Origin of the sequence: Pseudomonas sp. BC42, assembly GCF_021560055.1 — a bacterium.
Taxonomy (GTDB): domain Bacteria; phylum Pseudomonadota; class Gammaproteobacteria; order Pseudomonadales; family Pseudomonadaceae; genus Aquipseudomonas.
Genome location: NZ_CP091067.1, coordinates 3,499,077 through 3,556,747 on the forward strand (window position 1 = coordinate 3,499,077; position 57,671 = coordinate 3,556,747).

Genomic DNA, 57,671 nt, shown 5'->3' on the forward strand with positions numbered 1-57,671 from the left:
GGCCGAAGGTGACTGTGGCCGCGCAGGTCTTGCGATTCAGTTCGTTCAACGCCAGCAAGCCGCCGCTGCGCAACAGCGCGCGGACATGGGCCAGGGTGCTGCGCATGTTGGCGGTGGCGTGCAGCACGTTGGTGGCGACCACGATGTCATAGCCCTGGCCGCTGTCCGGGGGCTGGCTGATGTCCAGCAGCTGCGTGGTGAAGTAAGGCCGGCCGGCCGCGAAGCTGGCTTCGCCGTGCTGCAGGAAGGCCCGGGAGAGGTCGCTGTAGCAGTATTCGCCAAGGTGCGCGGCCCAGGGTTCCAGGGCGGCCAGCAATGGCGCCGTGGTGCCGCCGGTGCCGGCGCCGATTTCCAGCAGGCGCAGCGGGCGGTCGGGCTCGGCCGCCACCCACTGTTGAACCTGTGCGCTGACCTGGGCGGCCAGTTGCCGGTTGAAAAAGTCCGACAGGCTGTTGTGCCGGTAAATGCCCTCGACCTTTTCCATGGAACCGTCCGGAAACAGCAGGTCGGTGGCCTGGACCTGCCCAGTCAGGATTTCCGGCAGTTGCAGCAGGCACGTGTCGATCAGGGTCACTTGCGCCCGGCGCTCGGGGTCGGCGCAATACTGCTCGCGCTGGGTTTGCCAGGCCGCGAGGATCGCTCCATGGCGCGTGCGGGCAATGGTGGTTGCCACGGCAAAGTCTTCACCCTGCCGGCGCAGATAGCCGTGCTCCACCAGAATCGCCAGGCATTCCAGCCACCAGCGCCCAAAGCGCTCGCTGATACCGGCCTGCTGGCGCCAGTGTTCGGCGCTTTGCGCCTGGGGGGTCATGAAGATCCCCAGGGTCTGCAACTGGACCATCAGCAGCACGGCAATGGACTGGTCGAGTCGCTGCGGATCGAACAACTGCTGCAAGCGCTGGTGCTCGGCAGGGTCCAGCTCGATCCCCGGCAGCGCCGCGGGCGGCAGGGGCTGCGGCTGCAACTGCAAGGGCTGGCCCTCGGGCACGGCCATCAGTTGGCGCACGGCCGGCGAGGCCTGGAGGCACAGCAAGCGGCGCAGCGAACCGCTGGCCAGTTGCGCGACAAACCGGCTGAAACAGGCAAAGCCCTGTTCATCGTCGAGGGCGTCCAGGTGCTCGCTGACGGCCTGGGCCTGCAGCGAAGCGCGCCAGAACCCCCAGTTGATCACCCCGACCGGAAAGCGTGCCGCCGGGCCTATGGCCTCGGCAAAGGCATCGGCGAAGGTGATGCCGCAGGCATAGGCCGACAGCTTGGCCGCGCCGGAAAAGGCAAAGCCCTGTCCGGAGGAGAAATAGCAGAGGAAATCCAGCGGCTGCTCGGCCAGCGCCTGATAGAAGTTCAGGCTGCCACGGCTCTTGATGTCGAGAATCTGCTGAAACTGCGCCTCGCTGGTGTGCTGGATGCTGTTATCGAAATCAAAGACCATGGCCGAGAACACCGCGCCATTGATCCGCCCGTAGCGCTGATTGACCTGGGCCACGGCCTGCTGCAGTTGCGCCAGATCGGTGCCGTCCACCTGCAGGTAGTCGACCCGGCCGCGCAGGTGCCCGGCCTTCAGGCTCTGCTGCAGTTGCGGGTGGTCGGCAGGCTTGCGCCCCAGCCAGATCACCCGGGCCTGATAGTGCTCGATCAACTGGCGGCTGAGCACCTGCCCGATCACCCCGCTACCGCCGAGAATCAGGTAGACCCCCTGCTGTTGCAGCGCCGAGCGGCTGTTGCGAGGGTCCGCCAGTTGCAGCGGGCGTAGTTGCTGAACAAAGCGCCCGCCGCGGCTGAGCTTGACCGGCTCGCCGCGCTGCGAGGCCGGCTCGGCGAGGATCTGCGCCAGCAGGCGTTGCCGGCTTTCGGCGTTCTGCAGTTCGTCGAGGTTGAGGTCCAGTGTGCGCAGGTGCACCCGATGCTCGCTCTGGGCCATCGCATACCCCAGGCCGGTCATGCCTGCCCCCAGCGGGTTGCCCCGTTGCGGCGCGCCGGCAAAGGCGTAGCGGCCGAAGGACAACAGGAAACAGTCCAGGCCGCGGGCGTCGCTCGCTTGCGCGGACAATGCCTTGAACAGCCGCAGCAGCGGCAACTCATGGTGCTGCAGGCTGTCGGCCAGCGCCGAGGGCGCCAGTTCACCGGCCGTTGGCGCGCTGATCACCATCAGCTGCGCCAGCGTGCCCAGCGCCGGCAGAATCGACGAGAAGCCTGACGGATCGGCATCGCCGCAGTGCCAGTGGCCCGCCGCCAACAGCCGGGTCGGCCCCGGGCCGCAGTCGATCCGCAGCACCTGGCCAAGCTCCTGAGGATGCTCGGCCAAGGCTGCCAGCAGGCCCTCGGTCGCCTCGGCGGATTCGCCCAGGGTCACCAGCACCCGCGCTCCTGCCCCCGGCGGTGGAGCCGGTTCGTCGGCGGTCTGCGCCTGCCAGCCCGGCAGGTAGCAGCACTGGCTCAAGTCCTGCGCGGCGGGCACCTCGACCACGGCCGCATGGGGGGCTGGCGGATGGGCCAGGCCCGGCATCCAGTAGCTGTTCCTGGCAAAGGGATACCCGGGCAGGCTGATCCGCTGCGGCCGCCGATACGTGCCGTGCCCATAGAGCCGCTGCCAGTCGACGACTGCGCCCTGCACCCAGGCTTGCGCCAGTTCGCTCAGTTGCCGTTGCTCCAGCCACTGGTCGATCGGCAGCGAGTCGGCGCTCTCCAGGGCCGGGTCATAGGGGTCGCTATGGCCCTGAAACAGCGTCTGCGACTCTTCGCCAGCCAGCCAGCGCGCCAGCGACTCCTGCAACTGCGGCAGGGATTCAACCAGCAGCGCCAGCCGCTCGGCCATGGCGTCGCGCCCGGTCTGCAGGGTCCACGCCAGGTCGGCCATGGCGGTCCGGGCCGCCTCCTCGCCGGCCAGGAACCCCTGCAAGCGCAGCACCGACTCACTCAGGCGTTGCCGGTCGCGGGCCGAGAGCAGGATCAGCCAGGGGCCGGGCATGGCCATTCGCGGGTCGAGGCTGGGGCAATGCTCCTCGACGATCAGCGACGCATTGGCGCCACCGGCGCCAAAGGAGGACACCGCGGCCATGCGCGGCGCGCCCTCCACGACCCAGGGCGCCAGTTGCTGCTGCACGCGAAACGGCGTGCCCTGGAAATCGATCTTCGGATTGGGCTGCGCCGCGTGCAGCGACGGCACCAGCTGGCGGTGCTGCAGTTGCAGCAGCACCTTGCTCAAGCCCGCGATGCCGGCGGCACTTTCGCAGTGACCGATATTGCTCTTGATCGAGCCGATGGCGCAGTGGGCCGCACCGCCATGGGCAAAGACCCGGCTCAGGCCGCTGATCTCGATGGGATCGCCCAGCGCGGTGCCGGTGCCGTGGGCCTCGATGTAGCTGATCTGCCGCGGCTCGACGGCGGCCCGGGCCAGGGCTTTTTCCAGGACCCGCTGCTGGGCGCCGGCGCTGGGCACGGTGTAGCCGTTGGTCTTGCCACCGGCGTTGATCGCGCTGCCGCGAATCACCCCATAGATCCGGTCGCCATCGGCCAGGGCCTGGGACAGCGGCTTGAGCAGCACCGCGCCGACCCCTTCGGCGTCGACAAAGCCGTCGGCCTCGTCAGCAAAGGCGCGGCAGTGTTCGCCGGGCGACAGCATCATCATTTCGCACAGGCTCAGGTAGTGCCGGGGGTTGATGATCAGGTTGATGCCGCCGGCAATCGCCAGCCGGCAGCTGCCACTGTTGAGGCTCTCCACCGCCAGATGGATGGCCGTCAGCGATGACGAACAGGCGCTGTCGACCGCCAGGCTCGGGCCTTGCAGATCCAGCTGGTAGGACACCCGATTGGCAATCGACCAGTAGTTGCTGAGGGGGTTGTAGCTGCCGTTCATGACCCCGACAAACACCCCGACCTCGCCCTGTTGGTGCAGGGTCGCCGGGTTGTAGCCGGCGTCTTCGACACTGTGATAGGCCACTTGCAGGAACAGCCGCTCCTGCGGGTCCATCCGTTCGGCCTCGGTGCGCGAAAGGTTGAAAAACGCCGGATCGAACTGGTCGATGCCCTCGATAAAACCGCCCCAGCGCGTATAGAGGTGCCCGGGCAGCCCCTTCTCCTCGGCAAAATAGCGCCGCCAGTCCCAGCGCTCGCTGGGGATCTGCGCCACCGCGCACTGACCGCCCGCCAGGTTGTGCCACAGCTCGCCCATCGACTGCGCGCCCGGATAACGGCCGTCGAGGCCGATGATGGCGATGCGAGTGTCCGCGCCCGGCTCCGCTGCCTGCGCGGGCTGCCCAGGGGCGTCGGGGCTGACGCCGGTCTGCGGGCCTTGCGCCTCGGGCTGGCCCAACAGCCGCTCAAGCTCCGCCCCGCGGTGCTGGATAAAATGCTCGGTCAACGCCGCCAGGGTCGGCACTTCAAAGAACACCGCGCTGTCCACCGCGGCGAAATGCTCGCTGAAGGCGTGGGTCAGCCGCACCACCAGGATCGAGTCCAGGCCATAGTCTTCCAGCGGCCGGGTCAGGCTCATCCTGGCGGCGGGAATCTTCAGCGTGGTGCTGACCAGCTGGCGCAGGAACTCCGTGACCCGTTGTCGCCAGCCGTCCGCGGTGGTGCTCCGGGTCGGGCCCGCCAGCGGCGGCTGCGCAGAGTCGCGGAGCTCCTCGGCTGCCGCGCTGGGCGGCCGGCTCTCGGGCAGGGGCTGACGCACGATGCCGTCGCTCTCGGCCAGGATGATCTGCTGGCCCTGGGCATGGGCCTGCCGGGCAGGAAACAGCACCGGACCGAATCCCTCCTGCTCCAGCACCGCCTGCCACGCCGCCGGCGACAGCCCGGGGCACCCCGGCAGGCGCAGGGCGCCATCGCGATGCAGCCACCAGCCTTCGAGCAGGCCGAAGCTCAGGTGGGTGAACAGCGAGGCCTGGCTGATTTCATTGAGCATCAGCAAACCGCCCTTGCGCAGCACGGCCTTGGCGTTGCGCAGGGTCTGGCGGATCTGCGGGGTGGCGTGCAGCACGTTGGTCGCCAGCACCAGGTGATAGTGATCGGCGTCGATCCCCTGCTCGGCGCAAGGCCGCGAGACATCGAACAGCCGGGTGTGGAAAAACGGGTGATGGGCGGCGAACTGCTCGACGCCGTGTTGCAGGAAGGCCTGTGACAGATCGGTGTAGCAGTATTCGCCCAGCTGCGAGCACCAGGGCTCCAGCGCCGCCAGCAGGCCTGCCGTGGTGCCGCCGGTGCCCGCGCCGATCTCCAGGATGCGCAGCGGTTCGGCGTCTGCCGGGCGGCTTTCGAGGTGGGCCAGCACCGCCTCGATCAATACCTGATTGAAATAGTCGGAAATACGATTGTGCTTGTAGATCCCTTCCACCAGGCTCATCGAGCCACCAGGAAACAGCACGCCAGGGGCGCTCAGCTCACCGCGCAGCACCCCCGGCAAGCCCTTGAGGCAGGCGTCGAGCAACCCTGCCCGGGCCGCCAGATCGGGGTCCTGGCGCCATTCGGGCAAGCGCGCGTGCCACTGTTGCCACAGCGCCTCGGCGTCACCGCCGTCGACACCGGCCACATAGCGCAGGCTCTCGGCAAGCCATAGTTCCAGGTACCCCGGGGCGACCTGGCCGTGCCGGGCCGCCAGGGCTTGCAGGTCCTCGACGCGCCGTAGCTCGAGCCCCTGAAGCTGGCTCGCCAGCAGGCGACGGGCCAGTGCATCGAGTTCGCCCCAGGCGCTGGCGTTGGTCTGATGTGCGGCTGTTTGCATGCTTCAACTTCCCTGTGACGCGTCTGCTGTAGGTAATAAATGAGTGATGGGGCCGTCAGGTGATCGCGACCAGCGCCGCCAGCCGTTGCTCCAGCCGTTCCTGCAGCGCCGCCATGGCCCCGGAGCGGTGGCTGGACAGCCGGATCTGCTCGTGGCCCAGCAGTCCTGCCAGGCTGTCGATGGCGTCGATGTCGGAGCCCGGCAGCAGCGCGAGCAGCGCCAGTTGGTCCAGTCCGCCCACCAGCAACTGTTCGAGGGCGCGCAGGCCTTCCTCGGGCTCGATGGAGCCCAGGCCCAGGGCCTTCATGCGTTCCCGGTAGCGGGCGTCGCTCACCGAGCCCACGCCGCCCCAGTAGCCCCAGTTGATCACCTTGACCGGGCACGACCAGCGCGCCCGAAGCTGGTCGGCAAAGGCATCGGCGAAGGTGCAGCCGGCCGCGTAGTTGCCTTGGCCGGCGGCCGTGGTGAAGGACATCATCGAGGAGAAGAACAGCACGAAGTCCAGCTGCGCGGCGCTGTCGCCAAAGGCCCGGGCCAGGGCCACGCTGGTGGCGACCTTGGCCTCCAGGACCTGGCTGAAGGTCGACTCGTCCATGTTGGCCAGGCTGTAATCCTTGAGCACGATGGCCGAGTGCACCACGCCATTGATGGGGCCGAAGCGCTCGATGATCTGCTGCCGGGCCGCGGCCAACTGCAGGTGGTCCGTGGCATCGGCCTGCAGGTAGACCGGCGCGGGCCCTGCGTGCATCAGGCTGATGGCCGTCAGCTCGTCGAGCTTGGCGGCGATCTGCGCATCCAGCGCGCGCCGGCCGATCCACACCACCCGGGCGCGATGCTGGCGAATCAGGTGCTGGCTCCAGACCGCGCCAATCCCGCCGGCACCACCGATCACCAGGTACACCCCGCCGTCCCGATAGACCGGCAACCGGGCCGGCACGGAGGCCGCCTGCACCCGTGCCAGCTGGCGCTGCCGCCATTGGCCGTGACGCAGGGCCAGCAGCTCGCCGCTCGCCAGGGCGGCAAACGGCGCTGTCGCCAGGCGGTCCAACTGCTCGTCCGCGAGGTCCGCCAGGTGCACTGTCCAGTGCGGGTACTCCTTGGCCAGCGAGCCGGCCAGCCCATGCACCGCCGCATGCACCGCCTGGCAGGGGTCGCCCGGGCCGGTGCTCACCGCGCGGTCGGTGATCAGGCTCAGGCGCAGCGGCCGCCGACCGTAGCCCTGGTTCAGCAGTGCCTTGATCAGCCGGAACAGCGCCAGCACGCCCTGCTGTTGCCCGGCGACCGGATCCGCGTCGGCCTCCACCGCAGGCGCCAGCCACATCACCTCGGCCCATTCAGCGTCGGCCAGCAGTTCGGTCGCGGCGCTGTCCGGCCCGCCTGGCACCAGGCGCGCCCGGGGATAGAGCCCGGCCAGCGCCTGATGGCGCGAGGGGCTCACGCCGAAGATCAGCATCGCGCCCTGCTCGTCCGGCCGCGGCTGCTGTTGGGCCTCGACCACCGACCAGACCGGTGCCAGCAACTGCTGGACCGGCGTTGCCGGTGGTTGCTGCAGCAACGGGCCGAGGGATCGGGCACAGAACCCTTCCAGCCGGGCGCACAATTGCCCCTGCTGGTCACAGAGCTCGATGTCGATCCGGCCCGCGCTGTCGTGCCGGTCGCCACGCAACAGGGCCCACATCTGCCGCGTGCAAGGCGCAAGGATTTCCAGGCGCTGCAAGGCAAAGGGCATCAGCAGCGACAACGGCGCCGCCGGCCCGGCGTCCAGGGGCAGCAGCATGCCGATGGCGGCCTGCAGCGCGCTGTCGGTCATGCCGGGCTCCAGCCAGCAGTCGCCAACGGCCTGGATACCCTCAAGGTCCAGCTGTGCCAGCACCTCGCGCCGGCTGCCCTGCTGCGCGATCAGTAACTGGCGGATGCCGCGATGGCTGGCACCGTAGGCCAGGCCCATGGCGTCGAACAGCCGATAGACCTCGTCGCTGTCGAGGCGACGCTGCCAGGGGCGCTCGCGCCAGTGCGCCAGATCCAGGCGCTCGGCCGCAGGCGCGGCCTCGCCCGTCACCCGGGCCTGACAATGCAGCACCGGTTGCGCCCCCGCGTCATCGTCGCTGAGAAGGGTTACCACCCAGTGGCCGTCCAGCGCTTGCAGGTTGACCCGCAGGCACCGCGGCGCGGACCCGACGGTCAAGGGCGCCAGCCAGTTGAGCTGTTCGATGACCATGGCCCGTGCCTGGCCGTCCCCCCGTGCCTGGCTCACCGCGGCGCGGATGATTTCCAGGCAGGCCGCCCCGGGCAGGGTTTTGCTCGCGTTCACCACATGGTCAAGCAACCACGGCTCCTCGCCGTTGCAGAGGCAGGTGAACTGGTGCCCGTCGCCGGTGGCAGTGTGGCTGTGCAGCCAGGGATGGACCCTGGTCGCCGCCGGCAAGCCCTTGGCCGCCGTGGGCGCCCAATACCGCTCGGTGGCGAAGGGATAGGTCGGCAGGCTGATGCGTTGCGGCCGCTGGCGGTCCGGCGCGCGCAATGCGTTCCAGTCGATGCGCAGGCCGGCGCTCCACAACGCCAGCAGGGCTTGCAGTTCGCCATTGGCGTAGAGCTGGGCCAGATGCTCATGTTGCAGGGTGCGCGAACGGTTCTTGAAGGGTTCGAGGGCGGCGCTGCCGGTCTGGGTGTCACCGCAGATCCAGCCACGGTCGTCGCCGCCGGCCAGACCGCGCAAGGCGTCGAGCAGCTGTTGGGCGTCGGTCGCGATCAACGCGGCGCGATGCTCCATGGCCTCGCGCCCGACCTGCAAGGTCCAGGCAATCGCGTCCAGGCGCTGCGGCGCGTGCTGCAAGTGCTCTAGCAGGCGGCTGGCGATCTGGCGCAGCTGTCCGGGCTCGCGGGCCGACAACAGGATCATCTGCGGCCGGCCATCGGGCTCCGGCTGCGGCCGGGTGCCGGCGTATTGCGCCACGATCAAGTGGGCGTTGGATCCGCCCGCGCCAAACGAGGACAGCCCGGCAATCCGCGGCTGCAGCCGCCCCTCATCGGACGGCTGTGGCCAGTCGCGCAGGTGCTGGTTGACCTCGAACGGCGTGGCGGCAAAGTCGATAAAGGGGTTGAGGGTCCGGGAATGCAGCGACGGCGCGATTTTTCCGTGCTTGAGCTGCAACAGCACTTTGGTCAGGCCGGCGATACCGGCGGCGGCCTCGCAGTGGCCGATGTTGGATTTCACCGAGCCGATCCAGCAGGTCTGCCCCGCTGCCCGCGGTCCCAGAGCGTTGGCCAGGCCGGCGATTTCGATCGGGTCGCCCAGACGGGTGCCGGTGCCGTGGGCCTCGATGTAGCTGATGGCCGCCGGATCGACATTCGCGTCCTTGAGCGCGCCGCTGATGGCGGCCTGCTGCGCCCGTGGATCGGGCACGCTGTAGCCGGTGCTCTTGCCGCCGTGGTTGAGGTAGCTGCCCTTGATCAGCCCGTGGATCTGATCGCCATCGCGCTCGGCGTCCGCCAGGCGCTTGAGCACCACCACGCCCACGCCCTCGCCCGGTACATACCCGTCACCGCCCTCGCCGAAGCTGGCGCACTGGCCCTGGTTGGAAATGAACTGGCCGCTGCTGAGCATCAGGTACTTGTTGGGGTGCAGCGTCAGGTTGACACCACCGGCAATGGCCATGGCCGTGCGGCCGCTGTGCAGATCCTGGCAGGCCAGGTGCAGCGCGGTCAGCGAGCTGGAACACATCGAGTCCAGCGACAGGCTCGGGCCTTGCAGGTTGAGGCAGAACGACACCCGGTTGGCGATGCTCGCGCTGGAACCGGCAAAGCCCATGCGCTCGCCGCGCAGGCTGGCTTCGGCGCCCAACAGTTGATACTCGCTGTACATCACCCCGGCGTAGACGCCGACCTGCAGCATCGGCTCCGGTGTTCCGGCGCCGAGCTGACGGCTGTAGCCGGCGTCCTCCATGGCCGCCCAGGCGGTTTGCAGGAACAGCCGCTCCTGGGGGTCGATCAGCTCGGCTTCCAGGGGCGAGATATTGAAGAACAGCGGATCAAACTGATCGATGCCGTCGATAAAGCCGCCCCACTTGCTGTTGTGCACCCCGCTCTGCCCGCGGTCGCTGCTGTAGTAGTCGCGCCAGTCCCAACGCTCGGGCGGCACTTCGCCAATGCTGTTCCTGCCCTGGCTGAGGTTCTCCCAGAAGGCTTCGAGGGTCGGGGCGCCGGGGTAGCGCCCGGCAATGCCGATGATGGCGATGTCGTCCCGCGAGGCGGCGCTCGACGGCTGCGGCGACCACGGTTTGTCGAACAGCCGGCGTTGCGGCGCCGGGGCGCTGGGCAGCGGTTCGCCAGGCGCCTGGGCCGCAGTCGAGGCCAGGTAGCCGGCCAGGGCATGCAGGCTGGAGTACTCGAACAGCAGCCCCGGCGGCAACGCGCCAAAATGCCCTTCCAGGCGACGTGTGAGTTCAAGTACCTGCACCGAATCGATGCCGAAGTCCTCGAAGCAGCGCTGCTCGTCGATCTGCTCCGGCGGCGTGTGCAAGGCGCTGGCCAGCAAGGTGCGCAGTTGTGCGCTGGTCGAGGTCTGTGGCGCGCTGCGCATCGGCCGCGTGGCCAGGTGCTCAACCAGTGCCTGCAGGCTGGGGTATTGGAAGAACAGGGTCCTGGACAGCGCGCCGAAGCGTTTTTCCAGGACGGCAGTCATCTCCATGATCATCAGCGAGTCGATGCCGTACTGCTCGAACGGCACCTCGTTGTCCAGTCGCTCCGGGCGGATCTTCAGGGTCCGGGCCAGCAGCTGGCGCAGCCAGGGCAGCAGTGCCTCTCCCTCCAGCGGGGCTTGCTCCACCGCCACTGGCGCGGGCGGCCGGAGCAAGGCAAGGAGCTTTTCCCGGTCGCCGGCCAGCACCATCAGTTGGTCATCATCGCGCTGCAGGGCGTGATAGAAGGCCTGGACACCGGTGGCGCTGGCCATGGCCTCAATACCACTGCGCTGCGCCAGCAGGCGCCGCGCCGTATCGCTCATGTGCAAGCCGCCTTCCAGCCATAACGGCCAGTTGATCGCCAGGGTGCGGCCGTGCCGCGTGCCGGCCGCGACCTGCCGGTTGCGCAGGCTGGCGAAGGCGTCCAGATAGCCATTGGCGGCGGCGTAGTCGGTCTGCCCCGCGTTGCCCAGGACACTGGCGATCGAGGAGTACAACACGAAGAAATCCAGGGCCAGCCCGGCGCTGCTGCGATCCAGGTGCTGCACGCCGTCGACCTTGGCCGCGAACACCGCGGCAAAATCCGCCCTGGGCTTGTCCGCCAGCAAGGCGTCACGGGTGATGCCCGCGCAATGCAGGATGCCGTGCAAGGCGCCGTAGTCAGCGACCAGGTCGCTGATCAAGCGTTCAACCTGAGCGGCGTTGGCCAGGTCCACGGCGCGGTAGTCGACAGCCTCCCCCAGTTGCGCCAGCTTGGCCCGCACGGCGGGATCGCCGGCTGGCGTGCGGCCGCAGAGCACCACCCGGGCCTGGGGCGCCGCGGCCAGCAGCGCCTGCGCCATGACTGCTCCGACCCCGCCCAAGCCACCGCTGATCAGGTACACCCCGTCTGGCCGCCAAGGCGCGGGGGCCGCGTCCAGGGGTTGGGGTTGCCAGCTCAGCTGCTGGCGGCGCAGGGTGCCCGCCTGCGCCAGATAACGCAGGACGCACTCGTTGGGGGCGGCGGCCTCGGCGGCCAATGCGCTGAGCAGTTGCGGGGCCTCGAGCGCCGGTGCCACTTCGATCAATTGCCCGATCAACGCCGGCTGTTCACGGCTGACGCTGGACAACAGGCCGCCCAGGCCACGATAGCCCTGGGCATCGTCCGCCGGGACCAGCAGTTGAATCAGGCAGGGCTGCGCAGCGCCGAGCAAGGCTTGCAGCTGCTCGGCGAGCGCCAGCGCGGCTTGTGGGTAGTCAGTCGCGGGCAAGGCGCAATGGCCGATGCCCCGCGCCTGCAGGCCCTGGGCCAGGTCGGCAAAGGCGCGATGATGGCCCAGGCTCAGCACCCGGTGCGCCACCCCCGGCGTGGCTAACGCCGTGGCCGGCAGCGCGTCGTCCCATTGCTTGTGGCACAGCAGCGCGGTGCTGGCACCCTGGCGGTGATCGCTCAGGGTCCTGAACGCCAGTTGATGGAGGGTTGCACAGCACTGGCCATGCTCGTCGAACAGAGCCAGGTCGAACAGATGGCCGTCCGTGGTGCTGCCGCTGCGGCGTATCTGCACCTGCAGGGCGGCCGGGCAGTCGGCGAACAGCACGCACTGGCCCAGGGTCGCCGGCAGCAGCAAGGCCGGCGTGTCCCCCAGCTCTTCCAGCAGCAAGGCCATCACGCCTTGCATGGCACCATCCAGCAAGGCCGGATGCAGGGCAAAACCGTCAGTCAGCGCCGGGTCCTGCAGAGCGATCCGCGCCAGTACCTGATCGTCCTGGCGCTCCAGCGACAGCAGCCGCCGGTACCCCTGGCCATACTCGATGCCCATGGCGGCAAAGCGCTGGTAGCAGGCCTCGACCTCCACCACCCGGGCACCGAGGCCGTTGAACTCGAGCCCGGGGGCCACGACCACGGCATAGCGGGCGCGGGCCTGGGCATGCAGTTGCAACTGGGCATCAGGGTCGTAGGAGTAGATCCCGACCTGGTACTCGCCCTGCGCCGGCATGGTCAGTTCCAGGAACAGCTCGCCGTTGTTGGCCGCGTCGACGCTGAACGGCTGGCGCCAGGCCAGATCCTCTATCACCAGCGCCCTGCCCGCCGGCACCGGAGCGCCCAGGGCGTTGCTCAGCGCCGCCTGGATCAGGCTGACCAGCGCCGCGCCCGGGAGCACGCCCTGGCCATTGACCTGGTGCTCGGCCAACAGGCTTTCGCTGCCGCTGAACCGGCTCAGGTAACGCAAGCCGCGCAGGTCCGACACGTTGCGATGCAGCAGTGGATGCAGGCGTTCCTCGACGGCGCCGGGCACCCCAGCCGCGGCCAGCGGCGTCTGCCAGTAGCGCTCGCGGGCAAAGGGATAGCCCGGCAGGCTCAATGGCGCGGGCGTGCCCTGGGGGTACATCAGTTGCCAGTCCAGCACGGCGCCGTCGAGCCAGGCGTCGAGCAGGCGTTGCTGTGCCCCGGCGTCGAGTACCCGGCCGATGTCGAAGTCCGGCGCCTGAGCCTCGGGCTTCTGCCGGCCACGGCCCGACGTGACGCCGGCGCTGAGCAACTGCTCCAGGCCGGCCTTCAACTGGGCCAGGGAACTCACCCACCAGCCATGGCGATGCTCCATCGCCTCGCGCGCCACTTGCAGGGTGAAGGCCAGTGCCGGCAGATCGGCCTCGACCAGTGGCCCCTGGGCCAATTCGTCGAGCAACAGCCGGGCTTGCTGCAGCAGCTGCTCGGCGCTCTTGGCCGACAACAGCATCAGCACCGGGCGTTGCTCGTCGACCACCCTCGGTGGCCGTACCCGCAGGTCTTCGTATTCTTCGATCACCACATGGGCATTGGCGCCTCCGGCACCGAAGGAGGACACCGTGGCGATGCGCTTGAATGTCTGCGGCACCCCGTCGATCAGCACCTGCGGCCGCGGCCACTCGGCCAGCGTGCGCTGCACGGCAAACGGAGTGTTGGCGAAATCGATGTGCGGGTTGGCGGTATCGGCGTGCAGCGATGGCACCAGCTGGCGGTGCTGCAGTTGCAACAGCACCTTGGTGATACCGGCGATACCCGCTGCGCTTTCGCAATGGCCGATATTGCTCTTGATCGAGCCGATGGCGCAGTACTGCGTCCCGGGCGTTGCCCCGCTGCTGCTGAAGGCCCGGGCCAGGCCGGCGATCTCGATCGGATCGCCCAGCGCGGTGCCGGTGCCATGGGCCTCGACATAGCTCACGGCCCTGGCGTCGACCCCGGCCCGGGCCAGCGAATCCACCACCAGCCGGCTCTGGGCCAGGGGATTGGGCACGGTGTAGCCGTTGGTCTTGCCCCCGGCATTGATCATGCTGCCCTTGATCACGCCGTAGATCCGGTCGCCATCGGCCTCGGCCTGCGCCAGCGGCTTGAGCAGCAGTGCGCCCACGCCTTCACCGGCGACAAAGCCATCGGCATCGGCACCGAAAGCCTTGCAGTGCGGGCCTGGGGACAACATCTGCATTTCGCTCAGGCCCATGTAGTGCACCGGGTCCACCAGCAGGCTGACCCCACCCACCAGGGCGCAGTCGCTGTCGCCGCGCTCCAGGCTTTGCAGCGCCAGATGCAGTGCGGTGATCGACGAGGAACAGGCGGTGTCCACCGCCAGGCTCGGGCCCTGGAAGTTGAACTGGTATGACACTCGGTTGGCCACCGACCAGTAACTGGACTGGTGGCTGTAGGTACCGTTCATCACGCCGACAAACACCCCGACCCGCTGCCGCTCGGCCAGGCGTGCCGGGGTATAGCCGGCATCACTGATGCAGTGATAGGCCTCTTCCAGGAACAGCCGCTCCTGGGGGTCCATTTTCAGGGCTTCGCGGGGCGAAATGTGAAAGAACAGCGGATCGAACCGATCGATCTGGCCAATGAAACCGCCCCATGGCGTATAGATGCGACCTGCCGTTCCCGGGGTCCGGTCAAAGTACCGGCGCCAGTCCCAGCGTTCGGCCGGCACTTGGGCAATGCAGTGCTCCCCGGCCTTGAGGTGTTGCCACAGCTGGCGAACGTTGTCGGACCCGGCGTAGCGCCCTGACAGCCCGACAATGGCGACGTCGCTGTAGCGCTGCTGCGCCGCTGGCGGCTCGGGAGGACGCTTGGCAAAGCGCGACGGGACCGGCGTGAACAAGGGCTCGACCGGCGCCCTGGCCGGTGGCGCGCCGCTGGCTGGCGCCGGATCCAGTCCCAGCAGCTGTTGCAGCCGGTCTTTCTGGGTGGCGAGAAAATGCTCCGCCAATGCCTCGATGGTCTGGTATTCGAAGAACAGCGTGCTGCTGACCCCGGCCAATTGGTCCCGCAGCAGGTTGGTCAGTTGCACCACCAGGATCGAATCGATGCCATAGGTTTCCAGCGCCTCGCGGGCGTCGATCTGCTCGGGCTCGATCTTGAACAGCCCGCCAATCACCTGCTTGAGGTAGCGCACCGTCTCGGCTTTGAGCCGGCTGCTGCTCACCTCGCCCAGCGCCGCGGGGCTGATGCCCGGTTGCGGCGCCCGGGGTGCCAGGGGCGCCTGGGCCACCACCGTTTCACGCCGCACCGGCGCAATACGGGGCGCTTCGGCGCGCTCGGGGCGCTCCTGCCAGACCAGGCCGTTGCTCTGGGCGATGACGATCTGCTGCCCCAGGTCGTGCTCGGCCAGCGCCGGGAAATGCACCTGCCGATAGCCTTCGCTTTCCAGCACCTGCTTCCACTGCCGGGGGGCCAGTGCCGGGCCGCCCGGCAGGCGATGCTGCGGGTCGTCGAACAGCCACCAGCCCTTGAGCAGGCCGAAGGTCAGGTGAGTGAACAGGCCATTGCGGGCAATCTCGTTGATCAGCAGCAGGCCGTTGTGCTTGAGCGCGGCCTTGGCATTTTTCAGGGCGCGGCGCAGGTCCGGCGTGGCGTGCAGAACGTTGGTGGCGATCACCAGGTCATAGGCGCCGGCCTTGATGCCCTGGGCGGCCAGCGGCTGGTCGACGTCGAACAGTTGGTAGCTGAGGTACGGGGCATGCGGGCCATAGGCCTGCTGCGCGTGCATCAGGAACGCCTGGGAGACGTCGGTGTAGCAGTACTCGGCGATCTGCGCTTGCAGGGGCTGCAGTTTTTCAAAGGCGCGGGCACTGGTGCCGCCGGTGCCGGCGCCGATTTCCAGGATCCGGATCGAGGCCCGGGGATCCTGCTCCAGGCGGCCGCGGACAAATTCGAGCATGGCGTCGAGCAGCACTTCGTTGAAGAAGTCCGACACCGGGTTGTGTTTGTAGATGCCCTCGACCCTGGACATCGAGGCGTCGGGGAACAGCACGTCGGTGGCCGCGATCCGCCCGTCGAGGATCTGCGGCAAGACCCGCAGGGTCGCTTCGGCCAGCAGGGCCTCGGCCTTGAGGCTGGGGTGTTCGAGCCAGGCCGGCTGCTGCCGCGCCCATTCCTGCCACAGCGCCTCCAGGTCCAGGGGCTGCGGATTGGCGACCCGGCAGGTATCGCCTTCCAGCTGCACATAGCCGCGCTGCGCCAGTTCCTCAAGGCTCTTGGCGAACCAGCGTCGGTACAGCGGCAACACAGGGCTGTGCTGCTGCAACCGGGCAAGGGATTCGCACGCCTGGGTGAACAGGCCCAGTTGCTGCAACTGGGCATAGAGCAGGCGAACCTGCAGCTCATCCAGCGCCGCCCGTTGGGCCTGCACCTGCCCGACAACGCCGCGCACCTGCCGACTGTCCGGCCGCAGGCCGTGCAGGCGCCCGATCAACGATGGATAGGCCGGCGCCCGAACCTCGCCATATTCGCCGAACAGCCCGCCAGGATGACGGGCCAGCCCCAGGTGCTCGAAGGTTTCGCTCAAGCGCCCGCAGGTGCGCAGGAAGGTCAACTGGCTCAGCGGCGCGCCGTCGTCCGGGGCACCGAGCAGCGCGTCCAGGGCACGCATCGCCTGTTTGCCGTCGATGGAGCCCAGGCCGACCTCGGCCATGCGGCGCCGGTAGTCGTCGCTGGCCACCGAGCCGACGTCGCCCCAGTAGCCCCAGTTGATGACTTTCACCGGGTAGCCGCGTTGTTGCCCCAGGGCCTGCGCGAAGGCGTTCTTGAAGGTACAACCGGCCGCGTAATTGCTCTGGCCCGCCGACTTGGTATAGCTCTGCAACGAGGAGAAAAACAGCATGAAGTCCAGGGGCTGGTGCTCGAACACCTCGGCCAGACGGGCACAGACATCGACCTTGGCGGCCAGCCCCGCGGCGAATTTCTGCGGCTGCATGCGTGCCAGGCTTTGATCCTCCAGCTGGATCGCGGCGTGGATCACCCCATGAATCCGCCCATGCTCGGCCAGCACCTGGGTCACTGCCTGCTGCAGCGCGGCGTGGTTGCCGGCATCGGCGCTGATATAGCGTGGCGCCGGGCCCAACCGGGCCAGTTCACTGATGGCGGCGTCAATCCGCGCATCCTGCGGGCGGCGCCCGAGCCAGATGACCTGGGCGCCACGGGTACGGATCAGGTGTTCGCTCCACAACCGGCCAATGCCGCCGGCACCGCCGACGACCAGGTACACCCCGGCGTCGCGATACAGGCTTTCGCCCTCGCCGCCCCGCTCCAGCGGCACCAGGCAGGGCGCAAGATACGGGCGATACCAGACATCGTCGCGACAGGCCAGGGGCTCGCCCCGGGGATCGGCGGGCAGTGACAGGGGGTCCAGGCTCGGCCAACTGTCGCCGGCCGGCAGGTCCACCACGCACACCGGCCAATGGCTGTACTCCTTGGCCAGGCCCCCCATCAGCCCGTGAAGGCTGGCGTGAGCGGGCGCCACGGGTTCATCGGCGGCCTGTTGCAGCGGGCTCGCCGCGCCGAACACCGTCAGGGTGGCGCGGGTGATGAGCGTCCAGGCCAGCGGCTGCTGGTCCAGGCCCAGGAGCAGCAACGCCTTGATCAAGCGAAAACAGCTCAACACCCCGGACTGCTGCGCGTGGATCAGTTGCTCGGCGCTGGTGTGCGCCGCCATGGCGCTGGGTGCCAGCCACAGCAGGTGCTCCAGCGGGCCGGCCTCGCGCAGCCGCGCGGCGAGCGTTTCGATGGATTCGCTGCCGTCCAGCAACATCGACGCCCGCTGCGGATAGCGCGCCGTCAACTGTTGCAGGCCTTGCGGGTCATTGGCGATCAACAGCACCCGGGCGGCGCCGGACGGCAGGGGCTGAGGCTCGACCCGCTGCCATTTCTCCAGCAGGCAAGCGTCCGTCTGCCCGCGGTCGTCGAGCATCACCTCCAACGCCGACGGCGCTTTCATCTCCCGCAGGGCAAAGCCGTGCAGCGCAACGCAATGCTCGCCCTGCTGGTTGTAGATATCGATATCGAAAACCCAATGCCCGGCCGCGCTGGCCTGCGCCACAGGCCGCACCCAGGCCCAGACCTGCTCCCCCAGGGCCGCACCGCTGTGCTCTAGGCGGTCCAGGGCAAAGGGCACCCGGGTCTGCTGCCGTTGCACCGTTGCGCCTTGCGCAAGCGGGTCGGCGACCAGCAGGCCCAGGGTGCATTGCAAGGCGCCGTCCATCAGGCTTGGGTGCAGGACAAATTGCCGGTGATCGGCCTTCAGTGATGGCGGCAACTGGATCTGCGCCAGCAACTGTCCGCCGCTGCTGTGCAGTTCGCGGACCGTCCGGTGGCTGGGGCCGTAGTGGATGCCGACGCTGTCGAACTGGCGGTACAGCGCCTCGGCGTCCAGGCACGGGCCGTTGATCCTGGCCTGCAGCGATGCCAGTGACGCCAGGGGTTCCATGGGGTCCTGCCGCCATTGCGCCTCGCCCTGGCAGCACAGGGCCTGGGTCTGCTGTTGGAGAATCGCGAAGGTCAGGCGATGGGCGTCCACGGCATTGATCTGCACCTCAAGCGTGACGGGCGCCTGATCCTGCTCGCTGAGCGTCAGCGGTTGCGACCACACCAGGTGGCACAGGCTCACCGCTCCGGCGAGTGCCTGATCCCCCAGGGAGCGACTGACCGCCTCGCGGGCCATTTCCAGGTAGGCCACGCCAGGCAGGACTTTGTGCTCATGCACCCGATGATCGCGCAGGAAGAACTCTTGACCGCTGAATACCGAGGTGAACTTCTGCTGCGTCAGGTCGGAGACATTGCGTTGCAGCAAGGGGTGCAGCCGGGCTTCGCCGAGCCCCTGGACCGGCGGCGGCAACTGGAGGTCGCCGGACACCCAGATCCGCTCGCGGGCAAAGGGATACCCCGGCAGGCTGATGCGCCGGGCACTGCCCAGGGGCGCCCCCAGCAGCGCCCAATCGAACGTCAGCCCCCTGACCCACAATTCCAGCAGTTTTGCGTATTTGCCTTTGTCGGCCCAGGCCGCCAGGGTCGCTTGCATGTCCTCATCGTGGGCCAGCACGGCCATCGCGGCCTTGTTCTCCTGTACCCGACCCAGATGCACGCCGTCGAAGCAGCCGAAGTGCTCAGGCGCCTTGAGCCATTGCTCCAGGCCCTGGGCCAGGCGCTCCTGCAGCTCGCTGATGGACGCTGCGGTGAACGCCAGGCGATATTCCATGGCCTCCCGGCCCTGCTGCAGGGTCAGGGCCAGGTCCGCCAGACGCGGCAGCTGGCCTTCGCGCTCGCGCCGCAACAGGCACTGCTGCAAACGTTCGATTTGCTGTTGCAGCTGCAACGGGGTGCGGGCCGACAGCACGATGATCGCCGGTGGCCCGGCCACCGGCGCTTCCCGCTCCGGCGCCAGGTACTGGGCGATGATCACATGGCCATTGGAGCCGCCGGAACCAAAGGACGACACGGACGCGGCCAGCGGGTAGTCGCGCTCCTGGCCATCCAGATTGAGCCGCGGTTGACGCCACTCTTGCAGTTGCTGCGGGATATGGAACGGCGATTGGCCAAAGGCGATGCCCGGGTTGAGTCGGCTCGAATGCAGCGACGCCACCAGTTGGCGGTGCTTGAGTTGCAGCAGCACCTTGGCCACCCCGGCGATCCCGGCGGCCGATTCCAGATGGCCGATATTCGATTTGGCCGAGCCCAGCGCGCACTGCTGTGCCCCCGCCGGTTCCCTGCCAAGGGCCGCACTGCGCCGGGCAAAGCCCTGTTGCAGGCCGCTGATTTCGATTGGATCGCCGAGTGCGGTGCCGGTGCCGTGGGCCTCGATGTAACTCAGCTCGCGGGGGTCCATGCCGGCCTTTTCCAGTGACTCGGCGATCATTGCCCCCTGGGCATTGGGGCTGGGCACGGTGTAGCCATGGGTCTTGCCGTTATGGTTGAGCGACGTTGCGCGGATCACCCCGTAGATGTTGTCGCCATCGGCCTGTGCCTGTGACAGGGGCTTGAGCAACACCGCGCCGGCGCCTTCGCCGGGGACGAAACCGTCGCCGCCTTCACCGAAACTGCGGCAGCGGCCATCGCTGGAGGACATGGTCAACTGCGACTGGATGAAGTACTTGTTCGGGTGCAGCGACAGGTTGACGCCGCCGGCCAGCGCCACCCGGCACTCGCCCCGTTGCAGGCTCTGCACCGCCAGGTGCAGCGCGGTCAGCGAGGAGGAACAGATGGTGTCGACCGCCATGCTCGGGCCGGTGCAGTCGAAGACGTAGGACACCCGGTTGGCAATCGAGCCGAAGGAGGAATCCACCGCGTCATCGGTGCAGTCGGCGGCGGCAGAACGGGTATAGAGCAGGTACTCGCCGTGCATCACCCCGACAAACACGCCCATTTTCCCCTGGTAATGGCGTTGCAGGCCGGCCCGGTCGTAGCCCGCGTCTTCCAGGGTGTGCCAGGCGGTTTCGAGGAAGATCCGTTCCTGAGGGTCCATGCGCTCGGCGTCGCGCGGTGAAATATTGAAGAACAGCGGGTCGAAGCGGTCGACAGCGTCGATGAATCCGCCCCACTTGGTGTTGATCTTGCCTTTTTGGCTGCGGTCGGGGCTGTAGTAAGGCTGGTGCTGCCAGCGCTCGCCGGGGATTTCGCTGATGCTGTCGACTGCGTTCTTCAGGTTGTCCCAGAAGCTGTCGATGTCCGGGGCACCGGGAAAGCGTCCGGCCAGGCCGATGATTGCAATTGGCTCGGCGTGCTCGTGGCGTCGCTCGCTGTCGGGACGCGGTGCCGCACGGCTGGCCGGGGCCGCCTGTGCCGCCGCGGCCGCGGGCGCTTGAACCCCGAGCAACTGGCGACTGCGCGACGGGTGCCGGGCAGCGAACCAGTTGGCCAGTGCGCTGATGCTCTGGTGCTCGAAGAACAGCGTGCTTGGCAAGTCCCCGAAGGCTTGGGCCAGTCGCTGGTTGAGGGTGGTGATCATCAGCGAGGTCAGGCCGTAGCGGTCGAAGCTTTCCAGGCTGTCGATGCTGCTCTCGGGTATGGCCGAGACTTTCGAGAAGTGCTGCGTGAGGTAGCCCTCCAGCGCCGTTTGCAGGCGCGGGTCCGTCACCGGCGTCGCCGCCTCGTCCTCGGCGGCGCCGGTGGCGATATGGCAATCGAGGCCGGCAAAGGGGTACGCCGCCAAGGCCACGCGCCGCCAGTCATGGCGGGCAATCTGCGACAGGTCGGTGTCACCGGCCACCCAACGCTGGCCGATGGTGCTCAGGGCAGCCCGATCGAGGCCGCGCAGGTCCGCTTCGGTGGCCAGCGGTGGCGCCGCTCTGGCATCGCTGCCACAGCGGGTCGAGCACTCCGACGCGGCCTTGAGCAAGGTCAGCAGTTCGGACTCGCTGTCGGCCACCAGCGCCAGCCGCTGGCCCAGTGCAACCCTGCCGACGCACAGGGTGTAGCTGATGTCTCCAAGGCGCGCGTCGCCCAGGCGACCGGCTTGAAGGTCGTCGGCGAACGCCCCGAGCAATTGCTCGAGCTGCGCGGCGCTGGCGGCGGAAAAGGGAAACAGCCAGGGCCCGCGCTGCTCGGGCGCGGCGACCTCAGGCGGCGGCGCTTCGAGGATCAGGTGGCCGGCGGAACCACTGGCTCCGAAGGCATTGATCAAGGCCCGTCGAGGGCCTTGCCAGTCGCGCAAGGTGTCGGCAATGAGCAGCTGCTTGTGCTCCGGGCCGATCAGTGGGCTCAAGGGCACGCAGCCCAGGGTCGGGGCGATCTGGCGGTGCTCGAACTGCAGCAGGACCTTGGTGATCTGCGACAGCGCCGAGGCCGATTCAAGGTGGCCGATGTTGGCCTTGATCGAGCCGACTGGCAGTGGCGTATCGCCCTGGCGGTGGCCGAAGACCTTGGCCAGCGCCGCGAATTCGGCACCGTCCGCCAGGCTGGCGCCGGGCGCGGCAGCCTCCACGTAGCCAATCGCCTCGGCGGACAACCCCGCCTGCTCCAGGGCCCGGCGCATCGAGGCGGCCTGAATCTCGGCGTTCGGCATGCCGTAGCGAAAGGTCTTGCCGCTGTGGCTGATCGCCGTGGCGCGGATCACACCAAGGATCCGGTCACCGTCGCGGCGGGCGTCCTCCAGGGGGCGGATCAACAGCGCACCCACGCCCTCGCCCGCCACCCAACCGTTGGCGTGGAGACCGAACGGATGCGCCTGGCCCTCTGCGGACAACAGCTGCAAGGCGCTCAGCAGCTCCAGGTGCGACGGATGACTGATCAGGTTGACGCCACCGACGATCGCCGCCTGGCACTCGCCCTGGCGAAGGCTGGTGCAGGCAAAATGCAGGGCGGTCATTGCCGAGGAACACGAGGTGTCGAACACCACGCTGGAGCCGCTGAAGTCATTGAAGAACGACACCCGGTTGGCGATGGCCGAATGGAACGAGGTGGCGCGCTCGCCCTGGTCGCCGGGCCGATGGTGCTGGTAGTCGCCCCACATCGCGCCGACAAACACCCCCACCCGCTCGGCCCGACGCTGCAGACCGGCGGCGGTATAGCCGCTGTTTTCCAGGCAATGCCAGACCGCTTGCAGGAACAATCGCTCCTGGGGGTCCAGGGTTTTCGCCTCGGCGGGGGTGATCTTGAACAACAGCGGATCAAACAACTGCTTGTCGGCCAGGGCGCCCACTGCCCATTGCGGCGAATCCGCGGCGCCTGGCGCGTCATGCAGCAGCGCTTGGCGGCTGAGTGTCTGGATCGACGAACGTCCGGCGCGAAGGTTGTGCCACAGCTCCCGGGGGTCGGCGGCGCCGGGGTAGCGGCCGCTGAGGCCGATGATCGCCAGTGCACCCGCGTTCTCGGGCTCGCGGGCGGCCCAGGCTTCGTCCTCATTCCCAAGCTCAGGCTGCAGCTCCAGCCGTGGCCAGCCCGGCGGCAGCCCCTGGCTGACGGCGCCGCCGACAAAGCTGTGCAACAGCTCCTGGTGTTCATCCAGGTGGAAGGCGCTGCGAACCTTGTCGAAATACATCGAACCGATGGGGCACAGCCCGATGCCGAACTCGGTCTGTTGTTCCAGCAGCAACTGGCCGATGCGTCCGGCCTGGAGCAGGTGGCGATAACGCCGCTCGGGGTCGTTGCCTGCCGAGCGAGCGGACACCAGGAATATCCGTAAGCGCGCCTGTTGCGCGTGCTTGCGATTGAACGGCGTGTAGCTGCGGTTGAACGCCAGCGGGTCGCCTTCGCCCAAGGGGCTCAGGCTGTGGCTGTCGGCGTGGTAGCGATAGAGGCCGGGCGGCGGGCACTGCGCCTGGGCCTGATCGCTGCCGGCGGCCAGCTGCAGGTAGATCTCCAGGTCCTGCAGCGCGTCGGCGTGGTACAGGTGACGGGCATCCGGCCCGGCCCGCAACAGGCTCAACAATCGGCTCAACTGCGCCACGCTCAAGGCCTGGTCGCCGTATTGGCGCTTGGCGGCGCGCAGTTGCAGGGCGTCGGCGCTGATCGGTGCAGCGGGCAGATCGATGCCCACTGCCCCGTGCTGCAGCAGGTCACTGCGAATCTGCCGCTGTTGCTGGTGCAAGCGCTCCAGCGCGTCCTTGCCCGGCAGGTCGAAACCATTGTTGCTGGCGGCCAGGAAGTCGTCGAAGCGCAGGCCGGAGCGCCCACTTGCAGCGCCACCCGAATCGCCGGGAATCAGGCAATGCAGCACCCGGTGGCTGGGCTCCAGCTTGCACAGCTGGGCAACCGATGCCGCGTCCACGTCTTGGCTCGGGACCAGGGCCAGGTCGAAGCCGGCCTGGTGCGACAGCAGCAGTTGTTCGATATAGCCCGCCTCCAGCACCAGCAGCGCCGGGGCGGCGTGATTGTAGAGCGGCTCGATGGCGGCCATCTGGGCCACCAGAAACAGCGCAAAACCGGCTTCGGCCAGGGCTGGCGAGCCCGGATCGGCCGGCACGCGGATCGGCAACAGGCGATTGAGCCGCGGCTGGTAGTACCAGGTGCCTGAGGGCAAGCCCTCGACCTGCCCCGGGGCCACATACAGGTAGCACTGGATGGCGTTGAGGCCGCCGGCCGAGGAATAGAGGTACTTGCCCTGGCCTGCCAGCGTCACCTCACGCAACAGCGAGAGCAGGCCCCCCAGCCGTTCAAGGCTGGGCGGCGCAACCTGGACGAGGCGTTGATAGGCGCGAGGATCAAAGTCCACCCTCTGCAGCTGGATCGGCTCCGGGGCGTCGCTTGGTGGCGTCGGGCAGGTCGTTGCCACGCCGGGCCGGTCGACGCTTGCAGGGTTGCTGTCGAGGATAAAGGCGATGACGGCAGCGATGCTCGGCTGTTCGAGAAATATCTCCACCGGCAGCGTGACCTGGTACTGCTGATGAATGCTGTGCACCGCTTGCACCAGGGTGAATGAGGTGGCGCCCTGATCGAACAGATCGTCGTCGACCGCCAGTTCATCAATCCCCAGCGCCTCGATGAAGTACGCCTGCAGCCAGGCGCTCAGTGCCTGGGGATCCAGGGTGGCGGCCCGGCGGCTGTCGGGCGCCGGGCCATCGGTGGCCAGCAGCGCCTGGCGATCGGCCTTGCCGTGGGCCGTGACCGGAATCTGTTCGACGAACTGCACCCGATTGGGCGTCATGTACTCCGGCAGGCGCGACTTGACGAAATCGCGCACTGCCTTCTTGTCCAGCCCGTCGGCAACCACATAGGCCACCAGCTTCGGGTCTTCGCCGGCGGCATCCTGGACCAGCACCACCGCGTCGCTGATGGCCGGATGGCTGTTGAGGGTGCTTTCGATTTCGCCCAGTTCGATGCGAAACCCACGCAGCTTGACCTGGGAATCGAAACGCCCCAGCACTTCGATCTCGCCGTTGTCGAGGAAGCGCGCCTCGTCACCGGTGCGATACAGCCGGGCGTCGGGTGCTGCGCAGAACGGGTCGCGAATGAACTTCTCCGCCGTCAGTTGCGGCCGGTTGAGATAGCCCCGGGCCAGGCCGACACCGCCAATGCACAGCTCGCCGGTCTGGCCGATGGGCAGCGGATTGGCCTCGGCATCGAGGATGTGGATCTGGATATTGTCGATGGGCCGGCCAATCGGCACGCGCCGGTCCGGGCGCGGTTCGGCAGGCCACCAGGTGACGTCCACCGCCGCCTCGGTCGGGCCGTACAGGTTGTGCAGACGGGCCTGCAGCCGCGCACGAAACTGCAGCAGCAGCTCGTGGGTCAGGGCCTCGCCGCTGACGAAGACCTTGTCCAAAGAGCGACACTCGCCAACCGTCGGGTGCTTGAGGAAGAAGCGCAGCATGGACGGCACGAAATGGCAGATGGTGATCTGCCGCGCCTGGATGAGCTCCACCAGGTAGTGGGCGTCCTTGTGGCCTTCGGGCCTGGCCATGACCAGACAGGCGCCGCTGAGCAACGGCAAAAACAGCTCCCAGACCGAGACATCGAAGGTGAAGGGCGTCTTCTGCAGGATCCGGTCCTGTGGCCCCACCCCATAGTGACGCTGCATCCACAGCAGCCGGTTGCAGATGGCCTTGTGCGGCAGCATGCAGCCTTTGGGGCGCCCGGTGGAGCCCGAGGTGTAGATCACATAGGCCAGATCTTCAGGGCGGTTGACCGGCGCGGGATTATCCTCGCAGGCGTGCAGCTCCTCACTGGCGGGGTCGTCCAGGCAGAGCACTTCAATGCCATAGGCGGCGAGCCGGTGGGCAAAGCGTTGTTGTGTCAGCACCACGCCGACCGAGGCGTCTTCGATAAGCAGGGCCAGGCGCTCTTCGGGGTAGCCCGGGTCCAGCGGCAGGTAGGCGCCCCCCGCCTTGAGGATCGCCAGCAAGGCGATCATCAGCTCCAGTGAACGCTCCATCTGCACGCCCACCAGGCTGTCGGGCCCGACGCCGAGCTCGCGCAGGTAGTGCGCCAACCGATTGGCCCGACGATTCAACTGGCTGAAACTCAGGCGCTGCTCGTCGAAGCACAGGGCCACGGCATCGGGGCTGCGCTCCACCTGTTGCTCGATCAACTGCTGCAGGCACAGGTCCAGCGGATACTCGTGGTGGGTGTCGTTCCAGCCGGCAATCGTCGCACTTTCCCGGGCTTGATCAGCCTCCGGGGCTGCGGACGAAGGGCTCTGTGGACCCGCTTGGGTTGGGTTGTTGTCAGACACTGCGCGACTTCCCTGTCAGGTTGGGCCGATGTCATCGGCGACTGTTGATCCGTGTCATCCCGTCAGCGCGGCACGCGGCGACCAGCGCGTTGCCATGCCGTGTTGCGGATTACCTGGGAGCGTTCGGATTCTTCGTGCAGCTAATGCTTGATGGGCGCCCTGCAGCGCGACCCCAGCGGCCGCTCAACGGCACTGGCGACAAGCCTTCGGGGGCCTGCCTGGGAGAAGAAAAGCGCAAAGCAGCCGCCGGCCCTGGCGCAATAGCCAGGGTTGGGGCTGTTCAACGTGGATTCAGTGGAGAGCAAGGCCAACACATCCGTGTACCTGAACACAGTAATTCCCTATTGCCAGTGAGTGTCTGAGGCTGGTCAGCAACAACGATGCCTGCCTGGCGTCATTGTTGTTTCACACCACTTGGGGCGTATTTATCGCCTGCTTGCGCCTGCAGGTTCAGGTTGCTTCCTGCAGGACAACGGTACGAGCGTAGTAGCCGCCGATGAGCTGTCAAACCCGAATGCAAACACTTTACACATCGAGGCCCCATGGCCTGCCCGAACCTCACCCGACAGACTGCCGCCACCCCCGGCGCAGCTCTGTTTCAAGGGTTGCGAGCCGTCGCGGAAGGCTCTTCGACGCCACAAAAAAATTCACAATTGAAAATTTTCGGATCGGTATTAGGCTAACGGCCTGGGTGCCAATCGAGCCTTGGCACACTGCCATCATGAAAGAGGATGACCTTCATGAGCACTCCCAACACGGATCGTTTTCACATCTTTGGCGTCTGCCCGGCAAACGACTACTGCCTGTTCGTCGACTATGTACTCGACGACATCAAGGATCACGAAAACCGCCTGTTGCAGCGGATCCAGGACACCCCCGACCCGGCGCTGCGGCTCTGGCGCGAGACCCGGCCACTGCAAGGCACCGACATCTTTGAAATCGAATGCCTCAATGACCGGGAAGCGGCGCAGGAAGCGGTGCAATTCTGGCGGGCCTACTTCCACTCCCTGGGCGAAACCATCATCGAAGCCGAACATCTGTGCGATCACCTGGAATAACGCCCCGGGCCGGTCGCGGCGCGGCCGGTGAGGCGGCCACGGCCGTGACCTTGCCGGCGGCGCGCTAGGCCTGGATCGGCCAAATACGCTAGACTGCCGGCCTCTTTTTTCCAGGCCCCTCGTCATGCCCGCAGAGCATGCTCCCAAGCCCTATACCCTCCTGGCGATCGACGACGATCCGCAATCGTTGATCCTGCTGTCCAATGCCTTGACCAGTGAATACGAGGTGCTGCTGGCCAAGGACAGCCAGCGCGGCCTGGCCCTGGCGCGCAGTGCCAGCCCCGACCTGATCATCCTCGATATCCTGATGCCCGAAATGGACGGTTTCCAGGTGCTCAGCGAGCTCAAGAGCCACCCGGCGACCGCCGCCATCCCGGTGATTTTCCTGACCTCGCGCAGCAGTGTCGAAGACGAGCGCCTGGGCCTGCTGCTGGGGGCCGCCGACTACATTGCCAAGCCGATTTCGCCGCCGGTGGTGCTGGCCCGGGTCGCCACGCAACTGGGATACCGCAACAAGCCCCTGCATGGCCCGCAAGCGGGCAGCGGCCCCTCGGCCGGCACCGACATGCGCGACGGGTTCATCGGCGCGCTGGCCCTGCAATTGGCCGACAACCGGCAGATCCACCTTGAGGCGCTGCTTGAGACCCTGGCGATCGTGCTGGACAGCAGTGTGACCCAGAGCGACCCCGCGGCCTTTCGCAGCGCTGCCTGCCTGGCGCTGATGGGCCTCAACCCGCCCGGCAGCGCGATCGATCAGGCCCTGGTGCGCAGCCGCTTGCTGATCGAGGAGATTCTCGCCCACGCCGAGCCCGAGGACCCGATCCTCAACCTGGCCTGGCAACTCACCCACGCCGATGCCCTGCTGCGCGGCTCCGCCAGCCTGGACAGCGCGGAGCCGCTGCCCCTGGCGGCCCGGCTGTTCGCCCTGGCGCTGGACTACCACCTGAGCCTGCTCCAGGCCAGTGCCGAAGCCCTCCCCGCGCGGCACGCCCGGGCCATGGCGCGGATGCTCCGGCAACCCGGGTTCGAGCCGTGCATCGCCGGTGACCCGCAAGCGCTTTCGGCGGCCTTGCTGAATGCGGCACAGACCTTTCATGCCCCTTGAACGGACTGTGACCCTCGCCCATGCCTAACTTCGCAGACCTGGAGCTGTTCATTCTGATTGCCGAGCTGGAGGGCCTGTCCCCCGCCGCTCGCGTCCTGTCGATCACTCCGGCGGCCGCCAGCCTGGGGCTCAAGCGCCTGGAGAACCGACTCGGCGTGCGCCTGTTCACCCGCTCGACCCGGACCATGAAGCTCACCCCCGAAGGCGCCCGCTACCTGGAAAGCGCCCAGCACGCCCTGAAGATTCTCGCCGCCGGCAAGCGCTCCCTGAGCCACGACGACGGCATGCTGGAACTCACGGTGTCCTCCGACCTGGGGCGCAACCTGCTGCTGGAGATGCTGGCCCGGCTCAAGCAGGAGCGGCCGCAGATGTACATCAAGCTGGCGCTGAGCGACAAGGAAGAAGACCTGCTCAAGGGCCGTTTCGACGCCGCGTTGCGCTACGGCAAGAGCCTGGCGCTGGACCTGGTGGAGTTGCCGGTGCTCAAGCAGCACTCGTTCATCGCCTGCGCCGCGCCCGCCTACCTGGCGGAACATGGCGCGCCCACCTCGCCGCAACAGCTGAGCGAACACGAATGCATCATCTGCCACAGCATCGGCCGGCCGGAAAGTCGTTGGCGCTTCCATGCCCACGGCAGCGTCGAGGACGTCCCGGTGCAGGGACACTTCTGCTGTGATGACGGCGACGTGGCGCGGCGCTGGGCGCTGGCCGGCCAGGGCGTGGTCAACCTGCCGCTGCTCAATGTGGTCGAAGACCTGCTCGCCGGTCGCCTGCGCCCGCTGTTGCCCGGCTGGCAGTCCGATGCCGCGCCGCTGAGCCTGGTGGTTTCGCACCGCTCGCACATCACCGCGTCGCTGCGCGCCTTGCATCAGTGCCTGGTCGAGCACTGCAGCGACCGCATGGCCCGCTATCAGGCCCTGACCCGGGACGCGGGCTAGGCCCGGGCAGCGCGCCAGTCCAGCAGCAGGTCATGGGCCTGCTGGAACTCCAGCCGGTAGATCTGCTCCTGAATCGCCTGCAAGCCGCTGCCCGGGTGCTGCGCGCACAGCGCATCGATCAGCGCCAGGGCCTGGGCATTGTGCTCGCGCAGCACGCTGGCCAGCCGCTCCACCTGCAGAAGTTGCTCGGCGCTCAGCGCCTGATGGGGCGGTGCCGGCTGACCGTCGGAAACCGGCGGCAGCTCCTGCAAGTCGGCCAGTAGCGGTGCCAGGCACTGCGCCAGGTGCTCGATCGGCGGTCGAAGGTCGGCCCGTGCCGCGCACTGCTCCTCCAGTTGCCGGGCGGCGTGCCTGACCGCCGTGGCGCCGATGCTGCCGGCCGACCCTTGCAGGCTGTGGGCCAAAAAGCCGATGGCCTGCCAGTCCCCGGCCGCCTCGGCAAGCCGCAGGCGTTCGATGATCGACTGCTGGCTGTGGCGAAAACCGGCCAGCAGCTTGTGCTGCAGCGCCAGGTCCTGGTTCACCAGCGCCAGTCCCAGCACCGGGTCGACGCCTCGGTAGACCCGCCCCGGGCCGTTGTCGGGCAGGCGGGCCGGGGGGGGCGCCGGCGGCAGGTCCAGCTGCCTGATCCAGCGCACCAGCGTGCGATAGAGTTCGTCGACGTCCAGCGGCTTGCTCAGCAGGTCATTCATTCCCGCCGCCAGCGCCCTGCCCTGCACATCGGCCGGACTGCAGGCGGTCACGGCAATGATCGGCAGCGCCTGCCAGTGCGGACAAGCGCGGATCTGCTGCGCAGTGCCGAAGCCGTCCATGACCGGCATCTGGCAGTCCATCAGCACCGCGTCGAAGTGCGGCGCGGCGCGCAACAGGCGCAAGGCCTCGGCGCCGTTGGCTGCCAGCACCGCCTGCACCCCCACCTGCCGCAGCAGGCCCTGCAACACATCCCGGTTCAACGGGTTGTCCTCCACCACCAGCACCCGGCTGCCCGCCAGCAGCCGGGCATGTTCGCTGACCGGGCGCGCTCCCGGTGCGCGGCTGGGCGCGCCATTGCTACCGGCCAGCGGTGCCTGGGGCAGTTGCAACTGCACGGTGAAGTGGAACGCCGCGCCCTGCCCCAGCTGGCTCTTGACCTCGATATCGCCCTGCATCATCTGCACGATTTTCTTCGCGATGTTCAGCCCCAGGCCGCTGCCGCCGTAGCGTCGGCTGATGGAGCGGTCAGCCTGGACAAAGGCATTGAACAGCCGGGCCTGCTGCTCGTCGCTCAAGCCCACCCCGGTGTCGGTAACGCTCAGGCGCAGCAGCACCTGGTCGTCCCACTGGCGCATCAGGCACACGCCGATGCAGACCTGGCCTGCCTCGGTGAACTTGATCGCGTTGTCCACCAGGTTGGTCAGCACCTGGGCCAGGCGCAGCGGGTCACCAAGGTAATGGCTGGGCAGCGCCGGGGGGATCTCCAGCAGCAAGCGCAGGCCCTTGTCCGCGGCGCGCTGGCGCACCAGCAGCAGCACGTCATCCACCAGTTCCCGCAGGTTGAAGCCGACTTGCTCCAGGCTCAGCTTGCCGGCTTCGATCTTCGACAGGTCGAGCACGCCGTTGATGGTGCCCACCAGCTTTTTGGCCGCCCGGTCGATCTTCTCCAGGTAGTCCCGGGGCTGGCGTTCCAGCGGCAGGTCCAGGGCCAGATGGGCCATGCCGATGATGGCGTTCAGCGGGGTGCGGATCTCGTGGGACATGCAGTCGAGAAACTCCGACTTGGCCTGGGTCGCCAGCTCGGCGTCGCGCCGGGACTGCTGGATCTGGGTTTCCACGGCCTTGCGCTCGCTGATGTCGTGCAGCACCCCGGTGACCCGCGCCGGGGCACCGTGGGCGTCACGCTGCATGATCTTGCCGATGTCCAGCACCCACAGCCATTGGCCGTTCTTGTGGCGCATGCGGTATTCGGCGCGGTACTCGCCGACTTCATCGTTGAGGTGGGCCTGGAGCCGGGCCATGACCGGCCCATAGTCGTCCGGATGCACCAGGCACACCCAGCGCTCCAGGCCATGGCCGAAGGTCTGCTGCATTTCCTGCTTGCTGTAGCCGAGAATCTGCAGCCACACATCGTTGTTGATCACCGTCCCCTGGCTGATGTTCCAGTCCCACAGCCCCAGCGCGCCGCTTTGCAGGGCCATGTCCAGGCGCTGTTCGCTCTCTTCGATCTGCGCCACGTCGCGCTTGTGTCGCCGGGCATCGGCCAGCCGCCGCAGGCCGCCCCAGAGCAACAGCAGGAACACCAGGGTGCTCAAGGCTTCGAGCAGCAGCACCTGTTCCACCGGCAACAGCGCATCCAGGTCGCCCAGGGAGATCAGGCTCCAGGGGCCGCTGGGGTCGTTCCAGTCGAACTCCACCCGGGACAGGCCGTAGCGCCGGCCGTCCAGCGTGACCACGCGCTGTCGGGCATCGAAGGGCAGCCGTTCGGGCACGCCGTTGGCAAACGGATAGTCGCTGAACTGGCGGCGGATCTCGCCGGTGAAGCGGTTCCACGGCCAGGCCCGGTCGGACTTGAGCACCAGGGCCGGGGCGCTGGCGGCCAGCACCACGCCGCTGGGCGAGAGGATCATCTTCAGGTCGTCGCTGTGGGGCTTGCCCAGGCTGTCATCGAGCATTTCGCCGTCAAAGCGCGCCACCAGCACGCCGATCACCTGGTCCTGTCGGGTGCGCGACTCGAAGATCGGCACCGCCATGTAGAACATGCGGGTGCCGGTGGTCACGCTGATTGCCCCGTAGACACTGGTGCCGCCCTTGAGGGCCACCTTGAAGTAGGGTCGGAAGGCCACGTTCTGCCCCAGCGGCAGGCGCCCCTGATGATCATGGGCCGCCACCACCACCCCGTCCCGGTTGAGCACGAACGCGTGGTTGGCCCCCACCACCATGGACAGGGTCTTGAGGGGAATGCTGGCCCGCTCCATCAGCTCGGCCGAGGGCCGGGGCTCCAGCACCACCCGCTTCAGCGCCGGGTTGTGACGGCCCAGGATCGACAGCGCGCCAATGGCAAAACCGCTGGATTTCCATTGCTCCAGGTCCTGGGCGCGCTCCCTTGTCTGCAACTGCAGGCTGGCCTGGTAGACGTCCTCGACCTGCAGCCGGTAGTAGTTGCCCAGCGCCACTGCCGCAGCCACCGCGAGCACGACGCCCAGGGCGTAGCAGCACCGTCGGTGGCCGTCGAAGAACTCCAATAACCTGTACAACCGCTTGCCCCTTTGAATGCTGAATCCCTGTGCGTCGACGCTGGCCCGGCCTGCTGCCCTGCCCCTTCAGCGTCTTGCCAGCCGGCGTGGAAACTCCGGCGGCAGAAAATCGCGGTCCGGATCGTAGTCGGCCTTGAGGTAATCACCAAGCGCCTTGAGGTCCTGGGGCGACAGGGTGCCCACCGCTTGCTTGAGCCGCAGGGTGTCGAGGATGTAGTCATAGCGGCTGTCGTTGTACTGGCGCACGGCGTTGTACAGCTGGCGCTGCGCCTCCAGCACGTCGACGATGTTGCGGGTGCCGACCTGAAAGCCCAGCTGCGAGGCCAGCACCGCGCCCTGGTTGGAGATGATCGACTGGCGCCGCGCCTGGACCTGATCCACCGCGCTGTTGAGGCCGCGATGCAGGTTGCGGGTCTGCTCCACCACCTGACGCTGCAAGTTGTCGTTGAGGTACTCGCGCTGATTCATCCGCTGGTGGGCTTCGCGTACCTGGGAGCGGGTCTGGCCGCCACTGAACAACGGAATATTCAACTGCAGCCCGACACTGCGCTGCTGCACCGTGCCGCCATAGCCGTTACCGCGAATGTCGCTGTTGCCGTAGCCCAGGCCGTCGTTGTCGCCGGTCTGGTAGCGCACCACCGCGTCCAGGGTCGGGGCGTGCCCGGCCTTGCGCGCGCGCAGGGTCTGCAGGGTCGCGTCCAGGGCGTGCTGGCTGGCCAGCAGGGTCAGGTTCTGGCGCACCGCGGTGTCGACCCAGCGCCGCGCCTCGTTGGGCTCGGGCAAGAGCACCGGCATGTCGTGCCGCACGCCCTGGATCGCCTGGTACTGCTGGTGCGTCAGGGTGTCCAGGGCTTCGAAGGCATCGTCGGTGTGCTTTTGCGCGACGATCCGATTGGCCCGCGCCGTGTCATGCCCGGCCTGGGCCTGGAGCACGTCGGTACGGTCCGACAGGCCCAGTTGCAGGCCCCGCTCGGCCAGTTGCTGCTGGCGCTTGAGCGCTGCTTCCTCGGCCTTGGCCGCCGCCAGGGCGTCCTGGGCCTTGAGCAGGCCGAAATAGGCCTGGGCGCTGTCGAGCATGAGTTTCTGCTCGGCCGCGGCCAGCTCCAGCCGGGCCTGCCGGTCTTCGGCTTGGGCCGCCTTGAAGGTGAACCAGCGATCGACGCGAAACACCGGCTGGTTGAGCACCGCCTGATAGCTGGTGCTGCTGCGCTGGGTGTCCTGCCGCGGTTGTTGCAGGGAGGTGCTGGTGCTGTTGAGGTCGGCGCTGGCCGACAGCGTCGGCAGCAGCCCGGCCCGGGCCTGGGGCAGCGCCTCGGCGCGGGCGGCCTGGTCGGCCCGGGCCGCCGCCAGTTCGCTGTTGTTCTGCCGGGCATCCAGGTACACCCGCCACAGGTCGCTGGGCAGCGCCTGGGGCGGCGGTTGAACGGCCTGGGCCGGGGCAACGGCCAGCAGCACCAAGACAGGCAGCCAGCCGGCAAGGGCGCGCTGCCGCGAAATCATCGGGTTGATCATGGTGGGTTCTACATAGGGAAGTGATTCGGAGGCCGGGAGACAGGAGAGGCTGGGCGCCCCTCCTGTGGTAACTCCCCTGCGGTCAGCTCAACGGTGGCACCAGCACCGCCTGCGCCGCCTGGCGATCATGCGGCAGCGGCTCACGGGCACCGCCGGTGTCGGCAAAGGCCGCCATGGCCCCGCTCAGCTTGGCCAGGCGGGGGCCTTCGACAGCCGCCAGCGCGGCGTTTGCAGCCTTGTCCGGCACGGGCTGGCGCTCGCGCGAGGACAGCTCGAACACAGCGTCCTGGGACAGCCCCGCCAGGGCAAAGCCCTTCAACAGATAATCGACACTGATCACCGATGAATCGCCTTGCAGCTCGATCTGCAGGTGCCGGTGCGCCGCGCCCTGCTCGCCCAGCACCTGACGCAGCACCAGGGCATTGCCGTTGTCGACGTCGGTCAGCAGCACATCCTGGCCCCGGCGGCTGACCAGGACTTTGCCGGCGTCGGCCACCGGCAGGATCAGGCGGTCCAGGGCCTGGCCGGGGTCCTCGTTGTCGATCACCACCGTGCGGTAGTGCGCCCACATCGCCGGGCTCAGGCGATAGGTGTCGTCAGCGCCGCCGCCGTGCAGCACCAGGCTGTCGACCCCGGCCAGCAATGGCGGCGCCAGTTCATCCCGGCGAGCACCGCCCCCGCCCTGCAGCAGCAGCGAGCTGCCGATACGCTGGACATTGCCGTAATGGCCGAGCTTCTGCGCCGCCCCGCCCTTGACCTTGTACAGCGCCTGTTCCGTGGGACTGAAGACGTAGGCCGAGCGCGACGACTCAGCGGCAACGCCGATAAACCGCAGCTCGCTGGCGTTGGCAATGCCGCTGCTGGCGAACACCTGGCCGCTGGCGATATCGAACCAGCCCTGGACGCCGCGGTCCTGCAAGGTCAACACGCCCTGGGCCCCCCAGTGCCCGGCGACTGCCGCCAGCGCCTGGGGCAGCGTGGCCAGGTGCGCCTGCTGCCAGCCCTTGTCGAGCGCCACCAGTTGCACCTTGCCGTCGGGGCCGCGCAAGAGGATTTCCCCCTGCACCGTGGTCAGGCGCAAGCCGGCATCCACCTGCACCGCCGAGCGCAGCGGCACCTCGGGCATCAGCCGCGTGGCCGCCGGCAGTTGCGCCGCGGCCTCCAGCACCTGGTCACCGGCAAAGGCCGACGCCAGCGCTTGCGGACTCATCGGCGCCTGCAGGTACAGCGAGCCGCTCTCGGGCTCGAACAGCCGCGCACTGCCACTTGTGCTGTCGAAGCCGAGGAACTGCAGCGGCTTGCCTTGCAGCGCGGCCTCGGCCACCACCACCTGGCCGTTGTGGTACCACACCGCCAATGCCGTCTTGCCGTCCGCGGCCTTGACCCCGAACACCGCCAGGGTGGCGTTGCGGCCGTTGACAGTGGCCAGCTCCTGCCACCAGTTGGCGTGGTTCTTGAGCCAATGCTCGTTGACCGCTTCATAGCTCAGGCGTCCCGTGGCCTCGATCCGCGCCACCCGCCCATCCTCGGTCACGGCCAGCAGATGGCCGTTGAGCTGCAGCACATTGGCCAGGGTCGGCGTGGCCAGGCGCAAGGCGCTCGGCTGGCTGGCGTCGAGGACCTTCTGCCCCGGCCCTTCCTGGCGGAACAGTGCCTTGTGCTGCTGGCTGTAGAAGAAGAACACTTCCTGGCCAGCGCTCTGCATCAGGCTGCCGGCGAACACCAGGTCCGCCGGGATCGGCCAGGCGCTCCGGGGTTTGCCCTGGGCATCCAGCAGCGGCTCCTGAGCGGACGGCGGTGCCAGGTTCGGCTTGATCAGGGTGCCGTCGCTGGTGCGGACCCAGTAGCGGTGCGCGACCTTGTCCTGGTCGAGGCCAAACAGCGTCACCAGCGCCGCGGGGCTCGGGTCCATCAGTGGCGCACCAAGGCTGTACACCGGGGTGTCGCGCTCCGTGGCCTGTGCCTTGTAGCCCTGCAACAGGGTCGTGAGAGGGTCGCCATGCTGGTCGGTGCGGGCCGAGAGCTGCAGCAGCGCTTCATCGCCCACCACCCCCACCAGTTCCATGCGGTCGCCGAGGATGCGGAAGTTCAGCTCGGCCTCGCGCTCCTTGAGCTGATAACGCCGGGCCAGATAGACCGCGTCGCCCTCCTGCCAGAAGCGGCTGATCCGCCCGGCGCTGTGGTTGAACGGCGGGTTGAACTGGACATCGACCTTGCCCGTGGCGATCTCCACCCGCCAGGCCGCGGCGTTCTCGGCGTCGACGAAGTAGGCGTGCTCGCCGATCACCGCGCCCAACTGGGCGTTGCGGGCCTGTTCCAGCGCCGTGTCGGTGAACAGCATGCGGTCCTTGGCCACGTCGTAGTAGGCCCGGCCGACGTTGCGCCCGGCATGGCTGTAGTTATCCACGACCACGTACTGGCCGTGCAGTTGATGGGCCTTGGCCAGCTCGCTCAGGTGCTGCTCGATGCGCTGGCCGGGCAACTGCCAGTGCTTCGCGTCTTCTTCCACTACCTGGGCCGTCATGCCGACGAAGTCCACCTCGCGCACTTCGCCCCTGGCGTTGACCACCAGCACCTGGCCATTGCTCGCCGGGTCGAGCTTGACCACCACCCCGCCGACCGTCAGTTGGCCCTTGGACACGCTGATGGTTTCGCTCTGTAGCTGGCTGCTGTCGATGATCCAGCGCGACGGCGTGCTGCCGGCCTCGCTGGCAAGCTCGACCCGGGTGCCCTCGTTGAGCCCCACCAGATAGCGCCCGCCAGCGCCCTTGATCTGGTAGTTGAGGTAGCCGTACAGCTCCTTGGGCAGCTCCGGGATCACCAGTTGCCGGTCATGGCCATCGAGCAGTACCTGGATCGGGGTGTCGACGTATTCCTGGTGAATGCGCCGGATCGTCTCCTCGCTGGGGAAGATGTAGAAGTCGTAGTCGAAGCGCCGGTCGTTCTCCAGCCGGCGGATCACGTCGAAGCCGGTGTCATGCCGGGTGGTGGCCCCCGGCAGGATCATGTACTCGTAGCTGATGTAGGACTTGGGCGTGCCCGGCAGAATCACCGCCGAGCTTTCGCCATGGGCCAGGGCCTGCGACGCCTGGGGGTAGCCGATGCCGCTGCGCACCTCGATCGCCTGGCTGCGGTCGTGGATCATCCGCGGGAAATCCCCGGCCCAGAAGAAGTAGTTGATCGCCCCGGAACCGGTGGAACCGTGGTGGGTACGGTAGATGTACTGGCTGTCAAAAGCGATCTGGTTGTTGCGCAGGTCCAGGGTCTTGACCACCGCGCCGGCCAGGGGCACCAGCACCTGTTTGTCGGCGTCGTAACGGTAGCCGTTGCCCTTGTAGGCCTGATCCAGCGTGTCGAAGTAGCGCCCCACCGCCTTGGCGTCTTCGGCCACCGCGCCAAAGGCCTGGGCCAGCGCGGTGAAACCCACCGCCAGGCCGCCGAGGATCACCCCCGCGCCGCCCAGCACCGCGGCCGCCGTCGAGGCCCCGAGCAGGCCGGCGCCGACCCCGGCCGCGCCGGTGACGAAACTGGCCGAGTCGAACGCCAGCTGGGTGCCGAACACGGCCTTTTGCACGTCGTTCTCGGCATGGGCCAGTTCATAGGCGTCCAGGCCCACCATGGCCCCGCCAAACAGCAGGCCGGCGCCTTCGTTGACCGTATGCCCCAGGGTCGAGGCAAAGTCCTTGAGGGAGGTTTCGGCGGCCAGGGCCTCGCCGCGCAACGCGGTCTGCACCAGCTCGGTGACCTTGGCCACATCCTGCACGGTGCCATGGCCGATCTGCACCAGGCCCAGGTAGCTGTGGATCTTCAATGCCGTGGCCAAATCCGCCGAAGTGCTGCCCTGGGCCGCGTCCTGGCGGTGCTTGTCGGCAAACCACTGGATCAGCGTCTGCACCGCGAAGCCGGCGTTCAGGCCGTCCACCGCCGGCGCTTCGCCGACCCCGGCCCGCGGCCGGATCTGGCCGTGCTCCAGGGTGAAGTGTTCGGTGAATACGCGCATGTGCTCATCGACGAAACGGCGGAACTCGACAAAGGTGCCGTCGTCGGTGCTCAGCCAGCGGGTGTGTTCGGGCTGGTCGCGGTTGATGAACTGCACCCGATAGCCGCCCTCCTTCCGCTCCTCGGTAGTGGCGATGATCGGTATCCACTGGCTGCCCAGCTGGTGCTCCCGGGCCAGCCGGCTGCTGGCGGCGTCGAAGCGCGCGCCCCACTGCTCGGCGTCGAAGGTGGTGAGTGCCGCGCCCAGGCGCAGGTCGTCACTGATGCGCTGCCGGGCGTCCAGCGCCTGCTCGACCTGACGGCGCTGGCCGATGACCCCGGCCAGTTCCTCGGGACGGGACAGGTCGGCGACGTTCAGGCCGTTGCCCACCGGCACTTCGGCCATCTTGCCGGTGTCGATCTCGATGAGGTTGAAGGCCGGCAGCGACTGGCTGCCGAACGCGCCGTAGTGGGCGGCCAGCTTGCGCTTGACCAGGTGCTGTTGCATGGCCTGGGACAGGCCCTGGGTGGAATCGAAGGCAAAGATCCCCACGTTGGGGTCATAGAAGTAGTAGCGCTGGCCCTCGGCGGTGGAGGTGCTGCCGACCATCATCGAGTGGTTCTGGGTATTGAGGGCGAACATCGCCGGGCCCTTGCTGGCGGCCAGCCGCGCCACCACCTCGGTCAGCTTGAGCTGCCCCAGCGGCGTCGACGCCTGCACCGCCTCGACGTTGGAGTGCAGCCGGATCAGGCTGTTCTTGAGCAGGGTCGAGCTGCCCGCCTGCGGGTCGGCGGAGGCCAGGAACAGCTTCTGCACCAGGCTGTTGACCCCCGCCTCGCCGCCATTGGCCAGGGCCACGGCCAGGGCCACGGCCATGGCCCGCACCAGCGGGTAGCAACGGCCGCCGGAGCGGTCCCCCACCAGGGACAGGTAGAAGTCCTGGGGCGCCAGCTGGCCGAAGACGCTGCCGGCGCTCTGGAAGTCTTCGCTGAACACCGCGGTCTGGCGCAGCACCTTGTCGATGTACTCGGCCTGGGCGGTCTCGCTGATGCGGCCACTCAGGGCACCCCGTTGCTGGGGCGTGAGCGAGCCGTCGAGGAACAGCCGCTTCATGTCCAGGGAGGACATCTTGTCGTCCACCCCGGGAATCTTGATCTGGCGATAATCCCGCAGGCCGTCGCTGAAGGCCGTGCCCCGCGCGCCGCGCTGGTAGGCCTCGGCCGTGGCATAGCGCTCGCCGATGCTGCTGGCTCGCTCCTCGCCACCGCCCTGGATGGCCGTGTCGTCGGTGCGCACCACGGCGGCGCTGCCCTCCTTGGCCCTGATCTGCTGCCAGAGCCAGGTCTTTTCCACCGAGCCGGCTTCGCGCAGCACCGGCTCGTACTGCGCCCGGTAGTAGTCCTGGGTCAGGTTGATCTGCCGGATCTGCTGGTCGATCAGCGCCTTGTCGCCGGCGGTGCGTCGCTGCTCCTGCAACTGGTAGCGCCGGTCGCTCAGGTGCTGGATATCGGCGTTGACCCGATCCTGCACGGCTTCACGCAGCTGATTCCAGGCGGCGATCGCCGGATGCTCGGGAGAGAAGGCGCCACTGTCGTAGACACCGTCAGCCACCCCGTCGACCGGCACCCCGAACTGGGCCGCGACCTTTTTCAGGTTCTGCTGCACCTGCTCGCGGTAGGCGGCGAACTCGGCCCGGTTGCGTTCCATCACCCGGGTGTCGGCGGTCTGGATCGCCAGGGGCTCGGCGCCATCGCGCAACTTCGGCCAGACCATCGGCCCTTGGCGCTGGTACTCCTGGCGCTGGAACACCAGCTGCCACTGGCCATCGACGTACTGCATGTAGGCCGCGGCCAGGCCCTCGGCGGTGCCGGCGACCTGATAGTCCTTGTAGTCCACCGCCATCACCACGTTGTCGTACAGCAACGAGCTGTTGACCCGGCCGTCGTGATAGACCCGGTAGGTGTTGGCGTCCAGGCTGGTCACCACCAGCGAGCAGCCCGACAGGGTGCCGGTGAACAGGAAGCTACCCTCGGCCCCGTGCTTGGGAATGTCCACGTAGGCCGGCGCGGCATTGGCCTGGTTGGGGCCGTTGTAGCCGAGGAAATACGCCGGCGCGCTGTTGCCGGCCACCTCATTGGCGCCGTGCTCGGTGTATTCGAGCTCGTACAGGTCCGGCGCGACCTTGACCAGTTGCACACGGCCCTGGGCCGGCAGGCGTCCCGACTTGACCAGGGCCTCGGCACTCAGGGTGTGGCTGCGGGCGAACTGCACCGGGTCGGCGACGAACTGGCGGATGTCGGCGCTGCCCTGGCGCGCTTCGAAACCGGCCCCCTGCAACGCCAGCCCCCCCTTGAGCTGCCGATCCTGCAGCGCCTGACCCTGCAGTGCGGGCAGCGGGCCGACGCTGGTGAAGCGTGGCGGATGGAACTCCTCGCTCGCCGCCCGGCCCTGATTGACGATGGGCAGGACCCGGGCCATCACCCCGTCGTACAGCTTGCCGTGCAATGCCTCCCGGCTGCCCTCGGCGCGGTAGCGGTCGAACATCTGCAGCAGCTGCGGGCCGATGCTGCCCGGGCCCTGGGGTTCATAGCGGGCGGCGACATACAGGGTCTCGAAGAACGAGTGATAGCCGTTGCGGATCATGAACGCCGCATTGGCCATCTGGAACTGCCAGTACTGCTTGACGCTCAGCCCTTGGCCGAACAGTTCCGGCAAGGCATTGCTGACGGTCTGGGTGGTTCCGGAAATGCCGCCCACGAACGGCGTGTCCAGGTCATTCATGTAGCGCGTGGCGGGATTGTCCGGGTCGGGACGGAACTGGCTGTAGCTGCGGTACTTGTCGTCCGCGATCAGCAACGGCGCATCGGCCTGGGCCCGCTCCGGCTGGGTGTTGAGGATCAGGTAGGGGTCGGGCTGATTCAGCCGATTGTTGATCACCAGCTTGTTGGCGCCATCGGGCGATGCCAGTGCGGCGTGGCCATTGACCGGCACCGCGGCCTTGGAAAGGCTGTCGGCCACCGGGCGCAGGGCATGGAACAGCGCCTGCTTGCGCAGGCTGCGGCCCTGGTCGCTGGACAGCTGCGCCTCGACGCTGGGGCGCAGGGCGGCATCGCCCGGCTGCAGCCCCGCGGGGCCGCGCAGCAGCAGGTTCAGCAGCTGGCTGTCCAGGGAGCGCTCCACGGCCACGTGATCGAAGGTGTGCCGCTTCGGGTTGCTCGAATGCAGGGCGGCGTTGGCGTTGGCGACCCGCTGGTTTTCCGCCGTGACCGCCTGCTCCCGCCATTGCTCGTAGAGCGGCGCCAGCAGCAGCTTGGCCTGGGCAATGTCGCTCTGCACGTAACCGCCCTGCAGGACCCTGGCCAGCGCCGGGCTGTGCGCCAGCTGGTCGGCCAGGCCGAACAGCAAGGCATCGTTGTCCCGGCTCTGCCACACCGACGCGGCAAAGGCCTGCTCCCAGAGCACCTTGTTCAGGTTGTTGCCCTTGATATCCCGCAGGCTGTCGCGGCTGTGCTGTGGCAGCAGTATCCCGGCCGGGGTCAGGTGGTTGCGTTGCAGCAGGCGGGTCAGTTGCTGCACGAAGGTGGCGCGCTCGCGGCTGCCTTCGAACAGGCGGCTGGCTTTGATGCCGTCGTTGCGCAGCTGTTCCAGGGTGTCGAAGAACGCCGCGTTGTACTGGTACAAGGCGGCGGTCTGGGCCTTGCTCAGGTGGCTGCTGCTGACCTTGTCGCCCTCGACGGTCATCAGCGCAAACGGCGTGGCCGCGCGGAACTCCCCGCCCTGGGGCATCTCCAGCAGGTACTGGCGCTCGGCAAAGCCCACTGCCCGCTCCAGTTCGTGGATGTTGACGAACACTCCGTCGCGGTCCGGCTGGTAGCTGTTGTGCCGGAAGTCTTCCAGGCCGATGGTCTGGAAGCTGGTGATGTCGGCGTTCTGGTTGATCAGTTCGCCCAAGGCGCTGCCCAGGGGCACTTCGCGGGGCACGCTGGTGCTGGGCGACTGGCCCGAGACCTGGATCCCGATCTGGTTGGGCACCTTGCGATCGACGTTGGTCAGCAGCAGCCGGTGGCCGTCATTCAGCAACTGGGCCTTGAAGCCTTCGCGCAGGTCGCTTTCCGACACCAGGTGGTGGGCGAAGTACTGTTCGACGAAGCCGGTCTTGACCAGCACCGAGCGGATCGGCGCATAGGTCGGCGAGCGCATGGACGGCGGCTCGCTCTTGAGCCGGTACTGCTGCTGCCAGGCCAGGGAACGGGCCGCGGTGCCGAAGGAGAAGTTCAGCACGCCGTCGGTGGGCACCACCAGCCGGCCGTGGTCCAGGTAGAAGTCCTTGAAGCGCCCGTCGGTGCTGGCATTGACCAGCGCCACGTTCATGCGGATGTAGCCGGGACGCTCCTCCATCATCAACAGGGAAATGTTCAGCGGCAGGTCGTCGGAGGCCCGGGGTGCCTTGGCCAGTGCACCCAGGCTCGCGGCCTGCTGCTTGGGCCCGGCCTTGAGCAAGGCGTCGTAGCGGCTGCTGACCTCCTTGTAGGCCTGCAACTCGGCGAACAGCGTGACGTAGGCCTGGTTGAAGGTGGAGTCGGCCACCTGGGCGCTCAGTTGCTGCTCCAGACGCTTGATCCGCCCGCCAAGCTTGTCCTGCTTGGCCAGCGCATCGGCCTTCAGGCCCTTGACGTCCAACGGCTGGGCGCCATTGGGGCTGAGCATGTTCAGCGCCTTGCTCCAGGTCTTGTCATAGTGGCTGAGCGCCGCGTCCTGGCGCCTGTACAACAGGATGTCCCGGTCCAGTTGCTGCTTGTAGGCGCTGGTGGCCGGGGTGTCGGGGACGGCGTCCATTTCTTTGCGCCGCTGTTGCAGGGTCTGCAACTGGTCGGCGACCGACACCGGGTTGTCCTGCATCTGGAAGTGCTGGGCGGCCAGCACGCTCAGGGTGCTCTGCTGCATCTCCAGCAGGCGGTCGCCGACCTGGGCGAGGTAGGAGGCGCGCTCGTCGGCGCTCATGTTGAACCATTCGGATTGCCGGCCTGAAGCCTGGATCTGTTGATCGATCAGGGAGTTGAGCAGGCGCGTGAAATCCTTGGACAGGAAAGCCATTGCAGTGATCCTTTGTCTGTGTTGCGCGAAGCCCTTCGCGTTGCGAAAGGCCGCCTGGGGGAATGCGGGGTGGGAGACGTGACGGGTGGGCGGGTCCTCCTGCCGTGGGTGGGGTCAATCCTTCATCTGCAGGGCCCACTGCCGGGCATACAGCCCGTCGAGGTCGAGCAGCTGTTGGTGTGTGCCTTGTTCCAGCACCCGCCCCTGGTCGATGACCAGGATCCGGTCGGCATGGCGCAGGGTGTTGAGGCGATGGGCGACGCTGATCACCGTGCGGCCCCGAGCGATGTCCTGCAGGTTGGCCATCACCGCCGCCTCCGACTCGTAGTCCAGGGCGCTGGTGGCCTCATCCAGCAGGAGGATTCCGGGGTTGCAGAGCAGCGCCCGGGCCAGGGCAATGCGCTGGCGCTGGCCGCCGGAAAGCTGGCCGCCGCGCTCGCCGACCTGGGTTTCGTAGCCCTGGGCCAGGGCCTCGATAAAGGACGCCGCCCCCGCCAGGCGGGCGGCGTCCTGCACCTCGGCATCGCTGGCCTGGGGCCGGCACAGGCGGATGTTCTGCGCCACGCTGCCGGCGAACAGCACGCTTTCCTGCAGCACCACGCTCATGTTGCGGCGCAGGGCCACCGGGTCGGCGATGGCCAGGTCGATGCCGTCCACCATGACCCGGCCGTGCTGCGGTACGTAGAGGCGCTGCAGCAGGCGGGTCAGGGTCGACTTGCCGGAACCGGAGGGCCCGGTAATGCCGACGAACTCCCCCGGGCGGATCTCCAGGTCAAGCTGGCGCAGCACCTCCTGGCCGTCTTCGGCGTAGCGAAAGCGCACCCCCTGGAAGCTCACCCCGCCCTGCAGCGCCGGCACCGAGGCCAGGCCGCCGCTGCCGCTTTCACACTCGGTGTCGAGGATGTCGCCCAGGCGCCGCAGGGAAATCAGGGTGTGCTGGAAGTCCTGCCAGACCTGGGCCAGACGCAGGATCGGCTCCACCACATGCCCGGCCAGCATGTTGAAGGCCACCAGCTGGCCGGGGCTCAACTGGCCGTCCAGCACCAGCATCACCCCCCACCACAGCAGCAGCGCCGCGGTGAGTTTCTGGATCAGGCCGATGCCCTGCCCGGCCCAGATGCCGACGATGCGGGTGTGGAACGCCGCGCGCACATAGGCCGCCAGCTGGCGCTGCCACTGCTGCTGAAAGCCGTTTTCGATGGCCCCGGTCTTGATCGTCTCGATGCCGGTCACCGCCTCGGTGAGAAAAGCGGTGTTGGCCGCGTTCAACTCGTACTCGCGCAGGGCGCGGCTGCGCAGCAAGGGCCCCACACAGAGCCAGAACAGGAAGTACAGGGCCAGGGAGCCCACCACCACCCAGGTCAGCAACGGCGCGTAGCTGTACATCACGGCGATGAACAGCCCGCAGAAGGCCAGGTCCAGCACCAGGGTCAGGGCCGAGCCGGTGAGGAACTGGCGGATCTGCTGCATCTCGCCGACCCGGGCGATGATCTCGCCGGTCTGGCGCCCCTGGAAATACCCCAGGGGCAGCTGGATCAGGTGCTGGTACAGGCGGGCCGACAACTCGGCGTTGATCTTGCTCGCCACGTTGCTGAACAACCAGGAACGCACCAGGCCGAACAGCGGTTCGAACAGGGCCAGGGCCAGCATGGCCATGCCCAGCACCTGCAGGCTCGACAGGCCGCGGCTGACCAGCACCCGGTCGATGATGTTCTCGAACAGCAACGGGGTCACCAGGGCCACCCCTTGCAGCATCAGCGACACCAGCAGCACGCTGCGAAACTGCCGCCCGTGCTTGAGGATCGACGGCAGGAACCAGCCCACCCCGAAGCCCCGGGCCTTGGGCTGCACATGCTGCTCGGCCAGCAACAGCACCTGGCCCCGGGCCGGCCAGCACAAGGCCAGTTCCGCGCGGGTCAGGGTCTGGCATTGGCCCTGCAGCGGCCAGTAGATGCGCAACTGGTCGCCGTCCACCGCGTCCAGCACCGCCCAGCCCTGGGTGGTCTCCAGCAGGGCCGGCAACGGCAGGTGCTGCAGGCGCTGCACCTGGCTGCGCACGGCCCGGGCGCGCAGGCCGATCCAGCCGGCGCAGCGGCGCAGGTCCAGGCTGTCGGCCAGGCCCTCGACCCGCCCCAGGCGGTGCGCCAGCTGCGCCACGCTGATGCTCAGGTCAAAGCGCCGGGCGGCCCAGGCCAGGGCGTGCAGGCCGCTGTCGAGCAGGGTCGGCGAGGGTTCGCCGGTCAGCTGGCAGGCTGTGGTCATGCTCAACGCTCCCGCAACGCTTCGGACTGATACTCACGGATCGGGCTCAGCAGGTAATTGATCACCCGCCGCTCGCCGGTGCGGATCTCGCCGGTCACGCTCATGCCGGCCTGCAAGGGCATCCAGCCCTGCCCCGCGGCGATCGCCGCCCGTTCCAGGCGGATGCGGGTGGGGAACACCAGCCCCAACTGCTCATCCTTGATGGCATCCCCGGAGACATGGGCCACCGTGCCGCGCAAGGTGCCGTAGCGGGTATAGGGAAAGGCATCCACCTTGATCTCCACGGGCTGGCCGGCGCGAACGAAGCCCACGTCCTTGTTCAGCACCATGACCTCGGCATCCAGCTCGGCGCCCTCGGGGACGATCACCAGCAACTGCTGCGCCGCCTGCACAGCGCCGCCCAGGGTGTGCACCGCCAGTTGCTGGACCACCCCGTCCACCGGTGCCAGCAGGGTCTGCAGGCGCTGGCGATCACGGCCGCGAATCAGTTGCTGCTCCAGCACGGCGATGTCCTGCTGGCTGCGGTTGAGCACTTCATGCTGTTCACGCTGGGTGCGGGCCAGGAAGCTGTCGCGCTGCTCGCGGCGGTTGTTGGCCTGGGCCTTGAGCACTTGCAGCTCGGCCTGTTGCTGGGCCAGTGAACGCTCCACCTCCAGTTGCTCCTTTTCCTGCTCAAGCAATTCGACCAGGGGCATCAATTGCTCGGCGGCCATTGCCCGGCGCGCATGCAGCCGTTTGCGCACGTTGCTGGCCAGCTTGCCCAGGGCACTGATCTCGCTGCCCCGGGCACGCTGGCTGGCCTGATTGATGGCGATTTCGGCGTTGAGGCTGTCGAGGTTGGCGCTGATTTCCTTCCAGGTGCTGCGCAGCTGTTCCAGGGCCGCCTCGGCCTGCTCGGCGTCCAGGCCCGGCGGCGCCTGGTAGCTGAGCAGCGGCTGCGGGGTCAGCAGCGCCCGGGCCCGGGCCAGTTCCAGGCGCTTGAAGGCCAACTGCGCCCGCAGCTCGCTCAACTCGGCCTCGATGCCGATCGGGTTCAGCGCCACCAGCACCTCGCCGGCCTTGACCCGCTGGCCGTCGCGCACATGGATCGCCCGCACTTCGCCCGCCTCGTGAGCCTGGATCACCTTGGTGTAGCTGGAGACCATCAGGCGCCCGGCGGCGCTGGCATGGATGTCGAGAAAACCGAGGGTGGCCCAGCCCAGGGCCAGCACGATGCTGCAGATCAGCAGCAGCGCGGTGGCCCGGGCCCAGGGCGCCGGTGGACGCTCGACAATCTCCAGGTAGCCGGGCTGGAACTCGTATTCGTCGCGATTGCGCTTGAGCCGTGCCGGGGCTTCGCCCAGGCGCTGGCGGGCACGACGCAAGGCGGACAGCAATGAACCGAACATCATGCGTCCTCCTTGCGCAGCGCCTGTTGCAAGGCCCACAGCCGCGCGTAGCAACCGCCGTTGGCCAACAGTTGCTGATGGCTGCCCGATTCGCTGATGCGCCCCTGCTCCAGGGCGATGATCCGCTGGCAATGGCGCACCGCCGACAGGCGATGGGCAATGATGATCACCGTGCGGCCCAGGGCGATGCGCGCCATGTTGTCCTGGATCAGCGCCTGGGATTCGTCATCCAGGGCGCTGGTGGCTTCGTCGAAGATCAGCAGGCGCGGGTCGCCCATCAGCGCCCGGGCGATGGCGATGCGTTGTCGCTGGCCACCGGACAGCGAGCTGCCGGCTTCGGCCAATACCGTGTCGTAGCCCAGGGGCAGACGCAGGATGAAGTCGTGGGCCCCGGCCAGGCGCGCCGCATCGATCACGCTTTCCAGGGACGCCGTGGGATGGCGCAAGGCGATGTTGTGCCGCACGCTGCGGTTGAACAGGTAGTTTTCCTGCAGCACCACGCCGATCTGGCTGCGCAACCAGGCCGGCGGCAACTGCGCCAGGGGCACGCCATCGATCAGGATGCGCCCGGCATCCGGGGTGTAGAGCTTCTGCAACAGGCGGGTCAGGGTGCTCTTGCCCGAGCCGGACGGCCCGACGATGCCCAGGGTCTGCCCGGCGCCGATGTGCAGGTCCAGGCCGCGCAGCACCAGCGCCAGCTCCGGGCGGTAGCGGAAGGCCAACCGCTCGATGCGCACCTCGCCGCGCAACGGCTGCTGCGGGCGCTGATCGTCCTCGGCCTGTTCCACCGGCAGGTTGAGCATGTCCCCCAGCTTGTCCACCGACACTCGCACCCGCACGAACTGCTGCCAGACCTCGATCAGCTTGGCGATGGGCTGGCTGACGTGGGACAGCATCATGTTGAAGGCGATCAATTGGCCGATGGTCATCTGCAGCTCGATGACACGGCTCGCGCCCCAGCAGATCACCGCCACCGCGGTGACTTTCTGCAGCAGCGTCACGCTCTGGCTGATGGCGCTGCCCAGGGTCTGGCTGGCAAACCCGGCCTCGACCATTTCCGCGGTCTGGGATTCCCAGCGCCGCTGCATGCGTGGCTCCACCGCCAGGCTCTTGATGGTTTCGCTGCTGCTCACGCTTTCATTGAGAAAGGCGGTGTTGCGCGCCGCGCTCTGGAACTGGCGCTCGATGCGCTGCTCCAGCGGCCCGCTGCTGCACCAGGCCAGCAGCCCGTAGAGCGGCAGGGTCAGCAGCACCAGCAGGGTCAGGGGCCAGGAGATCCAGGCCATGACCGCGAAGAACACCAGGGTGAAGGCCACGTCCACGCACAGGGTCAGCAGGGAACCGGTGAGGAACTCGCGGATGCTGTCCAGCTCCTGGACCCGGGTGATGATCGCCCCCACCTGCCGCTGCTTGAAGTACAGCAGCGGCAGGCCCAGCAGATGGCGGAACAGCTTGACCCCCAGGCCAATGTCGATGCGGTTGGCGGTGTGCGCCGAGAGGTATTCGCGCAGGCCCTTGAGCAGCACCTCGAACAGCCCTACCAGCACCAGGGTCATCACCAGCACATCCAGGGTCGACAGCGCCCGGTGGACCATGACCTTGTCCATCACCGCCTGGAAGAACAGCGGCGTCGCCAGGGCCAGCACCTGCAGCAACAGCGAGCACAGCAGCACCTCGCCGAGGATCCGCCGGTGGCGCAGCAGCTCCGGAATGAACCAGGACAGGTCGAAGCGCAGGCCGCCCTGGCGCAGGCGGATCACCTCCCCGCTCCACTGTTCGGCCAACTGCCGGCGATCGAGCATGTCCGGGGTCGGCATTGAGGGGCGCTGCACCAGCGCCTGGGTGTCCGAGAGCCGCGCCAGCAGCCTGAAATCGCCGCACTGGCTGCGCCAGACCAGGGGCAGCATCTTCGGGGTCAGTCGGGCCAAGGCCAGGCGCTCCAGGCGCAGATCAACGCCGGCGTTGCGCCCATAGTCCCTGAGGGCCTGGCGCAGGTCCTGCGAGGGGGACGGGTCCCGGGATGGCGGCTGCGCCGTTGGCGCAACGCGCTCCCCGGTCAGTTGCAGCAGCAGATGGCAACAGGCCAAGGCCGAGTGAACGGCCGTACCGGCCGGGGATGAGGTGGCAGACAGCGTCGTCATAGCGGCGCGTCCGCTGAAGACAGGCTGCGGGAGGGTGCAATATTGACTGGCATAGACCGCTCGTTGCTGGCTCCGGGGAGCATGGAGGCACGAACGCAGTCTGAGCCAGCCAATTGCGAATGATAATCAGCAGTTTGATTAAAGCGTTTTAACTAAAACTTAAGGCTGTCGCGCAAATGCCCCGCAGGCCCGGGCCGCGCGTGCAGCGGGAACGGGGCCCGGGCAGGACAAGCCGGGGGGCGATGGATGTGACGCTGCCCACAACTGTGCAACCCGAGTGTCAGCGCCTGCCCGTCGCGGCCCTCACCGCTGGCGTCGGCCCTGAACGGTGATGGCGATCAGCGGTCAAAATAATCCGGCAAATCCGTCCATCTCTGCACATAACCCTCTAATCTTGGCGGCACGTTTTGCAGGTCGTTGCGGGTCGGTCTTTGCAGGTGTCGAATACGCAGCGTTAATCCGAGAGCATGAAATGCCACTGTTTGTTGAGTTACTGCCATGACTCAAGTGAGTCAATCGTTGCGCCAGTGGGGGGCGCTGATCCTGACGACGCTGCTCGCGGCGGTGGTCTGGATGCCCTCGGTGTCTGGCGCAGAGCCCCGTAGCGTCGACCTGTACTTTGCCGAAGCGCCGCCTTTATCGATGCTGGACCAGTCCGGCCTGCATGGCATCGTCGGCGACGTGACACTGAAAGCGGCGACCCGGGCCGGATATGCGCTGAACTTTGTGCAAGTGCCTTGGGCACGGGCCCAGCAAAGCGTGCGCAAGGGCGTCGACAAGCTGATCATTCCCCTGACCCGCACGCCGGAAAGAGAGGCCGATTACACCTGGATCGCGCCCATCATGACCATGGACCGAGCCTTCTTCAGCCTCCACAAGCGCGTGGAAACCCTGCAGCAGGCGCGGGAAACCTATGCCCGGATCGCCGTTGGCCGAGGCAGCGCCCAAGAGCAGAAGCTCCGGGCCGAAGGCTTCAGCGACAACCAGATCTATCCGTTTGAAATTGGCGAGAACCCGGCGCAATTGCTGCTGATGGGACGGGTCGACGCCTGGTTCAACGGCATTCCCGAAACCCAAAGCATCTGGCGCAAGGTGTCAACTCAACCGCTGCAGGTCAGTCCGGCCTTCATGAGCAGCGATCTGTACCTGGCCTGCTCCCGAGACTGCGACGCGGCCTTGGTGCGCAAGCTGAGCGCGGCGGTCGAGGCGCTGCGCAAGGACGGCTCGCTGGAGAGAATACGAAAATCCTACTTTGACGCGCCCTGACCCACGGCCGCCCTCTTCTCCCTTGAACCTGGCGCATGCCCGCAGAGTCGGTTTCCCAGTCCTGCCCGCTTCTGGCAACCGCCGCAGCGGGTGGTACGCCGGGGTGCAGCAGCGAATGGGCCGGGCCGACCCGGGTCGCCATCGGTGGGCACTTACGGCGCCCAGGTGGCGCTGAGCGTCAATTGCCAGGCCCTGCGCTTCGGTGCCATCGGCGCGCCGGCGCTGGCCTGCGTGCCGCTCAGCTTCCTCTGCTTCATTGCTTGCCGCGCATGCTGTTGCGCCATATGCGGTAGGTCCTGATCCCCGAACGCACCGAACCGAACAGCAACTGGCTGTCCATTTCCCGGGTCATCCCCGAGCGTTCCAGCATCGCCAGGAAAGTGCCGCGAGCACGGGCGATCGCGAAGTAGATGCCCTGGGCGGCCAGGGTCTCGCGGATTTCCCGCAGCACCGCGATGCCGCTGACATCGATATCGGTCACCGCCTCGGCATCGAACAGCACCACCTCGGCTTCACTCTCGCGCTGCACGGTGTCGAGCAGGCGCATCTTGAAGTAGTCGGCGTTGAAGAACAGGATCGCGTCGTCGAAGCGATACACCACCAGGCCGGGCACCGTGCGCGCTTGCGGGTATTGCCTGATATCCACCTGGCCTTCGATGCCCGGCATCCAGCCCAGCACCGCGTCGGTGGGTTGGTAGATGCTGTACAGCAGGCGCAGGATGGCCAGGGTCACGGCGAACATGATGCCCGGCAGCACGCCCAGCCCCAGCACGCTGACGGTGGTCAGCAGGCACAGCCAGAACTCGAAGCGGCTGAGCCGGTAGATTTGCTTCAGGGACTTGACGTCGAGCAAGCCCCAGCCCGCCATCAACAGCACCGCGCCCAGGGCCGGCTGCGGAATCCACGCCATGGGCGCGGTGAAAAACAGCAGAATCAGCGCGATCGCCAGGGCGGCGATGATGCCCACCAACTGGCTCTTGCCTCCGGCCATGTCATTGACCGCGGTACGCGAATCCGCGCCGCTGATGGCAAAGCCCTGGGAGGCGCCGGCCGCCAGGTTGCTCAGGCCCAGGGCGATGAACTCATGATTGGCGTTGATCGCGTAGCCATGGCGCGCGGCGAAGCTGCGGGCAGTGAGCATGGCGCTGCAAAAGCTCACGGTGGCGATGCCCAGCGCGTCGCGCAGCAGGCTCTTGCTTTCCTCCAGACTGGTCTTGGGCCAGGACAACTCGGGAATCCCGGCCGGCACATGCCCGAGGATCGCCACTCCGAGGCGGTCGAAGCCCAATAGCCCGGCCAGCAAGGTGAACAGCGCCACCGTCAGCAGCGCCGCCGGCAGCCGCGGGTAGCGTCGCGGCAGCCAGATCAGAAGGCCCAGGCTGGCCAGGCCAACGGCCAGGGTCAGGCCGTGGATCTCCCCCAGACGCTGGAGAAAGTCCGCCAGCCCGAGAATGAAGCCGTCGCCTTCGATCTTGAAGCCCACCACCTTGCCCATTTGCCCGGCGATCAGGCTCAGACCGATGCCGTTGAGGTAGCCGATGAGGATCGGCCGCGAGAAGAAGCTGGCGATAAAGCCCGCCCGGGCGATCCCGGCGGCGATCAGCATCAGGCCCACCAGCACGGTGACGATCATCGACAATTCGACGGTTCGCTGCAGATCGCCCATGGCCAAAGGCGCCACGGCCCCGCCGAGCATGGCGCAGGTGGCGGCATCGGGACCGACCATCAGTTGCCGCGAGCTGCCGATCAAGGCATAGACGACCATCGGCAGCACACAGGCGTACAGCCCGTACTGCGGCGGCAGGCCGACAATCTGTGCATAGGCGATGGCGATCGGGATCTGGATTGCCGCCACGGACAACCCGGCCCGCAGGTCGGCGCGGAACCATTCGCGGCGGTAGTGCAACAAGTTGGACAGGCCAGATAGACAGCGCGATAACGACATGCCGAGTCCTTTCGAAATAGTGCGTTGTATGTTTGGGCCGCGCTCTGGCGCCCCTCTATTGTTTGGCCAGGCGACGCGAGGGCGCGTATTCAAGCGAATCGAGCCGCTGATCGCCATGAGCTGGAGCAGCTTTTGCGTCGATCGAAGGGGTTATGTGCTTTCGCCAGTCATTTCACCCCCCCTAGGCAGGCTCCGTTTTTTATTGCCGACCACTGATACCGGGGTGCCAGCCCACGCCTCTGCTGCGCAGGCGCGGGCATGGGGTGCAGGAATACCTCGGACGCTCGCCGTTGCGCTGCGACCTGGCGATCAGTGAGGCCAATGGCGAACAGTTCAGCCTCGGCGCGCTGCTGGACGGTGACGCGGCGGCCGTGGCCAATGTGGGTGAGCCTTGGCAGATAGATCCTTGTTCATCACCCTTGCCCAGCGCCCCGCTGGCAGGTCGCGGGCTCTCCAGCCCGTGAAAGCACCGGGTGAGACGCTAGCGCTGGCCAGGGATCCAGGCCGGTGACTCAAAGGCCTCACGCCGCGGTGGGGAGTGGCGCCGGCCCTGCTCTGCCGAGCCTCAACGCGAGAGCATGAAGGTCTCGTACTCCAGGTCATCCAGCGCCGTCGACAACCGCGCCAGTCCCAGCAGCACGCAGACCAGCAGCGACAAGGTGAAGCCATAGCCGAAGTAGCTCGGCCCCAGGTGCAGGCTGAGCAGGGTCAACCCGGCGTTGAGGGCGACGAAGAACAGGCACAGTTCCAGCACGATCGCCCGTTTGTCGAGGTAGAAGAACACGTTGAGGATCGCCATGAACACCACCTGGATGCTCACCCCGATCAGGTCGATGTAGAACAGCGGCAGGTAGTAGCTGGACATCCCCAGCCACTCCAGCAGGCGCGGCCCGAAGAGAAACAGCAGGACCACGGTCAGGCCCTGGACCTTGCAGATTTCCAGCAGGCCCTGGCGGATCGAGAAGGTCATCTCGGCTTTCAGCGAACCGATGTGCTGCAGGGTTTCGCCGTCGCGCACGGCGCGAAACAGCCGGTCGTACCACTCGGCGAAGTCGGTTTCGATCCGCACCAGGAACACCGCCATGCCGGGAATGATCGCCAGGTAGGCGAGGAAGATCGGCAGGTCATACAGGATCGACGCCCGCAGCGGCCCGATCACCTGGCTGGAGGTGTCCGGGTTGAACCAGAAGATGAACTTGTCGATCCAGATCCCCAGGTTGTAGCAAAGCCCGGTCAGCAGCAGGCTGACAAACACCTGGCGGCGGTCGAGGAAGTCGAAGGCCACCAGCTTTTCCGCGCGGTACTCGCGCAGGATGTCGTACAGGAACAGGAACAGCAGCGAGCTGTGCCCCAGTAACAGCGCCAGCAGCAGCCCTTCCATGCCCATGTGCCGCAGGAAGAACGCGCTGCCCACCATCAGTGCGTAGCCCGCCAGCATCACCAGCAGGATGCGGTTATAGGCCTTCATCCCCGAGAGGAAGATGATCACCAGCCACAGATTGCACAGCACCACGAAGTTGGCCAGGGTCATCAGGCGGTAGATCAGCGGCTGGTCGAACAGGGTGACCAGCAGCAGGATGCCCAGCACGCCGGAGCCCAGGGTCACCAGCAACAGCACACCGATCAGGTTCGGCAGGATCTGCTCGTACTTGCGCTCGAACAGGCGGTCGGAGACGAAACGGGTGAAAAACAGCTGCAAGCCGCCGGTGAGGATCAGCGAGGTGGCCATCAGGTAGGTCACGGTGATCAGAAACTGGCGGATCAGCACCTCCGGCACCACCAGCCCGAGGCTGATCACCCCCACCAGCATCACGCTGAGAATCGACAGCACCCAGGGCCCGGAACTGATCAGGCCGGCGTAGACATAGGCATGCAGGGTCGCGGTGTAGGAGTCGCGGGAGAGAATCTTGCGCAGTTCGAAACCGATGCCGGCCATTTACCCAGCCTCCTTGTGTGTGGCGCCCATGGCGTTGTCATACAGCGTGCGATAGCGCTCGATCATCAGGGTTTCGCTGTAGTAGCGGTGCACCCGTGCCAGGCCGGCGGCCTGGGCCGACTGCCAGCGCTCGGGGCTGCGCAGCAGATCGATGATCGCCTGGGACGTGGCCTGGGGATCGGCGATCGCCACCACCTCCCCGGCCAGTCCCAGATCGCGGTCGGCCGCTGCGCCGCCCTCGATCAGCTCCCGGCAGGAGCCGACGTCGCTGCTGACCACCGGCGTGCCGGCGGCCCAGGCTTCGAGAATCACCAGCGGCTGGGCCTCGCTGATGGAGGTCAGGACCATCAGGCCCAGTTGCGGCAGGATGTCCTGGATTTTCTGGAAGCCGAGGAACAGCACCTTCTGCTCCAGGCCGAGACTGGCCACCAGGCTGCGACACTCGGCGACGTACTCCGGGTCTTCCTCTTCCGGGCCGACGATCCAGCCCTCCACCTGGGGCATGACGCTGACCACGCCGCGCATGGCCCGCAGGAAGGTCTTCACGTCCTTGATCGGCACCACCCGGCCGATCAGCCCGACCACCGGCGCGATGCCGGCGGCACGGGACTCAAGGGCCTGGGTCCAGAGCTGCAGGTTGATGCCGTTGGGAATCACCTGGGTGCGCTCCGGCGGCGCGCCGTCCTTGATCTGCCGTTGGCGATTGCCGTCGTACAGGGCAATGATCTGGTCGGCGCTCTCGTAGACCAGATGACCGATGCGCTCGAAAAAGCGCACCCAGAGCATGCGGATATAGCCCGAACCGCTGTCCATGCTGTCGTTGAGCGCCTGGTTGCTGCTTTCGGCGATCCAGCTGGCCTGGGCCAGGTCGATCTTGCGTTCCTTGGTGTAGATGCCGTGCTCGCTGAGCAGGAACTGGCAGCCCCACAGCTGCTTGAGCAGGCAGCCCACCAGCCCGGCGTAGCCGGTGGAAATCGAGTGCAGGACCCGGGCCCGCGGCATGCGCCGGGCCGCGGCGGCCAGCATCAGCAGCGGCGACTGCATGGTGCGCAGGGTCCAGAAGTAATTGACGAAGGACGGATCGGCGCAATGCTGCTCGTAGCCTTCGGTCAGCGCTTCCCAGCTGGGGCGGCTGTAGAGCACGTCGTCCAGGGTGATCCGCGCCTGGGCCAGGGAATCGAGCACGCGGATACCCAGCTCGGCGGGCGGTTTCTCCGGGTTGTGCAGGTATCGGTAAAGGTTGCTCAGTTCTTCCAGCGAGGCACTGTGGGCCACGCGCTTGTGCCTGGGGTTGCGCCACGCCTCCTCCAGGTAGACCTCCTCGATGTGCACCACGTTGGCCGGAATCTCATAGCGGCGCTGGCCATAGGCTTCACGCTGCCCCCCGATGAACAGCACGGAAAAGGTCAACTGCGGCAGGCCGAGGATCATCTGGTGGATCCAGCTGGAGACGCCACCGCGCACATAGGGCCAGGTGCCTTCGAGGAGCAGGCAGACATCGGCAATGGGGGTCGGGTCGACGGCGCTTTTCATGTCCAGGTCCTTACCAGCCCGGCAAAGGGCGGACGTTGCTGCATTTGCGGCGGCAGGCTCTTCAACAGCCCGGGAATCTCGGCATAGTTGCCACTTTCAAAGGCGATCTCGGCCTGGAACGGCAAGACCTTGCCCGGGTCCATGCCCGCCTCCTGGGCCTGGTGCATGTGCAGCCGGGCCTTGCCGATATCGCCGCGTTCAAGGGCGATGCGTCCGGCCAGCAACAGCAGTTCGCCGCCCTCGCCCGCCTGCAGCGCCAGTTCGGCATGTTCACCGGCCTGGCCCAGCACGTGCTGCTGCACGCTGCCCTGGGCCAGCCCCAGGTAAGCCAGCTCCCAGTACCAGCGCGCCAGGGTCGCGTGCAAGGCGCCGGCCTTCTTCGGCGCCGCACCGGGCAACTGCGCAAGCGACGCCTGGATCCGCTGGTTGATGTCGGTTTCCTGTTTGTCGAGCATCGAATACGCCAGCAGGCGCACATCGTCGCTGGGGTCGCCCAGGGCCAGCTTGAGAATCGGCACCGCTTCCTTGCCCGGCATCCTGCGGGTGGCGAGCAACGCCGCCAGGCGCTGGTCGGGGTCCGGGGCGTGGCGCAGCACATCCTGCAAGCCGCTGTCGCCAAAGGTCGGCGAATGCAACTGGGTCTGGGCGCGAAACGGCAGGTCGGGAATGCCCACCGCCTGCCACATCTGCACCTCGCGCTTGCGCGGCAGGTACAACGCCGGAAAGATCGCCGCGATCACCCCGACCGAACCCAGCAGCGGAACAAAGAACGCCAGGCTGAAAATGAACAGCGGGCTCCAGGGCAACGGCCGCCGATAACGCGCCGGCAGCAGCAGCCAGACCGCCGCGGTAAGCAGCGCGCAGGCGATGGCGTGACTCATTGCATACAGCAGCGCGACCTGCAGGTCGGGCAACTGCGCCGTCAGGCTGGCCCAGCTCCCGACCTCGAAAAACAGCGCTCCGCTAAACAGCCACTTGCTGATCATTCAGGCCACACTCGTTGTACAGAAAGTTACGCAGTCCATCCCGTTGCCGGGCCGACTCCAGGTCATAAGGCAACACCTTGACCCCCAGGCTCGCCAGTTCCACGCTCATGCCGAAGTGCTCGTGCACCAGCTTGCCCAGGCGCGCCAGATAACCCTGGGCACCCTCGCTGCTGGTCAGGGGCAGGAGCACCAGCAGCAGCCCGTGCCCGCGGTCGTTGACCAGGCTCAGGTGCAGGTCCAGTCCGCGCTGACTGCGTTCGAACAGCCGCGTCAGTTCGTCGTTGGGCTGGGTCAGTTCGAAGGCATAGAGGCAGCCGGACAGGCCGTGGCGCTCGACATCCACCAGCGAACGCTTGAGCTGGCGCGTGAACTGCTGACTGTCGGCGTCCTGCAGTTGCAACACCTGGGAATCGGCGTGCAGCAAGTCGGCGATGTGCCCGGCCAGCAGGGCCAGCAGGCTGAGGGTGCGTTCCTGGAAGGCGAAGAACGGCATCTGCCGCACCGCCAGTACCGCCAGCACCTGCCCCTGGGTGTCCACCAGCGGGATGCAGGCTTGCAACGACGACACCGAGGCTTGTCCGCCGCTGTCGAGCAGCTCTTCGCGCACGCTCACCAGCTCCTCGCGCTCCAGGCACAGGCGCACCAACAGGTCCTTGTCGTCCAGGGCGGGCATGGTGCCGATGGAGGCCAGCAGGCTCAGCTGGGGAGCCGCGCTGGCGCCCTGTTGCACCCGGTACAGCCCGGCGACCCGCAACGAACCGTACTGGCCCAGCAGGGTCAGCACCGGCTCGGCCAGCAGGGTCAGGGCATCGTCGCCATTGGGCGCCGCCCGCAGCCGCTCACGCAGCCCCAGCAACGAGCTGCGCAGGCTCTGGTCGCTGCCGGCCAGGCGCTGCTCCAGGCGATCGTGGGACACCCGCAGAATCTGATGGGCCCGGGTGAAGTCGTCGAGCCGGTACTGGCGATACTCGTTGGCCATCTGCAAGCGCAGCAGCCGCCGCTCCCACAGGTCGCGCACCTCGCCCACCAGCATGCCGCAGACCAGCACGCCGACGATGTAGGACGGTGCGATCTGGGCGTAGCCCGGCAGTCCGTTCTGACGCAGGACGAAAAATGCCGCCACCAGCAGGCTGGCGCTGATCAGACCGCGGACAAAGCCGTAGCGCACCCCCAGCAACAGCGGCGCCAGCACCGACCAGGGAAACTCGCCCTGCACCTGCAGCGGGTCCTGGGGCGCCAGCCACAGGCCGACGCCGATGACCAGGGCGGTCACCAGGAAGGTTTCCAGCCATGACGCCGGACCGCTGGCCCGGGGCGCCAGCGCGTAGTCCATGTGTGGAGAGTTCATGGCCGTCACTCGATCCGCAGGCCGCCGACCAGTTTGTCGAGGACCTTCTGCGCCGCACCGGCCAGGCTCTCGCGCGACCAGCCGGCACGGGCGCCGCTGTTGCTCCACAGCACCTTGCCCGTGCCCGCCTCGACGACCCGCAGGCTGATGCCCACTGCCGGTTCGCCGT

The 57,671-nt window shown here is 67.5% G+C and carries 19 protein-coding genes (2 of these 19 cut by a window edge); 5 read left to right on the forward strand and 14 right to left on the reverse strand.

The annotated features are described in order from the left end of the window. Together L1O02_RS15860 and L1O02_RS15865 are read right to left on the reverse strand one after the other, a co-directional pair. Positions 1-5,716: the 5' portion of an SDR family NAD(P)-dependent oxidoreductase gene (locus L1O02_RS15860; protein WP_235758251.1), read on the reverse strand. 9,161 nt of this gene lie to the left of the window's left edge; 5,716 of the gene's 14,877 nt are visible here — the first part of the coding sequence; its start codon is at positions 5,714-5,716; the stop codon falls past the left edge of the window. A 55-nt stretch (positions 5,717-5,771) separates the two neighbouring features. Beyond that, a complete protein-coding gene (locus L1O02_RS15865; RefSeq protein ID WP_235758253.1) occupies positions 5,772-25,781 on the reverse strand; it encodes an amino acid adenylation domain-containing protein in 20,010 nt (6,669 codons plus the stop codon). A gap of 740 nt (positions 25,782-26,521) precedes the next feature. On the opposite strand from L1O02_RS15865, the gene L1O02_RS15870 reads away from it, so the two are divergent. From L1O02_RS15870 to L1O02_RS15880, 3 genes are all read left to right on the forward strand, one after another. Then, positions 26,522-26,839 carry a hypothetical protein gene (locus tag L1O02_RS15870; protein ID WP_129406085.1) on the forward strand — a complete coding sequence of 106 codons (318 nt, stop codon included), beginning with the start codon at positions 26,522-26,524 and terminating at the stop codon, positions 26,837-26,839. A gap of 124 nt (positions 26,840-26,963) precedes the next feature. Then, entirely contained in the window at positions 26,964-27,944 is a 981-nt protein-coding gene (locus L1O02_RS15875; protein WP_108543676.1) for a response regulator, read from the forward strand. Between the two features lie 20 nt (positions 27,945-27,964). Next, entirely contained in the window at positions 27,965-28,882 is a 918-nt protein-coding gene (locus tag L1O02_RS15880) for a LysR family transcriptional regulator (protein WP_060839236.1), read from the forward strand. Here L1O02_RS15880 and L1O02_RS15885 read toward each other — a convergent pair. The 6 genes from L1O02_RS15885 to L1O02_RS15910 form a co-directional block, all read right to left on the reverse strand. Then, positions 28,879-32,100, reverse strand: a complete 3,222-nt coding sequence (locus L1O02_RS15885) for an ATP-binding protein (RefSeq protein WP_235760253.1) — start codon at positions 32,098-32,100, stop codon at positions 28,879-28,881. The genes L1O02_RS15880 and L1O02_RS15885 overlap by 4 nt on opposite strands. 78 nt (positions 32,101-32,178) lie before the next feature. Continuing rightward, positions 32,179-33,624, reverse strand: coding sequence for a TolC family outer membrane protein (locus L1O02_RS15890; protein ID WP_129406083.1), 1,446 nt, complete (start codon positions 33,622-33,624; stop codon positions 32,179-32,181). Between the two features lie 82 nt (positions 33,625-33,706). Next, positions 33,707-42,697: a TcdA/TcdB pore-forming domain-containing protein gene (locus L1O02_RS15895; RefSeq protein ID WP_235758255.1), complete on the reverse strand. Its 8,991-nt coding sequence runs from the start codon at positions 42,695-42,697 to the stop codon at positions 33,707-33,709. Between the two features lie 114 nt (positions 42,698-42,811). Beyond that, positions 42,812-44,959, reverse strand: coding sequence for a type I secretion system permease/ATPase (locus L1O02_RS15900; RefSeq protein ID WP_129406081.1), 2,148 nt, complete (start codon positions 44,957-44,959; stop codon positions 42,812-42,814). Positions 44,960-44,961: 2 nt separating this feature from the next. Further along, a complete protein-coding gene (locus L1O02_RS15905) occupies positions 44,962-46,350 on the reverse strand; it encodes an HlyD family type I secretion periplasmic adaptor subunit (protein WP_108543666.1) in 1,389 nt (462 codons plus the stop codon). Further along, complete coding sequence (locus tag L1O02_RS15910; RefSeq protein WP_129406080.1) at positions 46,347-48,488, reverse strand: type I secretion system permease/ATPase; 2,142 nt, start codon at positions 48,486-48,488, stop codon at positions 46,347-46,349. Before L1O02_RS15910 ends, L1O02_RS15905 begins: the two co-directional genes overlap by 4 nt. 498 nt (positions 48,489-48,986) lie before the next feature. On the opposite strand from L1O02_RS15910, the gene L1O02_RS15915 reads away from it, so the two are divergent. Next, on the forward strand, positions 48,987-49,754 hold the full coding sequence (locus tag L1O02_RS15915) for a transporter substrate-binding domain-containing protein (protein WP_060839230.1): 768 nt from the start codon (positions 48,987-48,989) through the stop codon (positions 49,752-49,754). A 253-nt stretch (positions 49,755-50,007) separates the two neighbouring features. On the opposite strand, the gene L1O02_RS15920 is transcribed toward L1O02_RS15915, so the two are convergent. After that, entirely contained in the window at positions 50,008-51,699 is a 1,692-nt protein-coding gene (locus tag L1O02_RS15920; RefSeq protein WP_060839229.1) for a SulP family inorganic anion transporter, read from the reverse strand. Between the two features lie 263 nt (positions 51,700-51,962). Between L1O02_RS15920 and L1O02_RS15925 the strand changes: the two genes are divergently transcribed. Next, positions 51,963-52,163, forward strand: a complete 201-nt coding sequence (locus L1O02_RS15925) for a hypothetical protein (RefSeq protein WP_235758259.1) — start codon at positions 51,963-51,965, stop codon at positions 52,161-52,163. A 101-nt stretch (positions 52,164-52,264) separates the two neighbouring features. Here L1O02_RS15925 and pelG read toward each other — a convergent pair whose 3' ends face one another. The 5 genes in view from pelG to L1O02_RS15950 are tightly spaced (at most 5 nt apart) and all read right to left on the reverse strand, a layout consistent with a single transcriptional unit that may run on beyond the window. Next, positions 52,265-53,635, reverse strand: a complete 1,371-nt coding sequence (gene pelG / locus L1O02_RS15930) for an exopolysaccharide Pel transporter PelG (RefSeq protein WP_060839227.1) — start codon at positions 53,633-53,635, stop codon at positions 52,265-52,267. Then, positions 53,636-55,168 (reverse strand): GT4 family glycosyltransferase PelF, encoded by a 1,533-nt coding sequence (gene pelF / locus L1O02_RS15935; protein ID WP_060839226.1) that lies wholly within the window; start codon positions 55,166-55,168, stop codon positions 53,636-53,638. Next, positions 55,165-56,154, reverse strand: coding sequence for a HEAT repeat domain-containing protein (locus L1O02_RS15940; protein WP_060839225.1), 990 nt, complete (start codon positions 56,152-56,154; stop codon positions 55,165-55,167). The genes pelF and L1O02_RS15940 overlap by 4 nt, the downstream gene beginning before the upstream one ends. After that, positions 56,132-57,502 (reverse strand): PelD GGDEF domain-containing protein, encoded by a 1,371-nt coding sequence (locus L1O02_RS15945; RefSeq protein WP_060839224.1) that lies wholly within the window; start codon positions 57,500-57,502, stop codon positions 56,132-56,134. The genes L1O02_RS15940 and L1O02_RS15945 overlap by 23 nt, the downstream gene beginning before the upstream one ends. 5 nt (positions 57,503-57,507) lie before the next feature. Continuing rightward, positions 57,508-57,671: the final stretch of a hypothetical protein gene (locus L1O02_RS15950; RefSeq protein ID WP_060839223.1), read on the reverse strand. Its footprint extends 358 nt past the window's final position; the window shows 164 of its 522 coding nt (coding positions 359-522); the start codon falls outside the window, past its right edge; the stop codon is at positions 57,508-57,510.

Excerpts from the sequence above, each read along its gene's own strand:
- L1O02_RS15870 (WP_129406085.1), top strand. The coding sequence starts at position 26,522 with ATGAGCACTCCCAACACGGATCGTTTTCACATCTTTGGCGTCTGCCCG.
- L1O02_RS15875 (WP_108543676.1), top strand. The coding sequence starts at position 26,964 with ATGCCCGCAGAGCATGCTCCCAAGCCCTATACCCTCCTGGCGATCGAC.
- L1O02_RS15880 (WP_060839236.1), top strand. The coding sequence starts at position 27,965 with ATGCCTAACTTCGCAGACCTGGAGCTGTTCATTCTGATTGCCGAGCTG.
- L1O02_RS15890 (WP_129406083.1), bottom strand. The coding sequence starts at position 33,624 with ATGATCAACCCGATGATTTCGCGGCAGCGCGCCCTTGCCGGCTGGCTG.
- L1O02_RS15895 (WP_235758255.1), bottom strand. The coding sequence starts at position 42,697 with ATGGCTTTCCTGTCCAAGGATTTCACGCGCCTGCTCAACTCCCTGATC.
- L1O02_RS15900 (WP_129406081.1), bottom strand. The coding sequence starts at position 44,959 with ATGACCACAGCCTGCCAGCTGACCGGCGAACCCTCGCCGACCCTGCTC.
- L1O02_RS15905 (WP_108543666.1), bottom strand. The coding sequence starts at position 46,350 with ATGATGTTCGGTTCATTGCTGTCCGCCTTGCGTCGTGCCCGCCAGCGC.
- L1O02_RS15910 (WP_129406080.1), bottom strand. The coding sequence starts at position 48,488 with ATGACGACGCTGTCTGCCACCTCATCCCCGGCCGGTACGGCCGTTCAC.
- L1O02_RS15915 (WP_060839230.1), top strand. The coding sequence starts at position 48,987 with ATGACTCAAGTGAGTCAATCGTTGCGCCAGTGGGGGGCGCTGATCCTG.
- L1O02_RS15920 (WP_060839229.1), bottom strand. The coding sequence starts at position 51,699 with ATGTCGTTATCGCGCTGTCTATCTGGCCTGTCCAACTTGTTGCACTAC.
- pelG (WP_060839227.1), bottom strand. The coding sequence starts at position 53,635 with ATGGCCGGCATCGGTTTCGAACTGCGCAAGATTCTCTCCCGCGACTCC.
- pelF (WP_060839226.1), bottom strand. The coding sequence starts at position 55,168 with ATGAAAAGCGCCGTCGACCCGACCCCCATTGCCGATGTCTGCCTGCTC.
- L1O02_RS15940 (WP_060839225.1), bottom strand. The coding sequence starts at position 56,154 with ATGATCAGCAAGTGGCTGTTTAGCGGAGCGCTGTTTTTCGAGGTCGGG.
- L1O02_RS15945 (WP_060839224.1), bottom strand. The coding sequence starts at position 57,502 with ATGAACTCTCCACACATGGACTACGCGCTGGCGCCCCGGGCCAGCGGT.